This window comes from Aurantivibrio infirmus, assembly GCF_054767315.1.
Genome location: NZ_BAAFSK010000004.1, coordinates 345,784 through 403,454, shown reverse-complemented (window position 1 = coordinate 403,454; position 57,671 = coordinate 345,784). Strand labels below are relative to the sequence as shown.

General features: G+C 41.6%; 56 protein-coding genes (2 of these 56 only partly in view). 38 read left to right on the top strand and 18 right to left on the bottom strand.

Annotated elements, in window-relative coordinates; translation table 11 throughout:
• The 3 genes from ACYUCY_RS11265 to ACYUCY_RS11255 form a co-directional block, all read right to left on the bottom strand.
• Positions 1-365, bottom strand: the 5' portion of a protein-coding gene (locus ACYUCY_RS11265) for a class I SAM-dependent methyltransferase (RefSeq protein ID WP_460226585.1). Its footprint begins 265 nt before the window's first position; only the first 365 of its 630 coding nucleotides appear in the window; its start codon is at positions 363-365; its stop codon lies beyond the left edge, outside the window.
• A 384-nt stretch (positions 366-749) separates the two neighbouring features.
• A complete protein-coding gene (locus tag ACYUCY_RS11260; protein ID WP_460226584.1) occupies positions 750-1,151 on the bottom strand; it encodes a hypothetical protein in 402 nt (133 codons plus the stop codon).
• Between the two features lie 7 nt (positions 1,152-1,158).
• Positions 1,159-1,959 carry a hypothetical protein gene (locus ACYUCY_RS11255; protein WP_460226583.1) on the bottom strand — a complete coding sequence of 267 codons (801 nt, stop codon included), beginning with the start codon at positions 1,957-1,959 and terminating at the stop codon, positions 1,159-1,161.
• Positions 1,960-2,203: 244 nt separating this feature from the next.
• Here ACYUCY_RS11255 and ACYUCY_RS11250 point away from each other — a divergent pair, with 244 nt between their 5' ends.
• The 17 genes from ACYUCY_RS11250 to ACYUCY_RS11170 all read left to right on the top strand — a co-directional run bounded on the left by ACYUCY_RS11250 (position 2,204) and on the right by ACYUCY_RS11170 (position 23,844).
• Positions 2,204-2,458, top strand: coding sequence for a M48 family metalloprotease (locus ACYUCY_RS11250; protein ID WP_460226582.1), 255 nt, complete (start codon positions 2,204-2,206; stop codon positions 2,456-2,458).
• A gap of 749 nt (positions 2,459-3,207) precedes the next feature.
• On the top strand, positions 3,208-4,950 hold the full coding sequence (locus ACYUCY_RS11245) for an Eco57I restriction-modification methylase domain-containing protein (RefSeq protein WP_460226581.1): 1,743 nt from the start codon (positions 3,208-3,210) through the stop codon (positions 4,948-4,950).
• Positions 4,951-4,954: 4 nt separating this feature from the next.
• On the top strand, positions 4,955-7,678 hold the full coding sequence (locus ACYUCY_RS11240; RefSeq protein WP_460226580.1) for a hypothetical protein: 2,724 nt from the start codon (positions 4,955-4,957) through the stop codon (positions 7,676-7,678).
• 4 nt (positions 7,679-7,682) lie between these two features.
• Positions 7,683-11,930, top strand: a complete 4,248-nt coding sequence (locus tag ACYUCY_RS11235; protein ID WP_460226579.1) for a DEAD/DEAH box helicase — start codon at positions 7,683-7,685, stop codon at positions 11,928-11,930.
• Between the two features lie 4 nt (positions 11,931-11,934).
• Entirely contained in the window at positions 11,935-14,091 is a 2,157-nt protein-coding gene (locus ACYUCY_RS11230) for a hypothetical protein (RefSeq protein WP_460226578.1), read from the top strand.
• Positions 14,084-14,926, top strand: a complete 843-nt coding sequence (locus ACYUCY_RS11225) for a phospholipase D-like domain-containing protein (protein ID WP_460226577.1) — start codon at positions 14,084-14,086, stop codon at positions 14,924-14,926. Before ACYUCY_RS11230 ends, ACYUCY_RS11225 begins: the two co-directional genes overlap by 8 nt.
• 258 nt (positions 14,927-15,184) lie before the next feature.
• Positions 15,185-15,364, top strand: a complete 180-nt coding sequence (locus ACYUCY_RS11220; protein ID WP_460226576.1) for a transposase — start codon at positions 15,185-15,187, stop codon at positions 15,362-15,364.
• A gap of 115 nt (positions 15,365-15,479) precedes the next feature.
• On the top strand, positions 15,480-16,040 hold the full coding sequence (locus tag ACYUCY_RS11215) for a hypothetical protein (protein WP_460226575.1): 561 nt from the start codon (positions 15,480-15,482) through the stop codon (positions 16,038-16,040).
• Positions 16,041-16,446: 406 nt separating this feature from the next.
• Entirely contained in the window at positions 16,447-17,613 is a 1,167-nt protein-coding gene (locus ACYUCY_RS11210) for a site-2 protease family protein (RefSeq protein ID WP_460226574.1), read from the top strand.
• 124 nt (positions 17,614-17,737) lie between these two features.
• The gene (locus ACYUCY_RS11205) at positions 17,738-18,451 is read left to right on the top strand and encodes a hypothetical protein (protein WP_460226573.1); all 714 of its coding nucleotides are present in this window, start codon (positions 17,738-17,740) and stop codon (positions 18,449-18,451) included.
• A 178-nt stretch (positions 18,452-18,629) separates the two neighbouring features.
• Positions 18,630-19,193: a hypothetical protein gene (locus ACYUCY_RS11200; protein ID WP_460226572.1), complete on the top strand. Its 564-nt coding sequence runs from the start codon at positions 18,630-18,632 to the stop codon at positions 19,191-19,193.
• Positions 19,186-19,866, top strand: a complete 681-nt coding sequence (locus ACYUCY_RS11195; RefSeq protein WP_460226571.1) for a hypothetical protein — start codon at positions 19,186-19,188, stop codon at positions 19,864-19,866. Before ACYUCY_RS11200 ends, ACYUCY_RS11195 begins: the two co-directional genes overlap by 8 nt.
• A 244-nt stretch (positions 19,867-20,110) precedes the next feature.
• The gene (locus ACYUCY_RS11190) at positions 20,111-21,163 is read left to right on the top strand and encodes a CNNM domain-containing protein (protein WP_460226570.1); all 1,053 of its coding nucleotides are present in this window, start codon (positions 20,111-20,113) and stop codon (positions 21,161-21,163) included.
• A 92-nt stretch (positions 21,164-21,255) separates the two neighbouring features.
• Entirely contained in the window at positions 21,256-21,621 is a 366-nt protein-coding gene (locus ACYUCY_RS11185; protein ID WP_460226569.1) for a gamma-glutamylcyclotransferase family protein, read from the top strand.
• A 110-nt stretch (positions 21,622-21,731) separates the two neighbouring features.
• Positions 21,732-22,604: a mechanosensitive ion channel family protein gene (locus ACYUCY_RS11180; protein WP_460226568.1), complete on the top strand. Its 873-nt coding sequence runs from the start codon at positions 21,732-21,734 to the stop codon at positions 22,602-22,604.
• Between the two features lie 56 nt (positions 22,605-22,660).
• The gene (locus ACYUCY_RS11175) at positions 22,661-23,080 is read left to right on the top strand and encodes a hypothetical protein (protein ID WP_460226567.1); all 420 of its coding nucleotides are present in this window, start codon (positions 22,661-22,663) and stop codon (positions 23,078-23,080) included.
• A 44-nt stretch (positions 23,081-23,124) separates the two neighbouring features.
• Complete coding sequence (locus tag ACYUCY_RS11170; RefSeq protein WP_460226566.1) at positions 23,125-23,844, top strand: DUF4197 domain-containing protein; 720 nt, start codon at positions 23,125-23,127, stop codon at positions 23,842-23,844.
• Between the two features lie 382 nt (positions 23,845-24,226).
• Here ACYUCY_RS11170 and ACYUCY_RS11165 read toward each other — a convergent pair whose 3' ends face one another.
• Positions 24,227-25,135: a response regulator gene (locus ACYUCY_RS11165; protein ID WP_460226565.1), complete on the bottom strand. Its 909-nt coding sequence runs from the start codon at positions 25,133-25,135 to the stop codon at positions 24,227-24,229.
• Between the two features lie 329 nt (positions 25,136-25,464).
• Between ACYUCY_RS11165 and ACYUCY_RS11160 the strand changes: the two genes are divergently transcribed.
• The 5 genes from ACYUCY_RS11160 to ACYUCY_RS11140 all read left to right on the top strand — a co-directional run bounded on the left by ACYUCY_RS11160 (position 25,465) and on the right by ACYUCY_RS11140 (position 31,271).
• Positions 25,465-27,309 (top strand): S41 family peptidase, encoded by a 1,845-nt coding sequence (locus ACYUCY_RS11160; RefSeq protein WP_460226564.1) that lies wholly within the window; start codon positions 25,465-25,467, stop codon positions 27,307-27,309.
• 84 nt (positions 27,310-27,393) lie between these two features.
• On the top strand, positions 27,394-28,524 hold the full coding sequence (locus ACYUCY_RS11155; RefSeq protein ID WP_460226563.1) for a sterol desaturase family protein: 1,131 nt from the start codon (positions 27,394-27,396) through the stop codon (positions 28,522-28,524).
• A gap of 90 nt (positions 28,525-28,614) precedes the next feature.
• Complete coding sequence (locus ACYUCY_RS11150; RefSeq protein WP_460226562.1) at positions 28,615-29,493, top strand: crotonase/enoyl-CoA hydratase family protein; 879 nt, start codon at positions 28,615-28,617, stop codon at positions 29,491-29,493.
• Positions 29,494-29,591: 98 nt separating this feature from the next.
• Positions 29,592-30,434 (top strand): S1/P1 nuclease, encoded by an 843-nt coding sequence (locus ACYUCY_RS11145; protein WP_460226561.1) that lies wholly within the window; start codon positions 29,592-29,594, stop codon positions 30,432-30,434.
• Between the two features lie 45 nt (positions 30,435-30,479).
• Complete coding sequence (locus ACYUCY_RS11140) at positions 30,480-31,271, top strand: alpha/beta fold hydrolase (RefSeq protein ID WP_460226560.1); 792 nt, start codon at positions 30,480-30,482, stop codon at positions 31,269-31,271.
• 8 nt (positions 31,272-31,279) lie between these two features.
• Here the strand turns inward: ACYUCY_RS11140 and ACYUCY_RS11135 are convergent, their stop codons facing one another.
• A complete protein-coding gene (locus tag ACYUCY_RS11135; protein ID WP_460226559.1) occupies positions 31,280-32,443 on the bottom strand; it encodes a GGDEF domain-containing response regulator in 1,164 nt (387 codons plus the stop codon).
• A 135-nt stretch (positions 32,444-32,578) separates the two neighbouring features.
• On the opposite strand from ACYUCY_RS11135, the gene ACYUCY_RS11130 reads away from it, so the two are divergent.
• Both ACYUCY_RS11130 and ACYUCY_RS11125 read left to right on the top strand, forming a co-directional pair.
• Positions 32,579-33,019, top strand: coding sequence for a hypothetical protein (locus ACYUCY_RS11130; protein WP_460226558.1), 441 nt, complete (start codon positions 32,579-32,581; stop codon positions 33,017-33,019).
• Positions 33,020-33,091: 72 nt separating this feature from the next.
• A complete protein-coding gene (locus tag ACYUCY_RS11125) occupies positions 33,092-33,712 on the top strand; it encodes a glutathione S-transferase family protein (protein ID WP_460226557.1) in 621 nt (206 codons plus the stop codon).
• A 62-nt stretch (positions 33,713-33,774) separates the two neighbouring features.
• On the opposite strand, the gene ACYUCY_RS11120 is transcribed toward ACYUCY_RS11125, so the two are convergent.
• Complete coding sequence (locus tag ACYUCY_RS11120) at positions 33,775-35,424, bottom strand: CocE/NonD family hydrolase (RefSeq protein WP_460226556.1); 1,650 nt, start codon at positions 35,422-35,424, stop codon at positions 33,775-33,777.
• Between the two features lie 176 nt (positions 35,425-35,600).
• On the opposite strand from ACYUCY_RS11120, the gene ACYUCY_RS11115 reads away from it, so the two are divergent.
• Positions 35,601-36,137, top strand: a complete 537-nt coding sequence (locus tag ACYUCY_RS11115) for a YaeQ family protein (protein WP_460226555.1) — start codon at positions 35,601-35,603, stop codon at positions 36,135-36,137.
• Between the two features lie 53 nt (positions 36,138-36,190).
• Here ACYUCY_RS11115 and ACYUCY_RS11110 read toward each other — a convergent pair whose 3' ends face one another.
• The 3 genes from ACYUCY_RS11110 to ACYUCY_RS11100 form a co-directional block, all read right to left on the bottom strand.
• Entirely contained in the window at positions 36,191-36,934 is a 744-nt protein-coding gene (locus tag ACYUCY_RS11110) for a DUF2238 domain-containing protein (protein WP_460226554.1), read from the bottom strand.
• A 106-nt stretch (positions 36,935-37,040) separates the two neighbouring features.
• A complete protein-coding gene (locus tag ACYUCY_RS11105; RefSeq protein ID WP_460226553.1) occupies positions 37,041-37,583 on the bottom strand; it encodes a hypothetical protein in 543 nt (180 codons plus the stop codon).
• Between the two features lie 134 nt (positions 37,584-37,717).
• Complete coding sequence (locus ACYUCY_RS11100; RefSeq protein WP_460226552.1) at positions 37,718-38,713, bottom strand: hypothetical protein; 996 nt, start codon at positions 38,711-38,713, stop codon at positions 37,718-37,720.
• Positions 38,714-38,989: 276 nt separating this feature from the next.
• Between ACYUCY_RS11100 and ACYUCY_RS11095 the strand changes: the two genes are divergently transcribed.
• From ACYUCY_RS11095 to ACYUCY_RS11075, 5 genes are all read left to right on the top strand, one after another.
• The gene (locus tag ACYUCY_RS11095; protein ID WP_460226551.1) at positions 38,990-39,898 is read left to right on the top strand and encodes an oxygenase MpaB family protein; all 909 of its coding nucleotides are present in this window, start codon (positions 38,990-38,992) and stop codon (positions 39,896-39,898) included.
• Positions 39,899-39,982: 84 nt separating this feature from the next.
• Positions 39,983-40,375 (top strand): VOC family protein, encoded by a 393-nt coding sequence (locus ACYUCY_RS11090; protein ID WP_460226550.1) that lies wholly within the window; start codon positions 39,983-39,985, stop codon positions 40,373-40,375.
• 23 nt (positions 40,376-40,398) lie between these two features.
• Positions 40,399-40,743 (top strand): HopJ type III effector protein, encoded by a 345-nt coding sequence (locus tag ACYUCY_RS11085; protein ID WP_460226549.1) that lies wholly within the window; start codon positions 40,399-40,401, stop codon positions 40,741-40,743.
• 27 nt (positions 40,744-40,770) lie between these two features.
• Entirely contained in the window at positions 40,771-41,736 is a 966-nt protein-coding gene (locus tag ACYUCY_RS11080) for a TonB family protein (RefSeq protein ID WP_460226548.1), read from the top strand.
• Between the two features lie 39 nt (positions 41,737-41,775).
• Positions 41,776-42,447, top strand: a complete 672-nt coding sequence (locus ACYUCY_RS11075) for an SDR family oxidoreductase (RefSeq protein ID WP_460226683.1) — start codon at positions 41,776-41,778, stop codon at positions 42,445-42,447.
• 27 nt (positions 42,448-42,474) lie between these two features.
• Here ACYUCY_RS11075 and ACYUCY_RS11070 read toward each other — a convergent pair whose 3' ends face one another.
• Positions 42,475-43,314 carry a hypothetical protein gene (locus ACYUCY_RS11070; RefSeq protein ID WP_460226547.1) on the bottom strand — a complete coding sequence of 280 codons (840 nt, stop codon included), beginning with the start codon at positions 43,312-43,314 and terminating at the stop codon, positions 42,475-42,477.
• Between the two features lie 262 nt (positions 43,315-43,576).
• On the opposite strand from ACYUCY_RS11070, the gene ACYUCY_RS11065 reads away from it, so the two are divergent.
• Together ACYUCY_RS11065 and ACYUCY_RS11060 are read left to right on the top strand one after the other, a co-directional pair.
• Positions 43,577-43,783, top strand: coding sequence for a hypothetical protein (locus ACYUCY_RS11065; protein ID WP_460226546.1), 207 nt, complete (start codon positions 43,577-43,579; stop codon positions 43,781-43,783).
• Between the two features lie 346 nt (positions 43,784-44,129).
• Entirely contained in the window at positions 44,130-44,435 is a 306-nt protein-coding gene (locus ACYUCY_RS11060; protein ID WP_460226545.1) for a DUF3301 domain-containing protein, read from the top strand.
• Positions 44,436-44,466: 31 nt separating this feature from the next.
• On the opposite strand, the gene ACYUCY_RS11055 is transcribed toward ACYUCY_RS11060, so the two are convergent.
• Positions 44,467-44,805 (bottom strand): zinc ribbon domain-containing protein YjdM, encoded by a 339-nt coding sequence (locus ACYUCY_RS11055; protein WP_460226544.1) that lies wholly within the window; start codon positions 44,803-44,805, stop codon positions 44,467-44,469.
• A gap of 104 nt (positions 44,806-44,909) precedes the next feature.
• On the opposite strand from ACYUCY_RS11055, the gene ACYUCY_RS11050 reads away from it, so the two are divergent.
• From ACYUCY_RS11050 to ACYUCY_RS11040, 3 genes are all read left to right on the top strand, one after another.
• A complete protein-coding gene (locus ACYUCY_RS11050) occupies positions 44,910-45,311 on the top strand; it encodes a YchJ family protein (protein WP_460226543.1) in 402 nt (133 codons plus the stop codon).
• A 163-nt stretch (positions 45,312-45,474) separates the two neighbouring features.
• A complete protein-coding gene (locus ACYUCY_RS11045; protein ID WP_460226542.1) occupies positions 45,475-46,467 on the top strand; it encodes a tRNA-dihydrouridine synthase in 993 nt (330 codons plus the stop codon).
• A gap of 62 nt (positions 46,468-46,529) precedes the next feature.
• Complete coding sequence (locus tag ACYUCY_RS11040) at positions 46,530-47,273, top strand: class I SAM-dependent methyltransferase (protein WP_460226541.1); 744 nt, start codon at positions 46,530-46,532, stop codon at positions 47,271-47,273.
• A 115-nt stretch (positions 47,274-47,388) separates the two neighbouring features.
• Here the strand turns inward: ACYUCY_RS11040 and ACYUCY_RS11035 are convergent, their stop codons facing one another.
• Both ACYUCY_RS11035 and ACYUCY_RS11030 read right to left on the bottom strand, forming a co-directional pair.
• The gene (locus ACYUCY_RS11035) at positions 47,389-49,431 is read right to left on the bottom strand and encodes a PHA/PHB synthase family protein (RefSeq protein ID WP_460226540.1); all 2,043 of its coding nucleotides are present in this window, start codon (positions 49,429-49,431) and stop codon (positions 47,389-47,391) included.
• Between the two features lie 133 nt (positions 49,432-49,564).
• A complete protein-coding gene (locus ACYUCY_RS11030) occupies positions 49,565-50,077 on the bottom strand; it encodes a phasin family protein (RefSeq protein ID WP_460226539.1) in 513 nt (170 codons plus the stop codon).
• Between the two features lie 831 nt (positions 50,078-50,908).
• Here ACYUCY_RS11030 and phaZ point away from each other — a divergent pair.
• Both phaZ and ACYUCY_RS11020 read left to right on the top strand, forming a co-directional pair.
• Complete coding sequence (gene phaZ / locus ACYUCY_RS11025; RefSeq protein WP_460226538.1) at positions 50,909-51,724, top strand: poly(3-hydroxyalkanoate) depolymerase; 816 nt, start codon at positions 50,909-50,911, stop codon at positions 51,722-51,724.
• A gap of 135 nt (positions 51,725-51,859) precedes the next feature.
• Complete coding sequence (locus ACYUCY_RS11020; protein WP_460226537.1) at positions 51,860-52,681, top strand: hypothetical protein; 822 nt, start codon at positions 51,860-51,862, stop codon at positions 52,679-52,681.
• Positions 52,682-52,741: 60 nt separating this feature from the next.
• On the opposite strand, the gene ACYUCY_RS11015 is transcribed toward ACYUCY_RS11020, so the two are convergent.
• From ACYUCY_RS11015 to ACYUCY_RS11000, 4 genes are all read right to left on the bottom strand, one after another.
• Entirely contained in the window at positions 52,742-53,470 is a 729-nt protein-coding gene (locus ACYUCY_RS11015; RefSeq protein WP_460226536.1) for a YebC/PmpR family DNA-binding transcriptional regulator, read from the bottom strand.
• 188 nt (positions 53,471-53,658) lie between these two features.
• Positions 53,659-53,928, bottom strand: a complete 270-nt coding sequence (locus ACYUCY_RS11010) for a DUF1318 domain-containing protein (RefSeq protein WP_460226535.1) — start codon at positions 53,926-53,928, stop codon at positions 53,659-53,661.
• A 10-nt stretch (positions 53,929-53,938) separates the two neighbouring features.
• Entirely contained in the window at positions 53,939-54,121 is a 183-nt protein-coding gene (locus ACYUCY_RS11005) for a YnbE family lipoprotein (RefSeq protein ID WP_460226534.1), read from the bottom strand.
• 98 nt (positions 54,122-54,219) lie between these two features.
• A complete protein-coding gene (locus tag ACYUCY_RS11000) occupies positions 54,220-56,796 on the bottom strand; it encodes an intermembrane phospholipid transport protein YdbH family protein (protein ID WP_460226533.1) in 2,577 nt (858 codons plus the stop codon).
• Between the two features lie 278 nt (positions 56,797-57,074).
• Between ACYUCY_RS11000 and ACYUCY_RS10995 the strand changes: the two genes are divergently transcribed.
• The gene (locus ACYUCY_RS10995) at positions 57,075-57,287 is read left to right on the top strand and encodes a DUF3820 family protein (protein ID WP_460226532.1); all 213 of its coding nucleotides are present in this window, start codon (positions 57,075-57,077) and stop codon (positions 57,285-57,287) included.
• A 13-nt stretch (positions 57,288-57,300) separates the two neighbouring features.
• On the opposite strand, the gene ACYUCY_RS10990 is transcribed toward ACYUCY_RS10995, so the two are convergent.
• Positions 57,301-57,671 carry the 3' portion of a cupin domain-containing protein gene (locus tag ACYUCY_RS10990; protein ID WP_460226531.1) on the bottom strand. The gene runs 49 nt beyond the window's last position, so 371 of the gene's 420 nt are visible here — the last part of the coding sequence; its start codon lies beyond the right edge, outside the window — the gene reads right to left on this strand; its stop codon occupies positions 57,301-57,303.

Here is a 57,671-nt window from a genome sequence, read left to right as displayed (position 1 = left end):
GAGCGTTTGTCTTCCAGAATGTGCAGAATGTTTAAAGCGAGTATCACGTCATATTGTTGATTTTTATTTGCCAAGTCCTCGACGCTTTCCACCACAAAATCGATGTTATCAATGTCGCTATCATTTAATCTCTGCTTCGCAATAGCGATCATGTTTTTGGCGAAATCCGTTGCCTCAATGTGTTTTACATAGGGCGCGTGCAGCAGGGCAGTAGCGCCAGTGCCACAACCAATTTCCAAAACTTCGTCTTCCGGTGTTAAGTATCGGCGAGTGATCTCCAGTTTTTTTTCATAACTGGCTTGGTCAGCGATAGAGGTTTTCGCGTAGCGCTTGGCCATCGCGTTCCAAAGGAAAGTTTTTGCCATGGTGTAAGCTCCGGTTATTTTCTAGTCGTCAGCGGATAAACCATAGAGAGAGAACGGTTTGATTCGCTAAGTTGGTCGTCCAGCTAAGATCCCAAGGGACGTTGAATCTTAACTACACTGCGGTATTCGGGTCCAGCAGTTCAAGTCAAGAACATTAAAGAATAGAGAGTTTTAAGAGGGAATATTGGTTGTTGGCAAAACTATGATCGAGGAGTCGTTAAACTGACTGTTCTGATTAAGGTCTATAATGCTATACGGTGTTCGCCAGCCGCAACCCGACCCAGCGCATGTTGATTTTATCGGTAGGGGTAGTAATGAGTCAGTTGTGCAATTTATTGAGAGTTAAAAATAATAATATCATTTCGCTGGTTAGATTTGTGCTGGTCAGCGGGTTTCTACGTCAATTGAATCTAGCGTAGTCGCAGTTGAGCTATCTCGTATGTATTCCACAATCATTTCTGATTCACTGACAACGAGCTTGGTGGGCTTACCTTCATCTAAATTTATATGCGTAATGATTAGTTCTTCGACAGATGATTTTCCGCAAGTATCAAACTCCGGTACGCCAGGGTAAAGAACATAAAAAAATTCCTTTTCCTGGAAGCCAGACGTTCGTAAATAAATACTGTATTCTTTATCGCCAATCGATGTCGTCGTAACTGCTTCGTTGCGATCAGCGATAAAGCAGTCTTGCTCGTTGGAGCAGGCGGCGATGAGCAAGACTATCAAAAAGATAACGATTCGATTTATAAAGGCATAATTTATAAAGTTATAGTTATTTTTCATTCTATATTTATACCCAAATTTCCGTCCAAGTGGTTCCATAGGAAAATTCCTGCGCGACGCCAATCTTGGTGAGATAGTGAGAAAGCCCATCTGGAAGTTTCAAAATAAATTTTCCATTTAATGGAATGTCGGTTATGAAATCCTTACTGACGTCAAACGATTCAAAATCATAATAACTGGCGATAGACCAGTTAGAAAAAAATTGTTTGTTACTAAACGTGGTATTCACAGAAATATGAAAACGGTGATCGGCATTTTTTAATCTTAAATTGCTTTGTTCGACAAGGAGGGCACCTTCGGGTAGTAAATAGCCTTGTTGTTGAACATTCCGCTTGCCCTTTTTAAGCAAAGCCACATGAGTGGCATTTAAAAAATCGGGATCGCCTGTTTTAATATGATTGAAAGGCAAGTGCTTCGATTTCTTTAAGGCGATATGTTTTTTTATGGCAGTAATAAGGTCGGCGACAATGACCGATTCTGTGTATAGCGCGGGCGCTAATTTAACGCTGGAACCGTTCCCATTAACATAATGATTTGCCAGCTGAGCGGCCTCATGAAACCCGTGGTAGTGACCACCCCACCAAAGTGCCTCATACAGTTCCTTCATGAATTCTTTTTCATTGGCAGTGAAGGGGAGTTTGGCTTGTGCTTTACAGGTGAGGTAATCCACAGTGTTCTGCAATAAATCAAAACTTTCTTTGGATTCAAATCGTGCGGTTTTGCCCATATGCCATAAAGGCGCTCCGGGAATTTCAGTCCTTTCCTCAAGGCATTGATTTCCGGCTTCAATAACGGTTTCAGTTCCCATCTAAGATTCCTTTCTTTGAGCATCCATTTATTATGAGCGCCGAAGTATATCTTGCAGTCATTGAATGGCCAATATTGGATAGCCTTCAATTGTTGAAACTGAGACATGGTATGAGTTAGCCGCGGTATACCGCTTTTTTGTCTTTTTAATGAAATATCGCTTGCCGTTTAAATAAGAGTCAGTTTGTAGGTGTAAGTCGTTAATGTTACGTATTAGGACAGGCACGTTTTAGTCGCCCATCATCATGTCGGTCATTCAAGGCGACTATTCCCGCAAGCAAGAATCCAAAGCCGATAAGTTCGGACTCAAAATCGTATTCGACCAATACGGCACCACAGAAGGCTCCGATCGTTTATTTCAATTCCTAAAAGAACAACAAGAAGCCCCAAAATGGGTAAATATGTTTTCAACCCATCCCGCGCCAGAAGATAGGATCAAAAATTTGAGGGAATATGGTGAGGAACTTGGGGTTGAGCCTGAGCCTGGAGCGGGGCACTAAGAGAATCACGTAAGAGCTGATCGAAAGGCAAAATACATTACTAACGTGTGTGTCCTATTAGTGTTTCAGAATCACCTGGGAGGTTGTAGATTCCATCTACGGGAAGGGAGATTGTAGGTTTCACCTACGCAGGGGATTTTAGGTGTCCACCTAATTAGGAGTCTCATTTTTTGTTCGCCCTAAAAACGAGACGCAAAAAAAGGGCGCCCAACATCCAGGCCTACGGCTACCCTCGTTCCGGTTATTGAGCGCGGTCGGGTTGATTCGACGGCCTGTCTCTCCAACCCTACAAATTTGAATGGATCAAATTTGGGCAGCTGATTTACGTGCTGGTCGCAGACCGAGGCACACGATGTGCCGAGTCAGTTCCCACGTCCTATGGGAAATACCACGCTCAATCGCTTTGCACTCAGCTGGCTGTGATGGGGATTAGAATGAAAAACACTCACGACTAAAAACGTGGTTGTGATGGGGGACATATAAAAGAAGGAGTATTAATTCCTGATAGGCGATCCAGCAAGACGAAATGGGGGAGGGGTAAAGAAACAAGCCCTGAGATGCCAATCTCCTAATCGACGGTAGGATCTAATCCCTAAGTGCCAGATAAATAGCTCAAAAATGCTGGTATAGTCCGATGTCACAATAAAGATCCAATGACTGTTCATCTTAATACGTACTTCTTGTCCGCTTATTAGCTATCTTAACTAATTGAGAATAATACTTTTTAGAGGTTTGAAAGGAAAATATCGGTGCTACTAAAAAATGAAACTCAATTTGACGTATTTGATCGCTCTATTGATTTTGCAGAGCTTTCAAAAAGTTCAATGAGCTCTGAAAACCGAAAAATCGATGAAGCTCAAAACTTTTGTTATCAAGTGGCTAAAGAATATTGGATTTCTGTCAAAAAAAGGACTCGGGTCAAATGGCGGTTACGTCGGATATCGCTGGCGCCAGACGCAGACGGTGAGTTAAGTAGGAGACAGTGTGAATTAGCAAAAGAATTGGGTAATACATTAGTCGATCAATCTCCAGAAGAAGTGGGTTATGTAATTAGCTTGTTGTATCAACGCAACCTTCCAAAAGACTATAGAGAAAAGTTTGGGATTTACTACACACCAAAAAGCGTAGTAGATCGAATGTTAGATTCAGCAGAGAAATTGGGAGTTGATTTTACTAAAGCTCATATAGTTGATCCATCATCTGGTGGAGCAGCATACCTTGCTCCTTTGTGCAGGAAAATGCTCAATCTTAGTAAAAGGCATTTGATTTCGGATATTTCTAGTCGCCTTGTCGGAATTGAAATTGATCCTTTTGCAGCGTGGTTATCTCAGTTTCTTGTGGACTGTGTGCTTGCGGAATATTCGCCAACAGCTTCATGTCCCCCTCGTATTGTGAAAAATATAAGCGCTTTCGACATACCTAAATGTTACTTTGGAAAATTTGATTACGTCATAGGTAACCCTCCCTATGGAGTCATAAAAGATTCTTCAGCTATTGATGAAGAATATTCTGAGGTGATTTCCGGTAAGGCGAATCTGTACCAGCTTTTTATCAAGCTTGGAGTTGACTTGGTAAAGCAAGGTGGAATTCTTCATTATATCACTCCTACGGGATATTTAAGCGGTAGCTACTTCAGAAAACTAAGAACCTGGATAGAAAGAGAAGCCACTCCACTGAGATTTGAATTCTTTGAGGATAGGAAATCAATATTTCAAGGTGTACAGCAAGAAATAGTTATATCGGTTTTAAAAAAAGGCAGTTATAAAGGCAAGCCAGATTGCATACAGTTGCTCAAGAAAAATAACGGTGAGCTAAAAATCGGATTTCAAACAAAAGCAGCCAATTGCCAGAACGGTCTTTGGGTGCTTCCAAAATCGAAAAAAGAAAATAAAGCCTCAAGGCTTTATCTAAAATCTAAAGATACGATTGAAAGCCTGGGATTTATTGTTAAAACAGGTTGCTTGGTTCCTTATAGAAATCAAGAGCGAATTAGCTTTAAAAAGAAGTCTAAAAGCTTTCCTATCATTTGGTCTGAGGCGGTATATGAAAATTCTGTAGATCTTCAGCGTGCATATATCCATGAAAAACAGAAATGGTATAAGCACGAAATGAATTACGGGGTGTTGTTCGATCAGGCCATTCTTATAAAAAGAACCAGTAGTAAAGAACAGAGAAAAAGAATTTATTCTGCATGTATTTCAAAGAATTTCCTAAAAAAATACGGTGGTTTTATCGCCGAAAATCATGTGAATGTTGTTTCAAAAGTAAGAGACTCTGAAATAAAACCATCTCAACTATCAAAATTTATAAATTCAGAAGTATTTGAAGAACTGTTTAAGTGCTGTAGCGGAACGGTAACTGTTTCTGCAACAGAAATCAGACAGATCCCAATGCCAACATTGTCAGGGATGATAATGTTCCAAGAAATCGTAGGTAGCAGCAATTCGACGGAACTAATTAATCTCGCTGCTGAGAAAGCTTACGAGGTATAACCTAATGTCAAGGAAGAGCAGATATAGTAATGACTGGATGAAAAGACATGATGATAGAAAAAAGAGTATTGAGCTAAAATTCGAAAAAGTTAAAAATTTTAAAAAGAAAAAGAAGGCCACTCACCAATCTGATAAAAGCAAAAAACATATAAGTCTAGGATTTGGAAAATACGAGAATAAAGTTAACCAAGACTATAGGAACAGAATACAGAATACCGAGTACATTCTCTTCGATAGTGTGAATGAGGAAGTTAAAGTCGAAGCGGATAACGCATATAAAGATGTTGCCTCGATTTTGCTTCAAGCAAAAGAGCATAAAAGTTTACACGTTGTGCTGTGCTGGCCAGCTGGCATAGAGTGGCCGTTGTTTTCACAAACAATTTCTAATACGTCAATTTTAAATCAATCAAATTTTGAAGATGGTATTAAAGTAGCAATATATCCCGCGGCTAAAGGAAGTATTTCAAGGGGTAGCCAGATAAGGATATGTAGGAGAAAGCTAATTGATGAGATTAAAAAAGACTATTTAGAAAAGGGAGAGTTCACTTCAAGACATAATGCCTATTTTGCACTCAACGATTTCGACCAAGATGAGACGAACAATATCAGGCAGAATCCGACACTGATTGATTTTACGCCAGTTTTCGAATTTTCAGATCAAAGAAAATGGAGTTTGGTAGGTGGTGGATTTTTCAAGGACGTATATACCTATATGTTCAATATTTCCGGAAATACTAGGCGGCCTGCTATTGACAAAATTTCATCTGTTTTAAACAAACCTAATAAAACACCTGAGGGGGTTTTCCTGCTCTCTTCAAAAGTCTTGCCTAAAAACGTTGTAAAGGCTTCGAACGACCCAATAAATACAGATGTGCTTTTGGTTGATGGGCGTGAAGAAAAATTTAATTCTTTCGGCGGATCTAGAGACGTCATTCAAAAATTGATAGTAGAGTGGGCAAATAGTGATGTAAAAAATTCAATGGTTTTGTTACTTGATAGTCCAAAAATATATCAGCGCACAGTTTATCAAGGGAAAGAGACGTTAAAAAAATCTGGATTAGAAAAGGAGGTAACGAATAGCTTCTATAAGTATTCATTTCTTAGGCTTCAGACCTCCTTGTTTGACAACTATTGCGCAGATCCGCTGCCATCTTCCCGCCCATTAAACGAATTGCCACTCCCCCCGTTACTCGAAATAGTTGGCCTAAGAAATTACCATCAGATCGCAAAACTTTACAAAATAGCAAATAGGGTTGAGCCTCAAGATAGAAATCTATGTAGAAGCATGTATAGAGCTATCGGATTTATAGATCGAATTTTGTCTCTTCCGGTTTCTCAATCTGAGCTATTGGATTGGTTGAGAGAATTGACACTAAATTGGTCAGAAGCAGATGCTAATAGAATCAATAAGAAATATCTTTGGAAATCATACAGAAGAGATTGGTTCAAGAATAACGATGCATCGACCTCCGTCGCGTCAATTGACGAATTTCTAAAAACATGCGATGAGCTTGAAAAAAGCTCAGATCAAACAGGAGAAATCACAGAGCTTATTTTGAATCAATTGATAGAAGCACAGGAAAATCAAGGTTCGAGAAGTTTGATTTTGGTGAAGGAAAGAAGGATTGCAGAATTTGTCAAAGACTTAATCAATGATTTGGAAGAGGATGACGATGCATTCAATGTGGAAGTTGATGTGTATTCGTCTTCGAATAAGCAAGGAGTGTATGATCGAATTTTAATTCTTGGCCTTAAACACAAAGATTTTAAAGAGGTCGTGTTTGGGATGCCTAAAGCAGTGGAGTTCACTAAAGTTTATATCAGTCCTCAAATCGCTTTTAAAATCGAAAGTGAAATAAACATCATATTAGAACTTGAATCTTTCCAAGACGTGCATAACCGCCTTCGTAGTATTAAAGATCAAATAGCACCCACATTGGATAGCATACGTCACTTGGGAATACCCAGAGAATTTAGCCTACCTGATGGCTCGGGAGAGTCGTATGATTATGAATATGAGCACTCTAGCTTTGCCAATATATACTTATCAAATACACAAGTATTAGATGTTGGTAAGGAAACAACAATTATTAGGTATTCTGATGGTAAATATTTCGCAACTCGTGTTGAAGAAATAAATGAGGGTGATTGGATTGTACCAATGGACGGCTTTATTGAGGAGCTTGAGTTTAGGACGAATAAAGACCTTTCTGGCTATAAAAATCAGGACGAGGCACTGTTAAAAAGTTACTTCAAATTAGCGAAACGAAATATAGCCAACAATTTTGATTATAAAACGCGTACCGAAAGAGCCAAGAAGATACTAGATGAGATGAGCCGTATCGACCCTAATGTATGTGCAAAATTACATAAAGGAATGGTGAACAGATGGATAAAGCACATTGAAGATTATGAAGAGGACGTTGAAACGTTATTGACGAGATCGGCAAAAAATAAAGAGAGTTATGTACTGTTCGCAAAATCTTTGAAAATCCCAACCAGCCTCGCAGAAATGTTTTGGGAAAATGGAATAAAAGCAAATAGAGTCGCGCATATCCAAGAAGGGCGCGGTATATCAGCGAAAATCAAGCATGTGCTGACAGGCACTATGGGCGGAGAACAACTAAATCTAAATGACGAAGACATAGTAAAGATGCTTTCATTGGCAAAAGAAAAACTTTGCCGAGTGGAAATGATAGCTCTTGTTGAAATTGACGATAGGGAATAAAGCCATGTTATTAAGAGACGACTCTTCAAATACTCAAAAATTTCCGTCAGAACTCAAAGAGGCTGTATGTGAAACATTACTGAGGAGACTTCAATGGTCTGTTTCAGGACAAGGAGAAGCTAGGCGAGAATTGGTAGGCGTAAGCCCAGCCTATAAATATGTTTCAGGTTTTTTGGAGCCGATCAAAATTCCACATATGTTGGGGCAGCTTTCCGACGAGACGACGAATCCAATTCACATTATTTCCCATGGTTTAGACATGGAGGTAGTTAGTGCTCAGTGCATGGTAAAAATAAAACCAAAGTTTTCTATGTTTGTAAGACTGTTACCGACATCTGATCATTTAAAGGAACACAAGGTTAAATTGTCACTTAACGATGAAGCGAAGAAATCGTTGGATTTACTGTTAAAAGAAGCTGGGCAGAAATATGACGCTGATAATATAGAATTAAAAGAAAATGATAAGGATAGATTTTTCGAGGAAAAAGAAGCGCTAAGGCTTGAAAGCACTAGAAAATATCTAACTAAAAAACTTGGTCTTAACATTGATGAAAGTGAAGATACAAAACCTTCTGATCATGACCTAAGCGAAGATGAAATGATGTCTCTCGCAACAACAAGCGAAGGCGAAGATCAAGACACGAGTGTAATAGAGGATGATCAGGCAGACACCGAAAATTCAAATGTCGCTATTGAATATTATGTTTTTCCGGGTATGAAGTCTGTAATTCCAGGATCTGTTGTAAAAAGGGTAAGGCCTACAGCTAGGTGGCTTAGGATAGATATAGATAATATCCCACCAATAGAGCTTGATACATCCATGTCGGACTCGGAACTTATAGATTTTATCGATCAGTCAGATCGTAAGATTGCTGAATCGATAAGGATCAAATTAGAGGAGTGGTACAATTCAGATGATGAAGGTATACAAGGACGATTATGGGCGTATCCACAGAATAAGAAATTTAGTTCTGAAGAAATTCAGAATTGGGATAATACGCTGATTGAATTAAGGAAGACATTTCCAGATAAATATGATGCTTCTAAGTTTTCCATTCCAGACCTGAAAATCAAGTGGAACATTGATGTAAGAAAAATCAAAAATGAAGACAAAATAGCGCTTAAGATAACATTAGAAAACTTAACCGATACAACCCGTAGCCGGGATGCGGAAGTTGAATACCAAGAATCGATATTTCTTACTTCATTGGAAGTCTCTTTACCTTTAGAGCAGCATAAGCGAATTAAGCTTGATCGGATTAAGCCATCCTATCGATACAATAAATATCTAACGTATCCGGCTTTGGGAATAAATTGCGGAATTAATCATTCAGAGATGGATGACAAATCAATCATGACAACAACATGGATGCCCATTTATAGGCAGCCTAGAATAACTCCAATTCATAAAAGTGATATTGATGTTAGTTTTCTTAAGCTATCTACACCGGAAGGAATTGATGAACTATCGTCGATACCAGATTATTTTAATAAATGGATTGAGGCGGTAAGGAAAAGTGTTGATCCAACTGAGGGCGTAACCACTGAATCCCAAAAAGTAACCGAGGAAGAGCGCTTTAAACAAGATGTTAACCAATGGACATTAGAGGCTAGCAAGATTAAAGATGGAATTGGCTTGTTAAAAGACTCATATAAAAAATGGTCTAAGAACCCGAATACGGAAGGAGGATTTCCGTACTTAGCTTGGAAATATCTTAATGAGAGTATGAATGAAGCTGCAAAAAGTTATGACTCATGGCGGCTATTTCAGGTCTGTTTTATTTTGTCTCAGCTCGGGGGTATAAGTTCCAGAATTAGTGAATTTGAAAAATACTATGACAAGGAATGGGACGAATCTGTTTCTTTATTATATTTTGCAACAGGTGGAGGGAAGACCGAAAGTTTCTTCGGCCTTTTGATCTACAATTTGTTCCTTGATAGGTTGCGCGGGAAGTACAAGGGGGTTACAGCTCTAATAAGATATCCTTTAAGACTTTTAACCATACAACAAGCACAACGCTTAGCAAAAACGCTGGCAAGCTGTGAAGTTGTGAAGAGGCGAAATAATCTCAAGGGCGATAGTTTTTCTATTGGTTTCTGGGTTGGTGGTGGAAATACTCCAAATAGTCGGTCAACAGTATCAAATACTCAAGTACCGGATATAGATAAGGTAACAAAGACGGAAGAGGAGCGTTTGGAGAATGCAGAGTATCGTACGGCATCGGAAGATTGGAATAAATTACCAAAGTGCCCGTATTGTCAGAATGATACCGTATTAAGGCGCTTTCCTAAGAAAGCTGGTTTAATTGGACATGTTTGTACGAGTGATGCAGGTCAGTGTGAGTGGCAAGGTTTTCACGCCGACACAGATATAGAGCCGCTTCCATTTTTTATTGTTGATGAGGATATTTATGATCAAGTGCCTTCAGTTCTGCTGGGTACGATTGATAAGTTAGCTTTGCTAGGGCATCACCCTTCTACGATTAGAAAATTTATGGGAGTTTTGGGTGCGGCATCTTTTTTTGATAATAAGACAAATACATTTTTTTCAAAAAGACTAGAAGAACTTAAAGATAGCTCATCTAAGAAGAAAGTTTTTCCATTTTTCGAAAATGGAGAGCGAATCTTTTACGACCCGTTCCCTTCGCTTGTCATTCAAGATGAGGCGCATTTGTTAGAGGAATCTTTAGGTACATTTTCAGGGATATTTGAGACTGCATTTGAAGCAGTTCTTACTATTCTAGGAAAGACCAATAAATATAGGGAGGTCGTTAGGAGAATTCCTGAAACTGATCAACCCCGGTTGCCTAAAATAATTGCAGCCTCGGCCACCGTGAATGAGCCTGCGCATCAAATGGAAGAGTTGTATCAACGATCTGTAACCCAATTTCCCGTTCCGGGACCATCTCTATATGGCAGTTTTTATGCTCATCCGAAAATATCGGAAGACTCTGAAAGAAATACACTGTTTCCTGATAATCCAGAATTCGGATCATGTACAGCAAGGTTGTATGCCACCTTACTTACAAATGGCAGACCCCATACAAGTGCTACAGTGGAGGTTTTAGGGCACTTTCACTTACTAATATCGAAATGGCTAGACGAGTTATCTTCTGGTCAAGAAGAAATAATAAATTCTACCAAGATGGAAATGCTGGAATGCTTGTTTGAATCTCCATTAAAGAATATCTATCAAAAATATATCGATTCCGCTTCAGCGTCAGAAATAGCAACTTTAATTGATTTGCATCGTATAGCGCTTACCTATGTAACCAATAAAAAAGGTGGCGACCAAATCATGGCTGCTGAAAATGATACGGCCAGCAGAATTCATGAAGATGAGAAACTCACGAAATTTAAAGGTATAGAGTCGAAGCTGATTTCTGGTGCGCTTAGTGCTGGTGAAATAGAAGAAGTAATTGCACAAGCCGAAGAAAGACCAGCGCCCGGAAAAGAATTGGCTGATATTTTTGATGAAAGCACGTTGAGATCGGTCGTTGCTACATCTGCGATATCGCACGGGGTTGATGTAGATGAGTTTAATACGATGTTTTTTGCTGGAATGCCGTCCGATCCTGCAGAGTATATTCAATCATCCTCTCGTATTGGTCGAACCCATGTTGGGTGTTCGATATTGCTTCCCACTCCGCAAAGGCGTAGAGATCGATATATCTTAGAGACTCACGACCAATACCACAGATTTTTAGAACGTATGATTAGGCCTGCTGCTATTAACAGGTGGGCAGAAAGTGCACTCATACGGACGCTTCCAAGTTTAATACAGATGTACTTTATAGCTGTAGTCGAATTAAGCGAACTTATAAATGAAAAGGATAGCGATAAGGGTAAAGTCGATAACTATGAAAGATTAAATTCTATTATTGCACTTATAAATAGGGAGGGCAGAATAGAGTCGAAGGATAGACTTGCAAAATTCGTTTTTGATTGCGTTGGTTTAAATCATCCGAAGTTTGCGCCTCCAGCCTCGGAAGAGTTTAAAAAAATACTTTATAACGAGTTAAACGAATACTTTTTCGACCTGGTTGATAGTAAATATGAGGAAGGAATAGAAGGCTTCAAGGATTTCTTTATTGAGATAAACGCTAGAGACAAAGCGATTAAGAGAATGCCTATGACTTCCCTGAGGGATGTTGACCCTGCAGGACGAATCAGATACGAGAAAAAGGTTGTTAAATATCCCAGCTCAGAAGAAGTTTATGAGCTTATGAAAAGAATTCAGGCGGGGAGGTGATTTCATGAGCGGAGATAAAATTTTGCCAAAAGCTCCCTATATGGAGCGATCAAAAATTCAATTATCTACGACTTATGCTCCTGGAAGCTTGTTTACCTTTGAGGGGAACTTAACTGTTAATGAATCTATACCATTGAAGGAATATAGGCCCCTTCATTTAAATGAATATGCTGAACGACAAATATTCGAGAGTATCGAGGAGCGTATTTTGTCATGGTATGAGGCAGCTATTAGGGCTGCTACAAACCCTGAGCCGAAGATGTGTGTCGATAAGAATTTAATTGATCGAGATACAAATGAATTAAAGAATAGTCTGCGTAAAAATATATTCGATTTTGTAGAGCCAGCAGAAATAGGTTATACGCCAGCAATATTAAGCTTTGTTTGTTCAAAATGCGAAGTAATAAGAACGTTTGATAATCTTGATAAGTTCCACAAGACTCAGAATCTATTAAATCAGTGTAAATGCAGTACAAATGGCGGCTCACCGAGATGGAAGCAATTAGATATAGTATTTGTTCATCCAAATGGGAACTATCAGCAGCCTGAGCCATGGGTCTGGTTTTACGATAGCAATAGAGGTTCAGTATATAAAACTAAAAACAGATGTAGATGCGGTAGCTTTGAAACGTGTTTAGATAATAGTTCCTCGCAAATTGGTAAGCGATATTATTATTGTGCTCAATGCGGTATGGCTAGAGATGATAGGTGGCTACAGAATGATAAAGAATATCTTAGTGAGTTTCCTTTAGGTACAGATAGACAAAGACCTATAGAAGAGATCAGGATGAAGCCGGTGTCCTACCGATCAAATTCCGTCCATTATCCAATCCAAGAGATGATAATCGATTTTGGAAAGAACAAACGACTTGAGGCATTGCAAGATGAGAGAAAACTATTATCAGCTATAGCGGGAAGGTTTAATATCCCACGCACTATCCCCTCGGAGGAAGAAATTGAAGCTCTAGTGAAGGAGGAGCTTGGTGATTCAGAATGGGTTGAGTATGAATCTTATGTAAGTGTTTTAAAAGGGTTGGAAGAAGGAAGCCCTCCGTACAAGACTATTGAAGAGCATGTTCAGACAATCCAAAAACGTTGGGAACAACAAAAGGTTATATCTAGCTCTATAGATGCACCGTCTGACCTCGCATACAATCTTAAAAACCGTTCTGATAGATATGCCAGAAAATTTGACCCTTATAGATTGGTTGTTGAGCATCAAGCGTTACTGGACATTCTAGAAAGTAAAGATCGAATGGATAACGGTCTGCGGTTTTATACGCCTCTTGACGATCTCGACGAATATATCGGTCCCGAAGACGACCAGCAGAGGCAGGAGCTGAATCAGACTCATAGAGACATCATGGATCGAGCTGGGATTGAAACTATGGGGCTGCTTAGAAAGTTTCGTACAATTCAATACTCGTTCGGATATACGCGAGTTGATTCAAAACCTACCACCAGATATATCAATGATAAGGAAGTTCCCGTAAGACTAAGATTATTTGAACCTTCTCGGATAGAAGATAAATTTAGGCATCCCGTTTTTACACTCAGTCAAAATAACGAAGCAATATATGTTCGCCTTAAAGAAAGCGTGGTTAGAAAGTGGCTTGAAGAAGTGGAGTGTGAAGAAGATATAACAAAGGCGCCGATAGGGCAGCAATATCTTACTAATGCTGCGCCTATGGGACAATTTCTTGATCAGCTTCCTTCTGAGGGGTTGAGTTCTCCCAAATTTTCGATTGCACTTTATTCCTTGCTCCATACATACGCTCATCACGTAATGTACGATATTGCAGAATTTTCTGGACTATCTACCGGGTCTTTGGGGGAATACTTATTTCCAGCAGATTTAGGATTTGTTGTGTATAGGAAAGGTATGACTATGGATTTGGGTAATCTCACCTCAATGCTTAGAAACAATGCCCCAGCTTTCTTGGACTATATCGATAATAGAAGAAATTTGGAGTGCGGTTCTGGATCGCTTTGTCTAGAGAGGGGCGGTGCTTGTCCAGACTGTTTGTTAATTCCTGAAGTAAGTTGCTTAACTCAGAACTATTTACTTTCTAGAACTCTGTTAATTGGTAAAGGGTCACCAAAAAAATATGGATTTTCAAACACTATAAAGGGATTTTTGGATTTCGCTCGTGATGAGTGAAAAAGATGATGAGTTGAAACGAAAGTTTGACCAATTTAAAGGGCTGAGCGGCGATATTGTCCATATTATGGGTCGTATATTGGAGACGAGTGAATCGATATATACAAGGGACTACCTTACATCAGGGTATGGAGCTTCTAGATTATCTTTGGCGTTAAAGGCAGTAGAAACAATGGAGCGGGCTGAACTGATCAAACGCGTCAATGATACTTTCGCTTTGAATGCTGAAAAACAATTTCTTTCTAAGCTAGAGAGCGCATTAAAGGGTTATATGTGGTCTCAAGAAGGGGACGAAAGTGAACGGTTTAATTTGGTAATGACTACACCAAAGGAACCTAGCATACTTAAACAGAAATTAGCTGCACTGGGTGCAAATAAGAGCTTAATACGATGGACGCATGAAGCTTTTGAAGACTTAGCTAGAAAAGCCGAAAGCGAACTTGTCGTTATGACGCCGTTTTTGGATAGGTCAGGTGCTGATCTATTAATTCGTTTGATAAAAGCCGCTAAACCGGAAGTTAGAAAAACAGTTATTTTGAGATTTCTTGATACTAAAAACAAAGAAATATTTGAAGAAATTAGAGACGAATTGCTAGGTTATTATGTGAACATAGTAGACTATTCACTGGAGAGGCCAGGAACGAATATGTTGGAAACTTTTCACGCAAAGGTGATTTTGGCGGACAATAATTATTGTTATCTTGGGTCTTCTAACCTAGATCGTTTTTCGATTGAAAACTCTATGGAGTTGGGCGCATTGATTAGAGGCAATTCCGTAAAGCTATTGAAGAAGCTGATGGATATTATTATTTCAATTAGCAAATTGAAAACATAAGCAGGTTCGACAAGGACAAATAATTGGGGTCAGATATGAAATTTTCTTATTCTATAAAGAAATCATTGGTTATAGAGTTCGTAACAAATATTAACTTGTCAATTTTTTCCATTTTTGTTGAACGGAATTGTTTTGGTTTTTTCCGCATGCACGAGCCGATTATGAGACGGCACGAATTCCGGGGACAGTTTACTTAATTAAGTCCCTGCATTAAGGTGATTTTAAAATTACAACAAGCTCAACGATAAGGAGATCGTTATGGCAAGGATGCCGCGATTGGTTGTGCCGGGTTATCCCTACCATGTCACGCAGCGTGGTGCTCGGCGAATGAAAACTTTTTTTACAGAAGTTGATTATCTTTTCTATCTGGATCTGGTTGCTCAGTTTAAAGTCGAGGCTGGGGTCGACATTTGGGCATATTGCTTGGAATTCCACTAAAGAAAGAAGCCTGGACCGAAAGCACTAATTAAGTAATCTGTCCCGGGAATTCGTCCCCGGAATTCACTGAGGGAAACTTCCCGGATGTGGTCGCGGATTTTGAGGAAATTAAATTATGCATGTAATGAATATGGGTTGCCCTGAAGGGGTAAGTAGAACCAATGTGCCAGGCGGAGTGGAAGTTCGGTGGCGAGTATCTCGGGCGGGAATGATAATTGGTGCGCTGATCGCGTGTTATTTTTTTTACATCGGGTTTGATTTTTGGGGGCGTGGGCAAGTCGCGGGCAGCGAAGGAGGCAAAGTGATCGGATTTGTGTTCATTTTTATCGCGCTCAATATATTGCTGGGATCTCTTCGCAAGCTAGTAAATCGGCACGTAGTCTCCGTAAATCATTCCCAACTGTCCATATATGAAGGACCTTTAGTTTTTCCTAAAACCAAAAGGTATGGAAATCGCGATTTTATACAGTTTTATGTTAAGGAGCGCTCTAGGGGCAAAAAGAAAAGGCCTCGCTATGATTTGCATGGAATATCAAACGATGGCAAAGAAAAAATTCTTATATCTGGAATCAGGGATATTGATATCCTCCATTTCCTCGAGCAAGAACTAGAGAAAGCACTTGGCATTGAAAATATGGCTGTTAAGGGTCAAGCAGGCGAACGAACAACAATTTGAAACCCCGTGAATTCCGGGGACAGTTTACTTAATTAAGTTCCTGCATTAAGGTGATTTTAAAATAACAGCAAGCTCAACGATAAGGAGATCGTTATGGCAAGGATGCCGCGATTCAGTTAATGGAGCCAGATTTATTTTATGGTCATAAGAATTTTCTTATTTGCTGTCAATAAATATTCTTCCTTTGCCAGTTCTCTAAAAAGCCCTCAAAAAAATAAATAGAATGGAAACGATCGAAGCAAACTCTATACCTGAAACCAAATATAAAGGTTGCGAATACTGCAACTGCGTTTCGTCGCTTGGCAGTTTAATTACAAAATTCCCGGGCGATAAAAAGGTTTCCTGTCCTGGTTGTCGCGTTAAAAATTTGACTAAATCTGCGCGCCGGAAGTGGCTGGTGCTTCCAGTGGTTATCATTTTTTTAGAATTTGTAATCTATAATTCCTCCAATGCTGAGGTTTTGTACATATTGCTGCTTGCCGCTTGGTCATTTGTCTTTTCGGCTTTTGCAATCATTTGTCATGAAATTGCTCATTGTGTCGTGACGCGGATGCTCGGAGGGATTTGTCCTCTTGTAACATTTGGTGAAGGCACTGCATTGTTTTCTATAAAAACGAAAGAAACTTTGTGGCAGTTCTGTCCTTCGCCTACGCTCGGATTAGCGTATTGTGTTTATCCTCACGATAAGCAGGTTGCTTGGAAATGGATTTTTACCTTACTAGCGGGTGGGCTCACAAATTTAGTCATTGCAATACTTTCTTTTGTATTTGCGCTTTACCTCGATGGCGAATCAAGGTTATCGCCATTTTTATTTGTTAATAGTATTGTCAACGCTTTGTTTTTTGTATATACGTTTTTTGTTCCGAGTAGGCGCCCAGGTTTAAGATCTGATGGGCAGCAAATATTGAGTATATTGCGGGACAAAAATGGTTTTTTTGGAGAAACGTACCGACAACATCAAATAATAATCGCATTTGCTTTGTTGGCTAGAGAAAAACAAGAGGAGTTATATGATTATATCCGGGGATGTGAGGATTACGAAAATTCGGTGATGTTATGTAACTTACTTGGTTACTGTCATTATCTGCGATTTGAATCGAAAGATTTTATATATTGGGCCAAGCATAGTCTGGCGCTCCTTGAAAACGGATCGGACAATAGTATTCCTGATGGCGATGAGGGTTTGTATATAAATGCACTTGTAGAAAACAATATTGCTTTCGCTTTATATAGTTCGGGCTCATCGAAGTGTGCGGAATTGGCATCCTTAGCCGAAGCAGCATTTGATAAGGCGCCTTGGGAGTCGGCAATAGTTGGTACATACGCGGCGGTGAAAATTCGTTGCGGAGATGTGTCCGAAGGGATAGAAATTTTAGAAAGAAAGGTCTCAGAAGATAAAGACGCGTCTGCTCATAACCTGGCTATGAATTTTATAACGCTCGCAGAAGGTTATAAAAAAGTAGCCAGATTGGACGATATGAAAAGATCGCTAGAGAAAGCAAAACACACCGATTTAGAAGTGTTTAATCGGATGAAGTCATTGGTCGAAGCCGCAGCCATAGATAACCAATAAATTCCGATATTAATAAGTATTTTTCAATTGGAAAATACTGTAAAAAATAATTGGGGCTAAACAAGAATTTTACTGACAAAGCAGGAAAGGAGTTATGCGGTGCTAAACATACCGCAGTGAAATCATGAATAAAATATCAATTAACATACTACTGGTGTTGTTCGTTGTCGTATCGGGATGTACGAATACGACGAGTAGGCGGAATCCTGATTTTTTTTCGTTAATAAAGGACGTTAAAAATGTGGTAATTGTCCCGGTAGAGTCGCATATTTCATTGCTTGGCGCAGAAAATCCTGAAGGCCAGCTGCCGGACTTAGAGAATCAAATTGCAGATAATTTAATGAAGCGAGCGAAGGAGGTGTTGACAGAGAGAGGTTTCGAAATTTTGAAATTTGACGAAGATAATGAAGAGCTATCACGCGAAAGGTCGGCGGCAATTAAAAGATATTATCCTCGTGGATATGGGAATCTTGGTCGCCTAAAGGGTGTTGGATACGCGATTTCACAATCAAGTTCGGAAAACCTTACCGGAGAAGCCGATGGGTCTTTAACGAGAATTGCCGAGATAAGTAATGCTGATTCAGTTCTATTAATATTCTTCGAAGGGAGTGACCGCACTGCGGGCAGAGCTGTAAAAGACTCTATTGGGACAGCTATTAATGCTTTGTTCGGAGTTCGACATCCAAATATAAGCCAAACTGGGTACGTAGTTTATGTGGTGATGTCGGACCGCACATCAGGACAACATCTTTGGGCCGATAAAATCAGAAGCGGCCGATTACGCGATGGAAATGAGGATGACGTTTTTAATTCATTTCCAATTCCCGTTCCAATGTAAAAAGCGGGGGGCTCTAGACAGGTACTTACATCAAGCGCGTGCTAACAACCCTGACCCCCTCCATCTACTATATTAAAAAGCGTTTATCCTACTCATTGATTGATAAGCAACCATCTAAAAGCCGTGCTACTCAATCGGCATATACCAGGTTTGACTTTACCTGTGTGTTTGAATTAGCATGTTTCCTGTTTCGAAACAAAAAACGGTAATGGTGATGGAGCTTAAGTCCCAAGATTCTTTAATTGCGGTAGCGATTTGGTCCTTGCAGAATGATAAAAAAGTCATGAGTATCAGGGAGTTAGCGGCATGGTTGGGTGTTAGTCAGGGTGAGATAAGTAAAGGTGCGAAACGTTTGATCGGCGCAGGCTTGCTCGTTGATCGAGGCGGTCAGTGGCATCCGCAAGTGAATGCATTGCTGGAATGGTTATCCTATGGTGTTCGTTACGCCTACCCGATTAAGCAGTCCGGGTTTGGTCGTGGAGTGCCTACAGCTTGGAATTGTCCTCATATTCATTCGGAGCTAGTCGCTCCGGTTCCGGCATATGTATGGTCAAGACCTGGTGGTGAAGTCGAGGGGGTGATTATTGAACCCATTCACCCGAAAGTGCCGCAATCAGCTATTGACGATCTTGGAACTTATCAAGTTATGGCTTTGGTTGACGCAATCCGCATGGGTAAACCTCGAGAGTTAGCAATTGCAAGAAAGGAATTGAAAGCACTCTTAGAGGGAATTTATGAATAACTATGAAATTAATTCGCGTCGTTTGGAAGAAGTGGCGGTAGCCCTGGACGAATTGCTTGACGAGGTTGTATTTATAGGTGGATGTACCACGGTATTGCTCGTCGATAAGGCGGCGCGTTTTGGTGTGCGCCAAACCGACGATGTCGATGCCATCATAAATATTGCGACCTACGTTGATTATCAGCGACTGAGTCGCACATTACGTGATAAGGGTTTCAATGAAGATATCGACGGACCCATGTGCCGATGGTTTCTGCCGAACTCTCGAACTAAACTGGATATTATGCCGACGGATAAAACGGTACTCGGTTTTGGTAATCGTTGGTATCCAAAGGTTATTGAGTCAAGTAAAACGATAACTTTGCCGAACAATTTAGAAATAAAACATGTCACGTCGAGCCTATTTCTCGCAACTAAATTTGAAGCATTTGCTGATCGAGGTAAAGGCGATTATTTTAGCCGCGATCTAGAGGATATAATTTTTGTGCTAGAGAACAGTGCGGGCTTAATCCAAGAATTAGTAATCCAGGATCAAGAGATTAGAGAATACCTCGCGCAACAAGCGAAAGAACTGATGAACGACAAGTTTTTTAATCTCCTGCCAGGTTTGCTCGAAAACAAACACTCTATCGAGTTAGTTTTGCAGCGTTTAGATGATATGGCGCGTTTATGACTTTTTCAAAATTAAGAGATGCTAAGAAAGCCATAGACCGATTAAAAAATAATCCTGACATTTTGGATCGCTGCATCGAGGTGTTAGCTATAGATATTCCAAAAGCACAACTGTGGCAAAACATCCGACGTCTGAAAATTTAGAAGGGGCATCAGGGTAAGCCATAAAATCCGCTTGATTGATCTCTTGTTATAAAATCACAATTCAAACATGAAACGTTTACTGAACTAACGAAAACACACATATGATTACATTACTCATTTATCTCGCCATCGCTTTAGGTTTTTCTTTTTTATGTTCTATTGCCGAGGCCGTATTGTTAAGCGTCACCACGGCTTATGTCACGGTGTTGGAGCGGGAGGAGAAGCCTTCGGCGGCTTTATGGCAGGCGTTAAAAAAGGATATTGACGCGCCGCTTTCGGCGATTCTTTCTCTTAACACTATTGCCCATACCATTGGTGCTGCTGGCGTGGGTGCTCAGGCTACGGTTGTATTTGGCAGTGGGTATCTGGGCATCACTTCGGCGGTGTTGACCTTATTAATTTTAATTTTTTCTGAAATTATTCCCAAAACTTTAGGTAGTTACTATTGGCGGCAATTGGCACCTAGCGTAGCCTACATACTCAAATATTTAATTAAAGCTTTGTTTCCTTTAGTGTGGCTTTCAAAGCGGATGACGCGTTCTTTTACTGTCGAACCTACCTTAGAAGGTTTTAGTCGCGAAGAATTTGCAGCGATGGCGCAGTTGGGTGAAGCGGAGGGGCAGCTCTCAACGTCAGAAGCGAAAATTCTTCATAACTTATTTAAGCTCAGCGAACTGAAAGTTGAAGATGTGCATACACCGAGTACGGTGATGTTTCGCTTGCCGGCTTCAGCGAGCGTCGAATATTATTTTAATAAACATAAGGACAGTCGTTTTTCTCGCATTCCAATTTATGATGAAGATCCGGATCATATTTGCGGTTTTGTATTGCGTTCAGATTTGTTAATGGCAAAGTCGCGGGGGAATGGCGATAGCCTACTAAAAAACTATCAACGACAAATCACTGCTGTTCTAGATCGCTTGTCGCTGTTAAGTTGTTTTGAAGTGTTTGTCAAAAATGATGCGCAAATTATGCATGTCGTTGACGAATACGGTTCTATGAAAGGTGTGATTACACAAGAAGATATTTTTGAAACGCTGGTCGGTATGGAAATCGTCGATGAAAGTGATCACACCGATGATATGCGTGAATTCGCTAGACGCCGTTGGCGAAAGCGTGCGGCGGAAATGGGCTTAGAGCTGGATAAATTTTAAAATGTAAATACGCAAAAATGTATCAAGCCAGCGCTCGCCACTGTTCGGCGTAACAATAATTTAAAGCGGATAAGAAAATAGAACCAACAACGATGCAAACTCTGTTTGTCTACGGAAGCTTACGTACCACCGAAGGTCACCCCATGCATAATTTTTTGCGCGGCTATTGTGATTTTATGGGTGCTGCTACTGTACGTGGGATCAAGATTGATCTAGAAGGTGGTTATCCCGGATTATTACCTTCGGGCGACCCAAACGCACAAGTGGAAGGTGAGTTGTATCGCATCCACGAAGGCGCTAGTGAAGCATTGTTCGAAGGCCTCGACCGCTACGAAGGCTGTAGCGAAGATGACCCTGAGCCTCATGAATATTTCCGTCATCGACAAGATGTGACTTTGTTGGCGGACCAACAAGTGTTTGAGGCCTGGGTGTATCTTTATAATGGAAATTCAATCTAGCAATCTTATAATCTCGATGCGTGAGTCACTGAGAGTGAAGAGGCGTATACTTTTGCGCATTCAAAATAATGTTTAAAAACTAACGATAGAGTTAAAAGTCGATCGATATTATGAATCAATTAATCACGCTAATAGGTGAGCTGGCATTGCCTTGGCGATTGCTGGTATTTGTTTGCCTTGCGGTGTTGACGCATGTGGTGGTGATATTGGTTAGATTTACCATGCACCGCTTTTTGATGAGCAAGCCAGCGAGAAGTTATCAAAAATCGAAATCTGTCGCGACCTTGGCCAGTAGTGGTTTGGTGTTCTCGCTGTATTTTTTCTGTGTCGGATTTATTTTGCGTGAGTTTGGCGTCTCATTGACGGCTTATTTGGCGAGCGCGTCAATAGTAGGGCTTGCGATTGGTTTTGGTTTGCAAGGCGTTGTTCAAGATGTTGTAACTGGATTGACTTTTATTTTTTCTGATTTGGTGGATGTCGGCGACTTGGTGGAAATATCTGGGCAGACGGGGATTGTGCGTGCAATTACTATGCGCTTTGTGGAATTAGAAAATGCTTTAGGTGCAAAAGTGTATATTCCCAATCGCACTATTAATAATGTCATTAACTATCCGCGAGGTTACGTGCGCTGTATTGTTGATGTGACCTTGCTCGGTGATGAAGAGGCACAGAATAAAGCAGAAGCCAAAGCGCTTATTTTAATGCAGTCCAGTTATGAACAATTCCCAGGTATTCAAATTACGCCACCTTCAAACGAAGGTCGTGTTCGTTTTAGTTCGGGCCGGCAAATATTGCGTATCAAATTCCGAATCTGGCCTAATCGTGGACAGCCCATCGAAACAACCTTCGTTAATGAGCTAACTGCGCAAATGAAAAAGATCGACGCCGAGTATCAGAATTGGATGATCGCAATTGGCTATGAAGTGGAAGACAAGAAATCTATTTCAGTTAAATCGAGTAATTGGTTTGGGAAATTGGGGTAGTAAGAGTTAAGTGTTCCAAATTAAAAAACTAGGACAACAAAACTAGGATGATGATAATGAATAAAAATCTCAAATTAGTTCTAGCAGTATTGGCAGGTTTGATTTTCTGGGGAATGTTAAATTTTGCTTCGCTTTTCGGTTTAGCAATGTTATGGCCGGCTTTTGGTGATGTTGGCCGTGCTGCTCAAGCGTCGAATGATTACAGCCAATTTACCTTGCCGATGTTGATCATGTTGTTGGCGATGTGGACATGGGTGAATGTGGGTGCTGGATGGCTAACGGTGTTTGTAACTAAAAACAGAAACAGCATTTGGTTTCTTATTGCGCCGTTAATGCTGTTTGCGCTGTATAACCACGCTTACGCTTTGTGGGACAATCTTGCCAACTGGTACAACATTGCGGTGATCGTTATTTTTCCCCCGACTTTATTCCTAGGGAGTTTGCTGGTAAAGCGTCCTAAGGCGAATGGTCCCTAAGTCGCAACTAATTGTAATAATTCGTTAATTGCGAAGGTGTTTTTATGAGAACGATGAAAATTTTTCTACTCTCCACCATCCTTGCCTTAAGTGCTTGCGCAGAGCTAGCGCCATATTTAGAGGCGGGTGCAGATGTTGCTAGCGCCTCGGGATATGGTAATCAAGCGCAATTAGTGCAGGGTGTTAAAGAGGCTTTGGAATTGGGTAGCAGCCGGGCTGCAACGCAGCTATCCGCTAGTGGTGGCTATAACAACAGTTCTTTGTATCGTATTGAGTTACCCGATAATTTGCAGCCGATCACAAGCCGCCTGCGACAGTTTGGCTTGGGTGGGCAATTAGACCAAGTGGAAGCGTTAATGAATCAAGGTGCGGAAAAAGCCGCAGCCGAGGCGGAAGCGGTGTTGGTTAATGCGATACGCAATATGTCGGTAAATGATGCCTTGGGAATTGTACGTGGGAACGAAACTGCAGCGACAGATTATTTTCGGCAACAGACAGAAGCGGATTTACGCGCGCGCTATTTACCCATTATTAATGAAAGCCTGCAACAGATTGGTTTTTATAATCAGTACCAGTCGTTGCTGAGCACTTATAATAACCTACCCATTTCGAACAAACCCAATTTGGATTTAGAGCAGCATGTCTTAGTCAAAAGTCTGGATGCATTGTTTGCACAGGTCGCGGTTGAAGAACGCTTGATTCGCCAAGATCCCGTTGGGCGAGGTACGGCCATTATCAGTTCGGTTTTTCTGGGAGATAAATAAAATATAAAGACCGTATATTTTTTTAAGATTCTGTTTTGACAAATACCTAAAAGATTTCTTGTAGATATTGCTCAATGGGAACACACTCGAGCTTCGACCAACTCACTATTGGAGCTATCGTCATGGCAAAAGGAAAAGATCCGCAGAAATCAACTAAGAAAAAGCCCGAGAAAACGCTCAAAGAAAAACGTGCAGAGAAGAAGGCCAAGAAGTAAAGGCCAAGAAATAAGTGAATCGTTAACGGTATAGATTTCCGCTGTATTACATTTACCTGGCAGCTAAATTATTGCGTGCAAAAAAAGGGTAGCGGTGGATTTCATCGCTACCCTTTTGTTTGTTTGTTCGTTTGGATTTTAAGACTGATCCTAGATTAAATGCACCCCTAAATTAAATACTGCCCCAATGATTTAGCGCCGGTTTCAACAGTAAGCGGTTTTAATATATAGCCCGCTATACCTAATGATTCGCATTCATCAATGACTTCTTGATCGGCAACAGAAGAGAGCATTACCACGGGAGTGTCTTTGTCAGTTTGTCGAATTTGATTCAACACTTCGTTGCCATTCATTTCAGGCATCACGACATCCATAAACATAAAGTCGGGTTTTTCTGCTTCGTAAACTTCGATGGCATTTTTACCGTTCTCGGCTTGCACAACATTGTTGTAACCGAGTTCACCGAGAAATTTCACGATGGAGCGGCGAATAAGTTTCATGTCGTCGACAACCAGAATTTTCTTTTCCTGAGATATTTTGTTGCTAGAGACTGGTGCTGCTTCGTCGAGAGAGACGGAGCGAATTAAATAATTAAAATAAAATCGGCCAACGTCATCGACGTGAACCGGCACGCTAATAATATTCTCTACACCTTCTAATAGCGTATCCATCTCGTCCGTGTTTTGTATAAAGTAGGGTGCTTCGAACTTTATGCCGAGATGGTCATGAGATAGGTTGCGAGTCGCAAGGCCAATGACTGTATTGGACCATTCAGTCAAAGCTTCTTCCATGTCTTCATTTAATTCTTCAAAGGTATTGTCTTCTCCTAGTACATGTAAGCGAATCGCATTACCCATGGCGATGGCCGTTTCCGGGTAGTGGTGCATCAAAACAACACCATCAATATGGCCGCTGGTTTCGCAGCAAATTGCACAACCTTTAAAGCGAAACTGCTTGGGATCATCAAGAAAACCCGGGTCAGTATGGCCGTTCATCTTGGCCATGGTTTGCAGGTTCTCTAATGTCTCATCGACGAAGGGCTGTAATATGTGATTTTGAATAGTATTAAGTGACATTGCCAAACTCCTTGGTTGTGCGGCAAGATTTTCGGTCCATATTTCCAGTATAGACAAGTGTTTGGGCTTTGCTTTGGGGTAGGGGTTTTAATGGTGTATTTCAAGGTGGAGTGAAGGCGGCCCAGTATTTACGGGGTCTGTGGCGGATTTCACGGAGGAGTAAAGGGCTGAGATGATAACCTACGGAAATGGTATTTATCGGTGTTATGATTCCCGTCACTGTCGATATCGCTTTACTGAGCGACTGTGCGGAGTGGTGTGTTCCGCTCCAAAATAAGGTAAACAGATTTGGATAATCAAAGACAAACATGGTGTGTAAAGTGAACAAAATGTCTCGTGGTATTTCAGCCAAAATTACGCTGTGCTTTTTATATAGCCTTATTCTTATTCTATCTGCTTGCACAACAACGACTACAGAACTGCAGAATGAATTTAATGCGGGAGATATCTTTCAAGCGGAATTTGCCGAAATTGTAAATATAGTAGAAACGAAATATTTTCAGCAGGTAGAGTTCAATAAAAATAATTTTAGTGAAGCGATCGAGTCCATGCTTCACGTTTTAGACTCTCAGCATTTAATTTTGCAACAGGCCGATGTTGATCGTTTGGTAAATCAATATACCGATAAGGATCTTACGAAATCAGGATACAAGAATTTAAACCGTGTTATCGATGAGTTTATAGCGCTCGAACAGGTCGTTCTAAATGAACAGTTTTTAGTTTATTTGATGGAGCTAGATGTTCGCGCGAAAAATTTACAAGAAGATATGAATGGTGGTCGACGTTTGCCTAAGGCTGCTTGGGCAAATAGCAAAACTGAGTGGCTTGCTAAGTTGAATGCCTACGTCGCGAATGATGTTATTTATACTCAGCAACAAGGTTACGATCTCGACGAAATTGAAGAAAGATTAAGCATTTATTATTCGCGAGTGTTTGGCAATAAAGTTTATCTAACCAACAGAAAGCGTTTTGAGTTAGTGGTTAATGCTTTGATGGGGGTGGTCGATACTGATTCTAGCTATTTCTTGAATGCCGAGAATTCAGGGAGTTTTACTTTAACGGGTAATTTAGAAGGTATTGGTTTAACAATTTCTGAAGATTTGGGCTCAATAAAAGTTGGAAAACTTTTACCAGGGGGCCCGGCTGATACAGCTGGCACCATCAATGAAGGTGACAGTATCGTGGGTATATCTCAAGATGGTTTGAATTTCGATCCGACATTCACGATGACATTAGACGATGTCGTAAGGCGTATGCGGGGCGAAAGTGGATCGAAAGTACATTTGCAACTTCGGCGAGAAAACACACTTGAAACCGTGGCCGTTCAACGTGGGCCGGTGACCTTAAAAGATCAAGTTGTTGAGTCCGAATTAAAAAATTTGGTCGTCGGCGACAAAACATATCGCATTGGCGTGATAACAGTGCCTTCCTTCTATATGGATTTTCAAGCTTATCGAAATCGTGACCCAAACTATAAATCTTCGTCGCGAGATGTAAAACTTGCCATCGCAAATTTAAGAAATGACGATGTCGAAGGGATTGTATTGGATCTTCGTAATAATGGCGGGGGATCTTTGGCTGAAGGTCGCTCGATGAGTGCATTATTTATTGACGCCGGTCCGGTGATGCAGTTATTGCAAGGAAGGGCAGGAAAAGTATTTAGAGATGAAGTTCGCGATACCGGATATGTTTATAAAGGGCCAGTGGTAATTTTGGTGAACCAAAAATCCGCAGGATCGTCGGAGATTGTGGCGGGAACGGTGCAGGATTATGGCGTTGGTGTCGTCGTAGGGCAGCGGACTTTTGGGTACGGTATCGTTCAGTCGCTGACGAATACATCATTGGGGATGATCAAGTTAACCGAGAATGAAATCTACCGCGTTACTGGGACTTCCTACCAAATCCATGGTGTTCAACCCGATATCGAGTTGAGGGCTTCCGCAACTGATACAAACGATGACTTAGGTCAGCGCTTTAAAGAAAAAACGGTGCAGCCAGGTGAAATTCAGGCAGCGAATTTCACGGCCTATAATCGCGTTACTAACGAACAAAAAGACACGCTAAAAAAACACTATACGGAGCGTGTTAGTAAAAGAAGCGCCGAGGGTGGCGGGGAATCTGAGTTGATGGCAGCGGTAAGGATCGCTGCCGACTTAATTCAAGTTCAGCAATAAGACGGATCTTTAATTTTTATATAGACGAAAATTTATAATGTAAGTGAACATTGGAAAATAATAATTTAATCAGCAGGAATTGATATGGCACATGAATATAAACCTCGTGAGATAGAGATTGAGCGCCAAAAATATTTGATTTTCGGCGAAGGGAAAATCAGCGGGTATATCGCCTTGTTTTTGGGCTTGTTTAGCTTTCTTGCGGTTTTATGTTATTTGTTTCCGAGTTATTTAACGACGCAAGAACTAAGAGCAACTTACGATGCTGATTTCTTACAGCAGGTGCTGAAATACGGAATGTATTTTGCGCTATTGTTTTCATTCTTAAATTTTTGCCTTGCCAAATCAAAAAAATCCGGTGCTATCGGCTTTGTATTTACTTGTGCTGCATTTGCGATGGGCGGTTATAAATTGGAAACCGGTCCGGTTGAACCGGTAACTTTATCTTTTGGATTAGATTGGCTGATACTGGCGTTTATTGTTTCTGCAATTTTGTTTATCTTTATAGAAAAAATATTTCCTAAATACAGAGAGCAGGCGATCTTTCGTCCCGGCTGGCGGCTCGATTTCATTTATTTTTGTTTTAATCATTTGTTGATTACGGTTTTATTGCTGGCGGGGAACTACTTTGTCACTCGATTCTTTTCTTGGGCCGTTAGTAGCGATATACAGTTGTGGATACGTTCCTTGCCGTTACTGGTGCAAGTTGTTTTGCTAATTATTAGTGCTGATTTTGTGCTGTACTGGTCTCACCGTGCTTTTCACGAAGTTACATTTCTCTGGAAGTTTCACGCCGTACATCATTCTGTCGAATATATGGATTGGATGGCGGGTTCTCGCAATCATGTTGTGCAAACCTTGGTTGATCGTTGCTTCGCAATGTTGCCACTGTATTTGTTGGGCACAAGTAAAGAGGCTCTGGATATTTATGTCGCCTTCGCCGCTTTTCAAGCGGTGTTTGTGCACGCCAATGTGGGAATTCCATTAGGCCCACTAAAATATATTTTTGCGACGCCGCAGTATCATCACTGGCACCATAGTTCTGATGAGCCCGCAATCGACACGAATTACTCCGTCCATACACCCTTGTTCGATAAGTTGTTTGGAACCTATCATATGCCTAGCGAGCATTGGCCCGCTTATTACGGAACGACGAAACCGATCCCGCAAACTTTTTTCTCCCAGCTAGTTTATCCCTTCAAGAAGGGTGAATAAGTGGGGTAGGACTAACTAGCGCATGATTCTTAGATCCGGCCTTGCTACAATTCTAAAAAAATTTGAACCAGAAATTAATAGGGGAAGTTCATGAGTGGCGAAAGCGCTAGTTCATCTAATAACTACAATACAATTCTTTATTCCGTGTCGGAAAACATTCTTACCATCACCTTAAATCGTCCCGATCGTCTCAACGCTTGGAACTTAGAAATGTATCGGGAGCTATATGATGCTTTCGATAAGTCTGATGCTGATGACGAAGTACGAGCAGTCATAATTACTGGCGCCGGAAGAGGCTTTTGCGCCGGCGCAGATTTGTCACGGGGCGCGGATACCTTTGAAGGCCATGCCGCAAATATTGCAAAAGAAAAACGCGGTGATGAGGGCGGCGAATTATCTCGGCGTATTTATCGCAGCTTAAAGCCCGTGATTGTTGCTTTTAACGGTCCGGCAGTGGGCGTGGGTGCAACCTTTCCCTTAGCGGCGGATATTCGTATGGCGGCGAAGGGTATTAAAATGGGCTATGTTTTCGCTGGTCGCGGCATTGTGCCAGAAGCGTGTTCATCTTGGTTTTTACCGCGGATTGTCGGAATCAGTAAAGCCTTAGAGTGGTGTTATACCGGCCGAGTATTTAAATCAGAAGAAGCCTTGGAAGCTGGTTTGGTACGCAGTCTGCATGAGCCGGAAGAATTAATACCGGCGGCTCGAGCATTGGCGAAAGAAATTGCAGAAAATAGTTCCCCGATTTCCTGCACAGTGTTACGACAAATGCTCTGGCAAATGTTGGGCGCGAGTCACCCAATTGAAGCCCATCGGCTTGATACCAAAGGTATCGATATTCTTGGTGTATCGGCGGATGCGAAAGAAGGAATTACCGCTTTTGTTGAAAAACGTAAACCTAATTTCCCCGGCAAGGTGAGTAAAGATTTGCCTGAATATTTCCCTTGGTGGAAAGAACCTGAATTTTAAAAAATTCTTACTAACAGTTTTAGCCGGACCACTTATATTTTGAAATTAGGATGGGTTTAGAAATCCAAGCTGTCCCGAGTTTTGAAATGAGATTGTTTATGAAATTCCTGGGTCTTGTTTTCTTGTTCTTGTTGTCCGGTCAGGCCGGTGCGTTTAGCAGCGCCGGACATTCCATTATTTGCGAAATCGCATTTCAAACTCTCACTAATGAAGCCAAAGCAGAGGTGAGGGTTTTACTTGAAGAAACGCCATACTCCTCGTTCTCTGCTGCTTGTAGTTGGGCAGATCATATTCGTAGCAATAAATATTACGATTTTGCGAAACCCCATCATTATATTAATGTGTCGCGTGGCGCTGGAAGTGTTGGCACCAGCCAAGATTGTAAGCGGCGGGGATGTGTGCTTGATGCAATTTACGTCTATAGTGCGGTGCTTGCGAGAACCTCTACGCAAGAATATTCAATGAAAAAAGATAACACTAAGCGCGGACTTTATGTAAACGATCGCAGCAAGGCTTTAATGTTTCTGGCACATTTTGTTGGTGATATCCATCAACCATTACATGTGTCGTATGCGGATGATCGTGGAGGGAATCAAGTAAAGATAAAAATTGCTTCGCGGAAAAAATCTACTGATCTACATTGGGTTTGGGATAGCTATTTAGTAGCGAGATCCAAAAAAGGCGAGAAGAAATTATTAGAGGAATTGTTACTACAGGTAAGCTCACAAGATATGTCGGTCTACGATGGAGCCTCGCCAAGTGATTGGGCGCAAGAATCGTTACGCCTTACTAAAGAAATCTATAGAACCTTACCCGCGAACAAAACCCTACAAGAAAGCTATTATCGCAACAACCACCCGATAGTTGCAGAAAGGATTAAAATAGCGGGTTATCGCCTAGGGCGTTTGCTGAACGAATTATTAGCTGAGCCAGGTGCGTAGAATAATCATGCTCAATCCGGCTTAAGGAATCCGCTCGAGAATTATATGCCGACATTTTCTTATCAAGAAACTTTGCATTATTTTGATTCGAACCCGAATTCTACATGCGAATCTATTTTACTTCTTCACGGTTTGGGATCCCGTGCTGTCGATTGGCAGCCGCAAATTGACGCACTAAGAGATAACTACCGTGTTATCGCACTTGACTTTCCTGGACACGGAGAAAGTGAAGCAGCGAAGGAAAATCTTTCGATGAAGACTTTGGCGGCACGCGTTAGCGGGTTGATGGAGCACCTCCAGCTTGCTAGTGCACATGTGATCGGTTTGTCCCTTGGCGGCATGGTCGCGTTTCAATTGGCGGTGGATTTCCCCAAATATATCCGTTCACTCGTTATTATTAATTCAGCTCCAGGCCCAGGCTCAAGTAATGCTTCGATTATGTTGAAGTTGTTAATGAGGAAAGCTTTGCTAAAAATTATCGGTATTGAAAAGCTAGCGAAAAAAATTGCGGTTAATCTTTTTCCTCATCCCTCACAAAAAAACCTTAGAGAGCAATTTCTTGACAGCATGGCGCTGGTCGACAAAACCAGCTATAGAAATATCGTAAAAGCAATCGGTGAATACAATATCGATTCGGAAGTTGAGGGTTGTCCGATACCGACTCTGATTCTTGCGGCGGATCAAGATTATACCAGCGTGGAGTTTAAAAAATCTTATGCAGGAAAGATGCGGAATGCGAGGGTTGTGGTAGTCCCGAATTCACGTCATGCGTCCACCATCGATAGCCCAGATTTTTGTAATCGAGAAATCAAAGAATTTTTATTGTCCTTACAATGAATAATTCTTTAAATCTTTCCGAGTAACTTTAGACGTTGCGGATCCGACATTAGCGCGACCAGTGGCTGTAGATGAGCAGCGGCAATTGTTAATTGTTTCTCTGATAAGCTAGATTTTCCTTCCGCAATGGCCTTAAGTAAAGCATCAATAGAAACGACTTCCGGGTGTGAACTCTCATCATGCTCTTGATCAGATTTAGGGGTTTTTGCTATACCTTCTGACTGCGAGTTGTCGCACTTGAGAATTTGAACTTCGCCAAAACCTAAGGACTTGGCGTTAGCCAATGCTTCGTTTGAGACATTTAATAAATCAGCTGCTTTTACTTGCATACCTTTGCTGGCAGTGGCAATACCCACAGACATTGTTAGAGAAACGACTTCGCCGGCGACTTTAAAATTAAACGTTTTTATTTTTTCACAAAGGCGTCGTGCCAACATGATAACGCCGTCTTGTTTTGCCATAGGAAGAACTGCTACGAATTTTGAAAGATCGGTGCGTCCAATACTGTCCTCTTTGCGAATTGCACTAACTAAAGTATTGGCGACATGCTTAATAATTTGTTCGGCAGCGGGCTTTTGAATTTTATCAAGGATAGATTGAAAGTTATCAAGCTCGAAAGTAATTACTGCAAGATTTTCATTGTGACGATTGACGAAAGACACATCTCTTTCGAGTTGCTCATTTAAACCATTTTTATTGAGTGTGCCGGTAAGCAAATCGACATCGAGATTTTTTTCTAGGTTTACCTTGTCCCGTCGATAACTAACATGGGATTCGGCGCGGGCAATAATTTCAGTGGCTTTAAATGGTTTGGTGATGAAATCTGTTGCGCCAACTTCTAAGGCTTTTCTTTTCACACCTTCATCTTCAGCAGCGCCAGTGATCACGATAACGGCTTGCTCACGAATTCGTGGATCATCGGATTCGCGAATTCTCTCAATGAGCCCATAGCCGTCTAAATTTGGCATTCCCAGATCAGAAAACAATACTTGAATACTGTCGTCCTCACAGAGCTTGCTCCACGCTTCTTCCCCATCTTCCGCAAAGACCACCTCGAACTTTTCTGCTAACATGCGTTTCGCAGTGACTCTGACGATCTTCGAGTCATCAGCGACAAGTATTCGCGGTTTTTCTTCTATTGCTTGGGCACCATTGGTGTCGCTATCTAGCATGGAAATCTGCCTTAGAATGTCCGAGTTCTATGTTATGTCCTGTGTAGTAGAGTATAGCCACTATTTTTGTCGATTTACGCGCCGATAAAGTGGAAAGAACTACTGGTCATCGCATCAAGATTACTGGTGTTAATAATGAAAAGAATAAATGCCTTGCTGTCGCTTGTTATTACCTTGACTGCCTGTTCTTCACAACCAAAAGAAATGGTAGAACGTGAAGACGTTAAAATTGAATATAAGCCTATTACATTAAACGTTCCCAGATCGCCCGCCCATTGTTCTGTCGGCACGCAAATGAGTTATGTGCAGCGAAATAATATTGTGGCTGTTGATTTTGTTATCGCTGCTAATGAGGATCAAACCTGCCAAGTATCCCACGGCGAATTTACCATGAAGGTGGAATTTGATCGTAAAGGAGAGGAAAGGCAAAGTTTAGAATTCGAAGAGGTCTGGTCTAGAGCACAAAACGAAATCTTGTCTTTTGAACTCGAATACGAAATTGGTTTTGACACAACGCTGAGATCAGTAAAAAAGATACGTTCAAGATGTTGGTGTGATAATGCAGCTGATTTTTAAAGAAGAGTCGTTATGATTTATACAGATTTAAAATTTCAATGAGATATATTTTTTTTCAAAAAGGTAAGTAAGATGATTAAGCTTTACGGTTTTACATTAAGCAATTACTACAACATGGTCAAAATGGCGTTGCTTGAAAAAGGCATTCCCTTTGAAGAGATAGAAACTAAAACCAGCCAAGAGCCCGATTTTTTGACCAAAAGCCCAATGGGAAAAGTCCCCTGTATCGAAACACCGGATGGGTACTTGTCCGAAACGTCAGTTATCTTCGAGTATTTGGAAGACTTAGGAGAGGGCCTAGCACTATTTCCCACATCGGCTTACGAAAAAGCAAAAGTGCGAGAGCTGGTAAAGGAGATCGAGTTATATATAGAGCTTCCAGCGAGAACATGTTATGGCGAAGCCTTTTTTGGCCGTACCGATTCAGAAGAAACTAAGGAAAAAGCATTGGCCAATTTGAAAAAAGGCTTGGCTTGCTTAAAGCGGAACGGTAAGTTTTCTCCTTACGTGGCGGGTGATACTTTTACTTATGCCGATATTATTTTTATGTACTCCCTTGGTTTGGCGGCAAGAGTTGGAAAGAAAGTGCTGGGTGTGAATTTAATGGAAGACTTTCCTGAAGCAAAAGAATTATCAGAAAAAATTGCGACCCGTAAATCGGCGATTAAAATTGCCGAAGATCAAAAGCAGTAAATGCTAGGAACGTGGTTTTATGAAAAAAGGCCGCCAAATTTGGCGGCCTTTTTTATATGGCTTTATAAATCGTTCTCAACTACCGGTAAGATAATCGCAGAAGGATGTGTTTCGTCAAAGTAAATTGTATTTTTTGCGACGCGTGGTTCAGCCTTCAAATCACCCAATTCTTCACCTTGATTTTTGTTCACATCGAAGCGGGGGTAATTACTTGAGCTAACATGAACCGCAATTCTGTGTCCTTTTTCAAAGGTTTGCGCAGTACTCCACATGTTAACAATGAGTTTTTCTGCTTTGCCGGGCTTCATGAATTCCACGTCTTTGGGTTCTTGGCCTTTGCGAAAGCGAGCGCGAATGGGGTAATCGAGAATCAATGCCTCGTAACCATCAGGGTAAACATCGATGAGTTTAACCACGAAATCTGTATCGAGGCCATCCGTTGAGGCCCACAATTCCATATCAATATGACCGGCAACGACCACATCATCATCAAGTACTGGCGTTTCAAAACGCAAATAATCTTGGCGTTTGCCAATTTCTCGTTGATCCCTTGGCCCCACATCTCTTCCCAGATTTTGTCCGCCTACTGTAGGAACAGGATTGGTGGGATCAAAAGAATAGGTCGCTGATGCTTTTTTAGTTTTGGGTTGTTGTGTCGATAAACTCATATCTTCTTGTAGATAAAAGCGAGTCTTCTTATTTTTGGGCGGCCATTTGTTTGTGGTAATCAATCGGTTTTTTTCTGAAGGCATGCCTTTGCGCGCGGAAGCCATCATATAGAAACTAATCGCGGGTTCATCCATTACGCCGTTCTCGATTCCTTTTAACCAATAATCCCACCAGCGCAGATGGGGTTCGAGGTCACCACGTAAACTTCCACCACCGGGATATTCAAGGTCACCCTCTAGCGCGCCATGTCCAAAAGCGCCCATAAAAAGTTTTTGTTTACCGCGGGCTTTTCTATTGCCATCGTTTTGAAGGTAGAGAAAATTATAGAGTGAACCTTCGGCATAAATATCGTGCCAGCCACCAATATTAAAAACAGGAATCTCCACATTTTGACGGAAAAATAAAAAGTCAGTATTGCGCGTTCGGTCATCAATTACTGCACGCTTTTTATATTCAGCAATTTTTTCCTCGCTAATTCCTTGGCCTCGTAACCAGCCGCCGGAATGGCTTTCTTTAAAAGCTCCACCAGGGAAGCGTGATCGATAAAATAAACTATCGGGAGCGACGGTAACGATTGCAGCCACTAAATGTGGCGGCGCCGCTGCGGCGGCGAGGTTGGAGGTAATTCCTGGAGCTGAAGTACCGAATATACCGACTTTGCCATTGCTGAAGCTTTGCTCCGCTACCCATTCCACCGTGTCATAGCCATCGTTCATGTCGTTTTCGAAGGGTTGATCGACGCCTTCGGAGGCATAACGCCCTCGAACATCTTGCGACACCAATACATAACCTCTTTCGTTGTATTGGCTAGCCGTGCTCGCGGCACTGTTTTTGTTGTATGGTGTGCGGGTCAAAACGACCGGCCAAGGGCCTTCGCCATCGGGGATATAAATATTCGTCGCCAACTTAACGCCATCGCGCATCGGGACCATGACGTCTTGTTTAACAATAGCCTCAGCGAAAAGCGCTGAGCTAGTTAATAAGGCGATAGTGAGGACGAAGAGGGTTTTGAAGAATGAATGGTATTGGTTTTTTGGTTTCATTATTATTAGCTCCCGAATAGACAACAATTTTTTTTTAGGATGCGAAAGATATATACCTATACTGATCGGCTTTGTACAGCGGTAAAGAGCAAAGAAATGCTGGCAGCTCCTTTTCTATTTGGTATCGTATTTCTAACATACCAATAAGTTAGACCTTAATATCTCCTGGGATCTTCATGGCATTAAAACCAACCATTTACAAAGCGAAAATCAATTTATCTGATATCAATCGAGATATTTATCAAACGCTATCGTTAACCATCGCACAGCATCCTTCTGAAACACTGGAGCGCATGATGGTTCGAGTTCTAGCTTTTTGCCTGAATACCACCGAGAATTTATCGTTTACCAAAGGCCTAAGCGCGGTAGAAGAGCCGGATATTATTTCGAAAAGCCTAAACGATTCGATAACATTGTGGATAGATGTAGGAGAGCCAGCAGTAGATAGAATTAAAAAGGCGACCCGTGTTTCCGAAGAAGTGAAAATATACAGTTTTAATTCTAAGTCGTCGGTTTGGTGGCAGCAGAATAAATCCGGATTTTCTGATTTGAATGTTTCTGTTTTTCAAGTCAATTGGGAGGAAGTAAAATCCTTAGCAAAACTCGTCCGGCGAACCATGGATTTGTCAGTTACAATCAGTGAGGATTCGGTTTATTTTTCCTCGGAGCAGGGTGACTGTGAAATAAACTGGCTTGTATTACAGAGTAATTAAAAAACCAAAATTGACTTGAAGGCATGAGTGAAGGTCAATGTTGAAGGTTAATGTTACTCTCGTTTATCGGATAGTAAGCGTTTTAATTCTTCTTCGCCTAAGGGTTCAGGATGTTTAATTCTTAAACTTTCACTCCATTCGCGATGAAAATCTTTTTGAATTGCCAAGTTAATAGCGAGGGTGATTAGCATAGCGATGAGTGCGCCCAGGCTCGCTAATGCCATATCTTTGTGTCCATCCCAGATGTCACCTTGTGTTCCCAGGTAGGCCATGCCTAACTCGCCACCGAAAATTGCTGCTGCGCCCCATTCGATGAGTTCATAGATCATTGACGTCGCCATTACGAGGATTAAAGGAATAAAGTAAGCCCAGAAACCTTTGGCATCTGCAACGCGAAAGTAAAATTCACGTAAGGGATAGGTGAGGAGTAAGCCGTAGAGAAAATGTAAGAAACGATCGAAATGGTTGCGTTGCCAGCCTAGCCATTCACTAATATTTAGACCAAAACCCCATTCGGCCCAATCATCGTAAGGTACCAGGGAATAAGTATAATGTGCCCCGATTTCGTGGAGAAATAAAAATATAAATATCAAGGTGTAAGACACTTTGGAAAAAGGAAATTTTCGATGGCTGAATACTAATGCTGTAAAGAATAAGACAAACAACATATTTTCCAGTAACCATGCTGACCGTTCATGGGGATTGAACGCAAGGGCTATGAATTCTACGGTCAAAATCAGCGCTAAAATCAGTACGTATCGATTAGATTTTATGGCGATAGTATTTTCAGATTTCATTCTTTTGCAGTATTCATAATGTTAAAAATTTACTACTGGTTAGGTTCTTAAGTCGCTATAAATTACCGCGATATCAGGAGTTCGTTTATCAAGGATCAAAGTTTTACTACTCCATTCCTGGCATATAGTAGGGTGGATTATGCCAAGTACTGCCACTCAAGAACATTAATGAAGTTTCTATTGTAAGCGTGCGACGAAATGCAATTGCCTCCTGACATTTTTCCCAGTCAGGGCCGTTGCCGCCTAAACTGGTCATGTCTCGTGTTGCTTGCCAATGTTCCACCGACGCGTATTGCGTCATCAGGATAGCTTCATCATAGTCTTTCGGTTCGCTCATCCCAGTTGCTTCTGGGTAAGTCACTAGCCACATGCCAATCACCCGAGAGCCGATTTTTTCAAAGTATGGCCAAACACCTTCTTGACTGGCTTTTAGAAATTCCGGGAAGCTACCTTTCTTAATTTTAAAATAACGCTGTGTAACAATTGGGTTTGATGCCTGGGCAACTTGATTGCGAACACTTATTGGTTCTTGGTGCGGAGATTTTTTATTTTCCACGCCGCCAATAAAATTTCCCCGGTCTTGCGCATAGGATTGACTAGAAAAATTAACCAAAAGAAAACAGAAGAGTATGAGATGTTTATATTTCATTTGACGTACCTGAAAGTAACGATTGAGCTAGGGTAAAAGTCGAAACCAGATTGCAGTGCGGTGTTTTGTGCGCGCAGCAATCTGGTTCACTATCCGCTATTTACTTTCGAATGCAAGCTGGGTAATAAAATTTATTAGTTGGCCTGCAGTTTTCCACCTTTCGCGGACTGCATAAGTTTTACAATTTCTTCAACAATATTGGGTTCAAGCCCTTCGGTGTGACCTTTGTTAATTCTGACGATGTCGACAACAATACGGCCATCATCACAGTTTGGGTAATGCGATAGCTTTGCTACACCGGGACGTGCGAAAGTCCCCCAGCTTGGTCCTCGAGATTGATCGGATGCAGTGACATATCCAGCTTTAGTGTCGACGACATCAGGAAGCTCTTCGCGAGCATCACAGCTGTATTTTTCTGCCCAGCTTGAGTCTGTCGGCATATCTTGGCCCGATCGTTCCAATTCGCCAGTGGTATAGATATGAGAAAAGTCGCAGGTTAAGGGCGGAGGTGTTGGGCGTCCCTCACGTACTCGAAGTGGCGATCCCACACGACCACCCGATAGGGAAAAGAAACCATCGACTTTGTCAGCGAAATAATCCGAACAAACAATACGGCGAGATGTCATTCCACCTTGGGAGTGCCCAGCCAACCAAAATCGCTCGATATTTTCTTTGCCAAATTTTTCTAAAACAAAATCAACAATATTATGTAGGTGTTCATCGTCAGCTTCTGCTGCCCAACGTCTCGGCGCGGGATCGTCAATTAAGGCCGTGGGCGTTGCGACAATCAAACGATATTTTTCTTTGGCGTCAACCGCAGGAAAATAATGGCGTTGCCAGGTGGCTATTGAGCCGGCTCCGTGAATATTCAAAATAAAGGTGAGTTTTTCTCCCGGCTTTAGATCACAAGGGTAATCGAGATAATAGCTACGGCCGGTTTTCTCGTCGACAACAGGGCCGCGATTGGCCATTGCGTCTCGCGGACAGTTCGATTCAGGGCAATTAATACGGGGCGGCGCAGAACACTGCAAACCATTGATCTGCGCTAAGGCGATATTCGAAAGCCCTAGCAGTGAGCAAGGTAGCGCTAAACAGACTATTCTTCGGATCACCATCTTTATTGTTAACATGACTCACTCCATTTTTTTAAATTATAGTCGTGACGATTATGTGACGGGTTTTAGTATTTTTTTACCAAGGCGAATTCTTTGGGATTTTGGACAAATTATTACTGAGTATTCAGCAAATCTTATTATTAAAAACAACTTGCGTTGCGGTATAAAAACCAGAGACTCCGTGTTCACGGAGATCGGCAGTGTATCAAACCTTGCTGCGCTGATATAGTTGCGGAATGATACCGGCGATCAGGGCGCCGGTGCGGAATATGTCGATCTGAAGAGGTTCCATTGAGACAAGAGACTAGCGAAGGCAAATCACCCGGCCGCAAGTCCATTATGTGGGATGCGTTTTCGGATTCTGCCTTAGCACCTTTTTCTATTCCGATTCTTGTTATGCAGGCGGCTCACCCAGATGTCGGTGCCGCCGTTGCTAAATACTCTGTCTATAAAAATGAGCCTTGGGGTAGGTTGTTTCGTACAGGCTTTTCTCTGATGAGATTTTTGTACGATGGAAAAAATGGCCAACAAAGTCAAAAAGAAGCGCAAGATCTACGTGCATTGCATGCCGGTATAAAAGGCGTCCGTTCAGATGGCGTACGATATTCTGCATTAAACCCTAGCACCTTTCGAGTTGTTCCTGATACTTTTCTTGACGGCGTGATTCGTTTCCGAGAAGCGATGAATCAGCCTTTGAGCGACGCAGAGAAATTGCAGCTATTCAATGAATATCGAAATCTTTGTTTATTATTTGGAATCCCAAGTTCAGAACTGGAAGATAACCTGGATCAGTTTGTAGACTATTACGACAAACTGCTGATGGAAACAATGACCTACAATGAAACCGTGAAATTTTTATTAGAAGACATGATGCGTTTCGGGCCAAAAATAAAATATTTGCCGATGCCGGTTTCATGGTGGCAAGCAATTTATCAGCGAACCTTATTTCCCCTGATTAGGATCTTCACAATTGGGTTTCTTGATCCGAGGTTTCGCGATAAGCACAACATCAGCTGGTCTGATATTGACGAGAAAAAGTATCAACGCAATATTAAGGTCGTCCGCTTTGTCAGAAAGGTAATACCTCGTTGGTTGCGCTACTCCCCATTGTGTCTTTATGTTATGGCCGGCGGCCACGGTGTAAAACTTACGACGCCAGAGAGATTAAGAAAAATAATGCAAGATAGAAAATCTAGCTAAAAAATAATCACAAAATAAATAAATTATGAACACTGAAAATTCAACTTTAAAATTTTATCGAACAACATAGAGAGGATAAACTGAATGACTCAATACATTGGTGCAATGGGAATCGCAGTGAGCGATTTAGAAAAATCGACCGATTTTTACTGTCGTATTATCGGAATGAAAGTGCTGACAACGTTTAATGTTTCTTATATGAATGAAAACGTACTGGGTTTTGAAGGGCGGGGTGCTTCATTGTTATTAATGAACTATATCGATGGATCGAATCCAAACTGCAAAGATAACCCAATAAAAATCGTGATATATGTTGATGATATTACATCGCTTTTTGATAGTGCTCGTGCTGAGGGATATGAAGTTATTCGTGAGCCTGAAGTGTTGGACTCGATAGGTGGCGCTCTTATGGGTATGGTTAAAGACCCCGATGGTTATGTCGTTGAAATGATTCAAAAGAAACCCAAGTCGAAATAGTCTAGTGAAGGAAGTTAATAAAAATGAATGTTAAAGAATTAATTAGCCAGTTGAGAAACGACCCAGATGCCATTGATTTTTCCCAGGTGATTAAAGTGATCGATGATAACTATAGTTACACACCGACAACTTTCACCAATGGCGAAGTTGAAAACCTGGCCGGTAGCAACGAAGGCTCGTGTAAGATATTTTATTTTGCTCAGCTCAATGCCTTAAGTGAAATGGAGACGTTGGCACTATTTGGAGATTATTATCGCCAGGATGTTCTCGAGAACCCGGCGGGTGATGACCATGCTAACATTAGAAATTTTATTCTTGACGGATGGTTGGGGGTTAAGTTTGATGGCGAAGCCTTAATAGAAAAATAATGACCTGAGTTATCGGTGGATCTCACAATGAAAAAGATAAATTTTACTATTTTTTTGCTGTTTTCGTTTTTTGTATTGCCGTTAGCGTTTGCTCAGGATGATGTTGAGTCGTCATATCGCGATTTCGAAAATGTTGTCGTGTCGCTAGATAAGGCTAAGAACACTGATGATTATCAGAGATTGCTTGAAAGGCTTAGTCGGATAGATAGCAAGGCTTGGAATACAAAACAGCAAGCGGAGTTCGCACTTACAAAAGGTAGCTTGTTGGTGATGTTAGAAAACTACCGTGATGCCTTAGTTGCCTACGAGCAAGTTTACTTTTCTTCTGCCATTGAGACTGAAAAAAAGAACGAAATCGCCAGTAATTTATCGATGTTGTATATGTTAGAAGAGGATTACGACTCGGCGATCACAGTCTTAAGAGATTATCTAGTTAATGTGAATGATCTATCTGCCCCTGATTGGTTTCGTTTAGGGCAAAGTTACTACTTGAATGAGCAATATTTAGCAGCTCAAGTCGCAGTGGATAAGGCAATCACGCTGGTTGAAAACATGACTGGGGATCGCGCGAAAGAAGATTGGTATAAATACCGTGCTGGAATTTTACTTAATTTGGGTGATAGTGAAGCGGCAGCATTAACGATCCAAGAAAATGTGCGGCCGCAACCGAATGCAGAAACAAAGCGTTCAGTCATCAAGTTGATTACCGGTACGGCCAGCGATGAGTTTCTTCCATTTATACGCAGTGAACCCCTCTATCCAAGTGAAATAGCAGAACGAAGAATCGAAGGTTATGTCATCGTCGAATTTTCGGTGACGAGTAATGGTCATGTTAGGAACGCTTTTGTGACAGAGGCCGAACCCCCGGATGTTTTTAATGAGTCTGCATTACGCGCGGTCAGAACTTGGCAATATAAGCCACGGATAGTGAATGGAATCCCCGTTTCTGTCGACGGAGTGCGCTCTAAATTAACGTTCAGTATCGAAAAATAGTATGTTGTTAATTTCTGCGAGGTGTTTGTTTTGAGTAAAATGCTGAACAATAAACGGATTCTTATTACCCACGCTAATGTATTTATGGGCCCCGTATTAGAGGAGGTTTTTACAGAACACGGTGCCGAGGTGATCGCGAATACCGATTCTTTAAGGGATCCATTGATAGCAGATCGCATTGTGAAAGAGGCTGGTGAAATTGATATCTTGGTCGCTCACCTTGGCGTTCCTGCACCTTCGACTAAAGCAAACGAAGTAAGGGATGAAGAGTGGAGCGATACGTTTGCGGAGATGGTTGATCCTTTACCGCGTTTGTGTCGAGCGGTGTTACCGCAGATGATCGAACGTGGCGCGGGAAAAATATTGTTAATGGGGAGTTCTTCGGCATTGCGTGGAATTAAGCGAGCCTCAACGTATTGTGCCGCTCGCGGAGCACAAATTTCCTATATCCAAGCCTTAGGCGTGGAGGTGGCTGCTCAAAATATTCAAGTAAACGCAATCGCGCAAAACTTTGTCGATAACCCCACTTATTTTCCAGCAGAGGTTCAGGCCAATCCAAAGTTCCAAGCACGGGTCAAAAGCGAAGTGCCGTTGGGTCGTTTAGTATCGGCGCAAGAGGACGCAGAATTTGCTGCGTACTTATGTTCCGAAAATGCGAATTGTTTTGTCGGGCAGGTGTTTCCGGTGTGTGGCGGTTGGGTTGCTCGTTAGCCTTACTTATTTATTCTCTGACTTGCTTTAATCCACAATTTCCAAAATACCAGCAGGTTTTTTCTCTTTTAGAGTGGGATTGAAACGAAGATCGGGAGCGATATTTTCTCTCACCAGTTGGCGGTAATATTCTGTGGGCCAATTATGCGGTGGATACTCAGGCGCAATACGCATTCTTACCTTGCTCACGTCGTAGGTATGGGTGAGGGGTAACAATTGATTGCTTCCCGGAATATGGTCTCCTGTATCGATGTAAGCCTCACTGTAATCGGCACAACTGCCGAAATGCTTTAAACCATAATTTCTAGAGATGCCATAAATCGATACCGGGTCGAGATACGTTGTTTGCACAGAGATTTCCGGACGAATCTTTCTAATAGCCTCGCAAATGCCGTAAATAACGAAACCTCCGCAGCTATGGCTGATTAAATGGAGGCTTTTTAGTTCGGTGTTTTTAGCAATGCTTTCTCCTACCCGCTGCCCAATTCGTTTTCCGTAGGGCGCGCAGCGGAATGTATTCAGCGAATAAGCGCTCCAATCGACGCTCGATACGATACCGTCGTAACTATTCTTTTCATAAATAGAATTTAGCTCGTTAATCCATGTATTGGTTCCGTCTTTCATGCCGTGGGCCATCACTAATTGATGGCTTGTCTTGCTTTCAAAAAGTGCAAAATCTATCCCATTAAAGTTATTCGGCCAAAACGCGAAGATTTGAATGCAGATGGAAACGAGAAAAAAGCTAGCTATGGGGATTATTAAAAAGAACCATATCGCGAGGCGTCGCCAATGGCGTTTTAAATAATCTTGTATCTTGTCTAATACCGTCATTTCTTCTGGGTGATTTCCTAAAGTGGGCTTAGCCAAATCGGTTAATTTACCGTGTTATTAGCGGCAGCGCGATACTAGCGCGGAGGCAGTAATCATTTTGCCAATTATCACATGATAAATTCTCTGTTGCTGAGTTTGTTCAAAATTTCTCCTTTGCTAGGCCACTAATTGAGAATGCGTATTAAATGGCTTTGATAAGGCTTCGATATCTTGAAATTTCTTGTAAAGTTCTAACAATGCTATTGAAATTATTTGGGCGGCAGATTAGTTTATTCGGAACAATTTAAAGGGGGTACATATGACGAAGGACAGTAATTCTAAGGACGAATTATCATCGGTTTTCCAAGCAAATATTGTGAACGAAAAGGGCGAAGAAGTTCCCATTACGGAATCTATGGTGGAAGAATCTATGGCGGAAGCTAAGCTTCAGTCAATCGGAACTCATACCGGTTATAACAAGGCGATCACTGACGAAATGCTGAGAAAAGCACAAGAAAAAAAATAATATTCTCCCTTAGTTTCAAATTGATATTTCTCAATAAATTTATATTATCTGCTGTATGACCGCCATTCCTGGTTGTTGGAATGGTGGATCTTAATCATTCTTGATCGACTCTTCATCAGCGCCCCAGCTAAATTTCACTAGGTTTATCCTTGTCCTAGTTATCGAACTGACGAGTCAGAATAAAGCGCCGCGAATACCGCAGTGAATTTTTATTATTAGGCTTGTCTTTATTGCGTACCGAGCATAGAAATGAAATCGCTGACCTTATGGCGGATAATGAAGGCGAGTATACGGATTCAATAGCGGAGCCAGATTTTCCTGTTAACAAAAATTCGGGTGGTAATCAGTGCCAGAACTGTTTTTAATTTTATCCATCGTAGCTTTTGTTTTTTTGCTTATACATTTATCTGTGGTGAAAGAGTTAGCCTTGCAGGCAGCAAAAAAACACTGTCACGAAATGGAAGTTCAATTTCTCGATGGAACCGTTAGCCCAAGTGGTTTTGGTTTTACAAGAAACCGAAAGGGCACCTTGACCTTGGTTCAAAAATTTCGTTTTGAATTTACGGTAACGGGAGGAGAGCGTTATAGGGGCGCCACGGAATTTGCCAGCAAGCAGATGTTGAAGGTGGTATTGGAGCCACACAAAATTTAATGACCTGCTTCTAGTACCAGGAACTATCACCCTATACTTTTTTTACAAATTCAGATTTCAGTTTCATCGCACCTATCCCATCAATTTTACAATCGATATCGTGATCGCCATCGACCAGGCGAATATTTTTAACTTTGGTGCCGACTTTGACAACGGAAGAGCTGCCTTTAACTTTCAGATCCTTAATGACGCTGACTGTGTCGCCATCTTGGAGGACATTACCATTGGAATCCTTGACGGCGGATTCCTTCTCGGTATTTTCATCCGCAAGCTGAGGCCATTCATGTGCGCATTCGGGGCAGACAAACAGTAATCCATCTTCATAGGTAAATTCGGATGCACATTTAGGGCAGTTGGGTAAGTCACTCATAGTCGAAACCAAGGTTTGCAGTGTATGATAGGGGCCACATTTGGGCGCTATAATGCCAAAGGTTCTGAGGGACTGTCTACGAATAACGTGAGTAATAATGCGCAATGAAAGAGTCTTGTATTTGCGGAAGTAAAAAACCTTCGAATGAATGCTGTAATTTATATCTCAGCGGCGAACAAATTCCCAAAACCCCCGAGCAGCTCATGCGATCTCGCTATAGCGCCTATGCTTTAGGAGGCTTTGGCGAATATTTACTAGAAACTTGGTTCCCAGCCACTGCTCAAGGATTGTCAGTAGCTGAACTCTCTGATCCCAAAGTTGATTGGGAAAAACTTGAAGTGTTAAGTAAATCGCAACGAGGTGATGAAGGTTGCGTCGAGTTTAAAGCTTACTTTCGAAATCGAAGCGAAGAACAAGGGCAGCAAGGTTTACAAATAATGCATGAGGTGTCCGAGTTCCGGCGAATTGGCGGGCGCTGGTATTATGTGGGTGGCCGGGTTAGCTAAACTGATTGTTGAATTTAATTTAAGATTTAAAAAATTTAAAGATTAAGTGCATTAGTTTGAGCCCTCCACATAAAGGCTCTATTCAATTCGCCATCATTCATCGGGATTCCTCCGGATCTATACTTCTAAATAATTCCAGCCAATTAACTGAAAATAAATCACTATGAAAATTATTTTGGCACCAATGGAAGGTGTTGTAGATCATACGTTTCGCGAAATGCTCAGTAAAGTTGGCGGCATTGATCGTTGCGTTACAGAATTTATTCGTGTTACCGATGTGTGTTTACCTCCACGAGTTTTTTATCGTTACTGTCCCGAACTAAAAAATGAGGGATTAACGAAAAGCGGTATTCCGGTCTTTGTTCAACTGCTTGGTGGACAACCAGAACCTATGGCAATGAATGCACTGCGAGCGGCGGAATTAGGCGCCCCGGGCATCGATATCAATTTTGGTTGTCCGGCAAAGTGCGTCAATAAAAATGATGGTGGTTCAGTAATACTAAAAGAACCGGATCGGGTTTTTAATATTGTTCATGCGGTTAGAACCGCCGTTCCTTTAGCTACACCCGTTACCGCAAAAATTCGTTTAGGTTTTAGTGACAGGACATTGCTACATGAAATCTATTCCGCTGTCGTTTCCGCAGGAGCTAACGAATTAATCGTTCATGCGCGAACGAGAGACGATGGTTACAAGCCCCCCGCGTATTGGGACGCACTAGCGGGCATTCAAGCCGAAGGTAAAATTCCTTTAGTCGCGAATGGTGAAATTTGGTCGGTGGAGCACGCTCGCCAATGTTTGATAGAAAGCGGTTGCCGAGATCTAATGCTCGGAAGGGGCTTGTTGGCGAAACCCGATTTGGCTCTGCAGATAAAAGGATCGTTACAGCTAGAACCACGTCCAATCCAATTACAGTGGGAAAATATTCTCGATCTTTTATTGAGTTTTTGCGAAATAACAGAAAACGAATATGAGAGAAAATATGTTGGTAATAGAGTCAAACAGTGGTTAGGTTATTTGCGTCGGCAGTATCTTCTTGCGGAAAATTTATTTGAAGATGTAAAGAGGCTTAAATGGCCGGAGGAAATCAATGATCAAATATATCGCCATAAAATTCGTCTCTGTTCAGGCTTTACCGGGCTAGTGGAGTCCTCTTAACTTAAAATCAAATTCAATTTCCTGTACTATGCCGCTTCGACAAATATTACCTAGGAGAGTCAATGCCTGCCGCTAGCACTGAAAAAGAGATTCGCGAGGTAAACCAAAGTTTTTACGATGCCTTGTGGTCCGATGTCAGATTGATTGACCCCAGCCGATTTAATACTTGGCCATTGATAAAAAAACTGGCCGCGAATGCAAATATGCGCTTAGAGGTGGGGCCGGGTATGAGGCCTCGCTTACCGATCGAGGGAACCTGGTTTACTGACATCAGTGAACCCGCGTTGCAGAAGTTGGCTGCCCAGGGTGGAAAGATTAAAGCGGGGCAGATAGGCGAGCTGCCTTATGATGATAATAGCTTCGACTTGGTCTGTGCTTTAGACATTGTCGAGCACGTTGAAGATGATATTGGGGCTTTAAAAGAGCTTTGTCGAGTTGCTAAACCTGGTGCAAAAATGTTGTTGTCGACTCCGCTTTATATGGATTTTTGGACAACATTTGATGAGGTTGTGGGCCATTATCGACGTTATGAGCCGGAGCAGTTGCGTGCATTATTAAATGATAATCAATTGGTCGTCGAACAAAGTGCGGGCTACGGTATGAAACCCAAATCATCGATGCTCGTGAATTGGGGTATGAGTCAGCTACAAAAAAATCCTAAACGAGCATTACGTTGGTACAACGGTGTTTTTATGCCGATGGGTTTACGATTTCAAAAGCCCTTACAGCTTGAAGAAGGTTTGGTTGATATTGAAGGTGTTAATGAAGTCTTTATGGTCTGTCGACTGGATAAAACCGCAGCCTAATCAATAAGATTGTTTTACGATAGGAAGCTTAAAAAAATCGCCTCTAAGGATTAGAGGCGAACAAGCTTGCTACAGGAGGCCAGTTTGATTTTGTGATGTTTTATTTCTCGCATTTTTATTTTTCAAATACATAAATTCCGGGACTGGCGCATATTGGCGGATAATTCTCGCTACCAAAATGTGCTGGCGCGACTCTTTTCTCTCCACTGCGTTCCGTTAACCATTCACACCAATGCGTCCACCAACTCCCTTTTTGTTTCTCGGCGGCTGCTAGCCAATCGTCTGCATCCGTGACATGCTTGTCGTTGGTGTAGTAAAAAGTGTTACCAATTCCTGGTGGCCTTAAAACACTTTGGATATGCCCGCTGTTGCTGAGTACGAACTCGCACCTAGCATTCGGCAACTGTTTTAAGTTCTGGTAGCAACCCTTCCAAGGCATTAAGTAATCTTCGTCACCGGCGAGAAAATAAAAATCACTATCGAATTTACTTAAGTCCACGTCTTCGCCACAAATTTTATGGGACTTGTTCGGAGAAAACTTATTGTTAACCAAAATATCCATAAAATCATGATGAAGTGCTGCGGGTAAGCGTGTTGAATCATTATCCCAAAATAGTACATCCATGGTTGGTGGCTCTTTGCCAAGTAAATTATTGTTCACCCAATAATTCCAAACCAAATCCGTTGGTCGTAGCCATGCGAAGACGTGAGCGAGCTCTTTTCCATTCATTACGCCCTTGTCTTGTGTTCTTTCGAGCGCATGTTTAACGGAATTTTTATTCATGAATAAGTCAAGCGTTGGATGACCTTCTGCGTTTAATGCGGTAACCAGCAAAGTGTGGTTGTGAATAATTTTTTCGTTTCTCCCCGTGTAATAAGCTTGTAATGACATCGCTGTAATACCGCCGGCACAAGCACTTGCTAGGCTAATATCCTCGCTACCACTTATATCCAGTATTGCTTGCACACCTTTATCTAGTTCTTCGACGTAGGTGTCCATGCTCCAATTGGCATTTGCTTCGGTCGGGTTTTTCCAGCTCACGATAAAGGTTTGTAATCCGCTATCGATTAACTGTTTTACTAGGCTATTTTTGGGTGTTAAATCAAAAATATAAAATTTATTAATTTGTGGCGGAATAATTAAGATCGGTCGCTTATGAACATGACTTTGTCCATTGCTGCCGTATTGAATGATTTCAAAAATTCGGCTGCGATAGATAACTTCACCGGACGACACGCCGAGATCTTCACCCACTTTGTATGCCGTATCGGAGACTTGTCGAGGCATTCCACCGTTGGTTTTAATATCTTTCACAAGGTTATTAAGCCCTGCTAAAACACTTTGGCCTCCAGTTTGATAAGCGCGTTTAACGGCAACCGGGTTTAATGGCGAATTGGAAGGTGCAATTGCCGCACTTACTTGCTTTAAAATAAATTGCGCGCGCTTGTTGTCATTTTCATCGTCGAAGGCTAGTTCATCTACCATCCCGTTCATTTCTTTAGACCACGACAGATAGGTTTGGAGGACTATTCGATATACAGGGTTTTCGTTCCACACAGCATCTCGAAAGCGGCGATCGCCACGTTCGGGTTGTAAATCTGATTTCTTCTGGACTATCTGCATGAGCTCTCGAGCAAAGTTAGCGTAACGTTTGCTGAAGACTTCAGGCTGCTTGAATACCTGCAACGTAAAATCGAACAGAGTGTCGATCATACTTTTTCCATGAAGATCGTCAAAACCGGTTTGATGTCCTGCAAAATCGTAGCGCTCTTCAAGTTCCGCGTTATCGCTAACTTTCTCATCAGAAGGCTGCGTCATCTCCGTACGCTTTAAAGTATTTTTTTCACTGAGTGACTGAGTGAAACTAACTAAAGCATGTGCGGAGGATCTAAGCTTTTCAATTTTTTCTGCCAACTCTTCATCAACAGTTTCAAGATTTACAGGTCTTGCTTTACGCTTAGCTTTTACCGATGGGGGTTCAATATCAATGTCACTAGCAATGTTACTCGTGATGTTCGCCGTGGTTTTAGAGCATGGTTCGGCCTTGCTAAACTCGTCTCGATACGGCGGCTGATTGGCCAAGGCGTAGTCATCAAGTTTCAGATTACTCAGAACCGTTACCGTGTTCTGAGGGATTATTTGCTTTGCAGTACCCATAACCTCTAACAACTCCTCAATAAAGGCCTTCACATTTTTGGATATAACGATAAGTCTTTTAAGATCCGCCGAGACATAAAAATTTCTTATATCATCGGCGACCTTTTCTTTAAGTAATGAGAATAAATCCTGGTTAGGAATCCGTGGTTTTACTTGGCGTACGCTTTACTTTTTTCTCGCTAAGAGCCGTTAGCTCTTCGATTGCACCCGACATTTCGGACATTAATAGTGCAATTTGTTCCATGTCGCCCTTTGTTGGGACACCGGCAGCATGGAGAGTACGAGAAAAGCCTTTACCGATCAGGCCTTCAACTTTGTTGATTTTTCTCTTTGAAAAATCTAAGATTTTTTTGCGTTTGGTAAGTACCGCAAGTTTTACGCCCATAATTTTCTTGTCGATATCTTCTTTGGCCTTTGCTTCAACCTCGGTGCCTTTATCCGCCATTGCTTGAGTAAATTCAGACACATTTTTTTCAGTTAAAGATGCTGTACCAAGAGCAGCATGCCATATGAATTGGTAGGGTTTTGTTAGCTTAGACAACGACTTAGATACCGCGGCTTTAGAGTTTTCTACTGTTTCTTCCAGTGAAGCAATTAAGTGGACGTTATCTGTTGTGCTTGTTTCTGAAGCAGATTGTGTAGCCATGAGAAGCCTCTCTACGGTTTTCGTGTGATTGGGTGTAATGAAATTAATTTGAAAATATTGATCGAGCTAAAAACAAAAAAACGGTTTTGCGTTGAGGATAACTAAGACGCTCGCTTTGTGAATTAGGTCGAGCGACAAAGCCGGCCTTTAACTTGGCTTATGCCAAAACTATGCCAAACGATTGTTTTGAGCATGGTGAGAGATTAAATGAAGTAGATGAAACAATTATGTCGGGCAGGAGAAAATTCTAATTTTTGTAGCATAACTTTAAATATCAAGGAGGAGGATGATCAAATTGAGAGAAATGTTGTGTTTTCAGAAAGGTTTAGCTCCAGGATAGATCTAAATTACAGATTTGGCATGGGCTATGCACTGAGAATATCATTACACTTTTCTTACTGATTATTTCGGAAATAGTTTATGGGCTCTACGAATTCTTTGCAGTTGTTTCAAAAATATCTTCTTTGAGCCGATGCGTGGATCAAAGAAGGGGCACGGAAACCGAGGTTGCGCTCAAAATGCAATAAATTGAGGCGCGAAGAGACCTTTAGCAGAGACGCTCGCGCTGATCTTATGACATAACTATCGGATAATTGCGGGCCATCTACACCTGCTGTGCTGCCTATTTTAAGGGGAGCCAAGATCAGTGGTGTGAGTCCTTAGTTTTTCAAGAATATAGAAACACGTATGTGGAAACTGAAAATTAAAACACCTGACTCTAGCATAACGGATCAATTGGTGATGAAAAGGAAGTGTGCCATCATGGCCTGTTTGTAGAAACCATTGCGAATTAAAACAGGCAGATGGCCTGAAACAATAAGGCGGCAGCGCTTGTACACTATCGAAGACACCGTAATAAAAATAGACCGCTTAAAAATTCGTGTGATTAGAAAAATTACTGAAAACCGTAGTTCACCTCCGCTATTGTTATTCAACGGAATTGGTGCGAACAGTGAGTTGCTATTGCCATTGATGAGAGATTTAGAAGGTATCGAGTGTATCGCGTTTGATATGCCGGGTATCGGTCAGTCCCAGGCAACATTTTTTCCGATGCGTTTTAAGGGTTTGAGTCAGCTGAGTGCAAAGATCCTTGATCACTATGATTATGGAAATGTCGATGCCCTTGGTGTTTCGTGGGGTGGTGGGCTGGTACAAGAGTTTGCGCGAATGCATCAAACTCGTTGTCGCCGTTTAATTTTGGCAGCGACCTCGCCTGGCGTGGTGATGGTTCCTAGTAAACCTTCGGTATTTATGAAGCTGTCGACGCCGAAGCGCTATCTGGATGAAGAATATTTGTTTGAAGTCGCCGAACATATCTATGGCGGGGCGCTCCGAGAAAATCCAGAAAAAATTCGCGAGTTTGCTGAACATATTAAGCCTGCAAAAACGGGAAGGGGCTACCTCAATCAATTAGCAGCCATCGCCGGTTGGACCAGTATTCACTGGCTGCATAAGTTGCAACAACCAACCCTCATTTTAGCCGGCACAGATGATCCCCTAGTTCCTTTGGCGAACGGAAAAATACTGGCCTCTAGAATTCCGAATAGTGAGTTAGTGGAAATTGATTGCGGGCATTTGCTCCTGTTAACAAAGCGCGAAATAGTGGTCCCAAAAATTATAGAATTTTTAATGTCTGAATCGGCATAGAATATTTTGAACGGGTGAAGGGCAAGTAAGGACCAGCTTCGCGGAATCTGTTTTTTCATATATAAACCGTGGAAGCCGTTTATTCATATTAAAAGTTGTTTAGTTTCTAATTAGCGATTATGAAAGGTACATAGAATGCTGATCAGTATCTCAATCGTTTTGGTCTTTTATATGTGGGCCTTGGTGATATGGCGGACTACGCCACCGCTAATATCTGATGCTGAGCTTGAATCAGAAGATTTTCGATATACCTATACAACCACGCCGATGCGTCGACTTATAGTGATGCTAGGATCTTGTACACTATTTTCGTTAACAATGTGGTTAGTTACTTTCGCGCTGGGTTATTTTATCTGGGAAGAGATATTCTCTGTCCTAACGAATAATCATCGGATCGCAAAGACAATTGTATTCTTATCGGTGACTGGGATCGTTCTTTTGTTAATGCGTTTGCCAAAGCCAAGAAGGTTTTTGACGGAGATTTGTTTTTTCTTCCAGCGTTGTCAATTCTTCCCAATGTTGCCTTCTCCCCAAGAAGAAAGTCTCATCGAACAGATCTCTAAATTGCCTATAGGGAGTGTCCCAGATGAAATTCGTCAAGCTCTGTCGAAAGACGCTCCACAGGACGTAGACTTAAAGACAGGAGTGTTATGGAAAGATTACGAGAAGCTGGAAATTATCCATAAAGAATTAAAATTAGTCGCATCTACACATCGCGGCTTTGTGAAACGGTTTTATTTTGGCCGAGAGTGGGAGCTCATCGATAATCAATTTAAGGTTATTGATAAAAAAATGCATGACAATAAGAGCGATGTTGATGATGCGCTGGCAAAAAAAATCCATACATGCTTGTACTATAGCTATGGATTGCTAACTCGAGTGATTATGGAAACAAGTACAAGTCATGAAGAAAGTAAAGATTTATTTAAGCGTTTTGGTTTTGATGTAAATGTTTGATCTAATTTGAATCAAGCCCATAGCGCTATTCTTATCGTGTAAATAAAAAATAATCCGTCTTTATAAATCGGCGTTGTGGTATACGTTCTGCACGTCGTCGAGATCGTTAAGCATGTCGATAAATTTTTCAAACATCGGCATGTCATCTTCGCTAATCGGTGAGGTATTCTGGGGAATAAATTGAATGGCATCGACTTCAAAGTCTAGGTCCTCTCCCTCTGGTGCAAAAGCATCGTTTAACGCCTGCTTCGCTTTGAAGTACTCAGTGCTGGGTGCGAAAATGGTTATGAGTCCGTCCTCATTTTCAATGTCGGTGACATCGACGTCTGCTTCCATTAACACTTCTAGCGCGGAATCTTCATCTTCGCTTTTATAGGCCAAGATGGCACTGTGATCGAACATGTGACTAACACTACCCTGGGTGCCAATCTTAGATTTCGTCTTGGTAAAACAAAGTCGCACATCGCCAAACGTACGATTGGGGTTGTCTGTGAGGCAATCAATGATCACCATGCATCCGCCCGGACCATAACCTTCATAGCGAGCGATAGAGAAATCTTCACCGCCACCACCTTTCGCTTTGTCGATGGCCTTATCAATTACGTGGCTTGGGACTTGGTCTTTTTTAGCCCTGTCAATCAGGTTTCGCAGCGCTAAGTTGCCTTGAGGGTCTGTGCCCCCTGATTTCGCACACACATAGATTTCTCGACCATATTTGCTGTACACCTTAGCTTTAGCGTCAGATGTTTTGGCCATTGATTCTTTGCGGTTTTGGTAAGCTCTGCCCATCTTGTTATCTCTTTGAATGCCAGAAAAGGTCGAGAATTCTACACCGAATTGGTAGTTTTTTCTAACTCAAGAAGGTTTATTTCGATGAGAACAAAGGAGTATTGATGTGTTTAGGGAGGGAGACTGAAACACCGATTTGAACCCGGTGTTTCAGTAGAGCTTGTTCGTAAAGGCAGAACTTCTTGTGGTTATTTATTTGAAAATCGTTTCTCGTATGACGCTCGACCCACTGCCTCCGCGGAAATATTATTCTCTTTTGCAATCCTTTCATATTCGGCCCGGCGGCCCGCATTAACTTTATCAACCAGTTCCTTGATTGCAGGGCTTGTATCTACTGCTTGAACGTAACCGGAAGGTAGCTCCTTTACTTTACCAGCGTCTACTGCGTCTGAGATTGGGCTGGCGAACAGCACCGCTGAGAAGATCATGCTGGAAATAAATAATAGTAAACGTTTCATAATTTTCTCCTTAGAATAAACTTTCGTCTTCAAACAATGTTTCCAATTCTTTATCGACCTTAACACGAACTTCATGTTCAATTTTGATGTTCATGTTAATTTCGATGGGATCGCTTGCTACCCTTACCGTCGGCGTACAGGCGCTGGTTAACGCCACCACCGTGCAGAATAAAAATAAATATACCTTGTTCATACTGGTTCCTCGATATGATTTTTATCGCCTACTGCTGTTGATCTTCGTAGAAGAGCAATTCGCACAACGACTCGTTTTCCTTTGTTAACTATTGGTCGTTATCGTTTACACTGCCCAAATTTTTCGACTTGAGAGAATATCGACAAGCTTTGAAATAAGGGGTAAGTATTTTGTTCTAAGTTTAGATTTAACACTACTGGACGACCCATGTCTGGATTGTTTCCCACTAAACGAAGATTACTCTTTAATAAACCTTTCGGGTTCAAAGCGAGAAATCCGGAAATTCCTCCACTCAAGTTTGTATAATGAAAATTTTGTAAGGCTTCAAAAGCCTCCTTTTGTGGCCCAGTTGCAGTGGATGCGTCTACGGGTATATGAATTTCACCCCCAGGTGCTATGGATTGTAGTGTGCCACCGACAACCTGAACGCCAGCTGAATCGACTTTCATGGGTAACTTGGCGCTGACCTTTCCGGTGACCTGCATATCGTATTCAGCAAGCGCTACTAGCTTGGCGAGGTCGATTTCAGACAGATTTAAAAGAAGTGTGTTCGCCTCCTGACCGATATCCCACCGTAAATTATTACCGTTAATATTGCCTTCAAGGATATTAGCGCTCAAAGACGGAAGCGTCACGCTGCCTTGATCATAGTTGAGGCTTGCGTCTAGGTTTTCGATAACGATGCCGGGGTTTATTTTGTTGGCGTTAATATTCCCCGACTTGGAACTTATCCCATCAGCATAGCGCCATTGACCGTTGTAATTTAAATCTTCGATTTGAAATTCTAAAGCGCTGATATCTAGATTTAGAATTTCGAATTCTGCATCAAGGGATATTTCTGGATCTAGGTTGAAGCGGCCACTGAGGGAAGCGCTACCACCGGTAACTTCTGTACACCATTTAGATAGAAATTGTTTGGTGCGGGCGAGGTTGCCAATCTCTAGCTGAAATTCTCCGGTTTTACCTTTGCCATCGACATCTACCTGTCCACCTATACTTGTTCCAAAAGCATTGATGTTTAGAACCGAGTGGAGTGTATTTTGTTCTTGCTTGAGATCGATAGTGGCACTGACTTTCCCCAAAGCTATGTCATCAATGAGTAATTTGCTGTTAGTTAGGCTTAGCTGTAAATCTAGCGGCTGTAGCTGACCATCTATGACGATAGTGCTTTCGATTTCATCGTAGGTAACAACAAATTCCGCAAGGCCGTTTGTTGTGATGGTATCCGGTCCGAAAATTAGCGATACGTTTTTATTGGCAACGATTTTAATTGCATCGGACTCCGCCGGTGATTTTGGCGTATAAATAAATTGGCTCTGAGGTTCAATGTTGAATGTTAAAGGAGATAATTTGTTTAAGTGTATGCGACTATTAAAATCTAACTCCGTATCTTCTAAGGCGAGCAGACCCTTGATAAGCGCTGAATTTCCTTGAACAGTTAGCGTCGCATTGAGTGTGGATTTTGGCGTTTGCGTATTGCGAGCTGAAATTTTAAGTGATGTAGGTTCAGAGAGTAGGCTTTGAATGGTTTCTAAATTTATTTCATTAGCGAATTTGGTGAGTGTCTCGTTCACATTATCGATGCTAATGCTAGAGTCCAATACAATCTCGAGACGCTCATAGTTGTCTTCACCCTTGATATTGTGAATCACTATGCTGCCACCCTTTGATAACAGTAAGGTAGGTGAGCTGAGTCCGTTTTTTAGTGAAATAGTGTGCTCAAGGTTTAGCGACTCAAAAAAATCTTCATGTTGAAGAACGCCAGATAAAATGAGGCTTGAGTTAGAAAGCAATTTACCTTCTTTTAATTGAAGATCGATATTTATTAGTGAAGAAACATTTCCCGTCATTTTGTTAATGAAACTTTCTTGATAAGGTTCTTCTGAGTTGTCTCCTGCTGGTGGATCTTTTCTCTCGTTCGCTAAACCTTTGGTTAAAAAAGTGCGTATAAAATCTAAGGTAAGTTTGCCGTTGCCTTTTCCGGTAATTTGATCTGGGCTTGCGGTGCCCTCGAGAGAGAATAAATTATTGTTTCTATAAGCATCGTCGTTGGAAGCCAGGCTAAGAGAAAAGGTGTTCTCTGTATTTAATTTACCATTTAGCTCTAGCGTCGTTTGGTTTGACTCAAGTATCCCGCTAACCTTAAGCGTATCGGTATCTAGAGATACCTCCGCATTAAAGTTGATATCGTTCTTTTGGCGACTTTCATCAGCACTATTATCTTGGAATATTATTCGTCCCTTTATTATGCGTAGTGACTGCATTGGTAGGTTTTTCAGCCAATCGGAGGGCAAGGGAAGCGTATCGATTACGGCTTCGCTTTGTGGCTTGGTTGCCGATGTGTCAGTAATTTGTTCCAGTAGGTTTGGCATGTAGTCGAGTTTTTCGATTTCTACACTAACTAACTTACTGCCTAAAATAGCTGGCCAGGTATAGTTAAGGCTGATATTTTCGCCGACAAAATTAGAACCAAAAGTAGAGCGAAGATTGGCTTTTTTTATCGTCCAGGTGTGTCGTCCGGGGATGTCGGCAACAAAATAATCGACTATCAAACCTTGTTCTTTCAATAGCAAAGAAATGATCGGGGGTAAGTAAAAACGAGAGGAAAACAGCAAGACGACTATCAATAGTGATAGTGATAGAAATACGATTCCTGTTTTTCTGAGAATGCCCATTACGATTGGCGTGTGATCCTTCTATATCATTATTTCTAGGTATATTAGCGCTTCTAGGCACATTAGTGTTTCCAGCCGAAGCATAAGGGGGTCGAGGTCGAATGTCTATCTTGGCGCTAAAGGCAGAAACCTTTGCTTGGTGATCTTTATAGTATTTGCTCGGTGATATTTATAGTAGAGGTCGGCACGCTTTACAATATTCTTGGAGCAAGTTAATTTCCCTTCCATTCTTGTGGGGCGCTACCCAAGGCGACAAAAACTAAACGCGATGTAACTGTATGAATGAAGAGATATTAATAGGCGCTATTAATCAAACCATGCCTTTTGGTAAGTATCGGGGACGAAAATTGATAGATCTTCCCGAGCCCTACTTAGTCTGGTTCAAACAGCAAGGGTTTCCAGATGGGAAGTTAGGAGAGCAGTTGGCTTTACTCTATGAAATTAAGTTGAACGGACTGGAATCAATGCTTAAGCCGCTTATTAAAACGTAAGCTATAGCGTCGTTTACAAAACGGATTTTTGAACAGGTATTGTAACCGGCGCGCCTTTAGGTTTGATAACAAAAACCAAAAACTTAGTACTTTGCGAGTCGCTGGCGTTTGCCGATTGAAGATGTATGTCATCAGGTGCTTCATAAAATGTTTGGCCTGCTACCAGTGTTACCGCTTCACTTTTTTCAACTTGCATGATCACAGAACCACTGAGTACATAGACAAAAACATGGGCATTGTGTCGGTGTGGGGGAGAGCTTTCACCAGCTTTTAATTCCACTGTCAACATCTGCACTTCTTGGTCATCGCTAAATTGCGGCAGATCTTTGCTCGCAATAATGTCGATTTCGGCACTGAAGGCAGCCGACGATAATAACGCGCAGA

Bases quoted from the DNA above. Each gene is read 5' to 3' on its own strand.
- ACYUCY_RS11230 (WP_460226578.1), top strand. From the start codon at position 11,935: ATGAGCGGAGATAAAATTTTGCCAAAAGCTCCCTATATGGAGCGATCA.
- ACYUCY_RS11260 (WP_460226584.1), bottom strand. From the start codon at position 1,151: ATGAAAAATAACTATAACTTTATAAATTATGCCTTTATAAATCGAATC.
- ACYUCY_RS11135 (WP_460226559.1), bottom strand. From the start codon at position 32,443: ATGCTAGATAGCGACACCAATGGTGCCCAAGCAATAGAAGAAAAACCG.
- ACYUCY_RS11200 (WP_460226572.1), top strand. From the start codon at position 18,630: ATGTTTCCTGTTTCGAAACAAAAAACGGTAATGGTGATGGAGCTTAAG.
- ACYUCY_RS11255 (WP_460226583.1), bottom strand. From the start codon at position 1,959: ATGGGAACTGAAACCGTTATTGAAGCCGGAAATCAATGCCTTGAGGAA.
- ACYUCY_RS11110 (WP_460226554.1), bottom strand. From the start codon at position 36,934: ATGAAATCTGAAAATACTATCGCCATAAAATCTAATCGATACGTACTG.
- ACYUCY_RS11100 (WP_460226552.1), bottom strand. From the start codon at position 38,713: ATGTTAACAATAAAGATGGTGATCCGAAGAATAGTCTGTTTAGCGCTA.
- ACYUCY_RS11130 (WP_460226558.1), top strand. From the start codon at position 32,579: ATGAAAAGAATAAATGCCTTGCTGTCGCTTGTTATTACCTTGACTGCC.
- ACYUCY_RS11040 (WP_460226541.1), top strand. From the start codon at position 46,530: ATGCCTGCCGCTAGCACTGAAAAAGAGATTCGCGAGGTAAACCAAAGT.
- ACYUCY_RS11225 (WP_460226577.1), top strand. From the start codon at position 14,084: ATGAGTGAAAAAGATGATGAGTTGAAACGAAAGTTTGACCAATTTAAA.
- ACYUCY_RS11185 (WP_460226569.1), top strand. From the start codon at position 21,256: ATGCAAACTCTGTTTGTCTACGGAAGCTTACGTACCACCGAAGGTCAC.
- ACYUCY_RS11170 (WP_460226566.1), top strand. From the start codon at position 23,125: ATGAGAACGATGAAAATTTTTCTACTCTCCACCATCCTTGCCTTAAGT.
- ACYUCY_RS11145 (WP_460226561.1), top strand. From the start codon at position 29,592: ATGAAATTCCTGGGTCTTGTTTTCTTGTTCTTGTTGTCCGGTCAGGCC.
- ACYUCY_RS11190 (WP_460226570.1), top strand. From the start codon at position 20,111: ATGATTACATTACTCATTTATCTCGCCATCGCTTTAGGTTTTTCTTTT.
- ACYUCY_RS11020 (WP_460226537.1), top strand. From the start codon at position 51,860: ATGCTGATCAGTATCTCAATCGTTTTGGTCTTTTATATGTGGGCCTTG.
- ACYUCY_RS11115 (WP_460226555.1), top strand. From the start codon at position 35,601: ATGGCATTAAAACCAACCATTTACAAAGCGAAAATCAATTTATCTGAT.
- ACYUCY_RS11045 (WP_460226542.1), top strand. From the start codon at position 45,475: ATGAAAATTATTTTGGCACCAATGGAAGGTGTTGTAGATCATACGTTT.
- ACYUCY_RS11125 (WP_460226557.1), top strand. From the start codon at position 33,092: ATGATTAAGCTTTACGGTTTTACATTAAGCAATTACTACAACATGGTC.
- ACYUCY_RS10995 (WP_460226532.1), top strand. From the start codon at position 57,075: ATGAATGAAGAGATATTAATAGGCGCTATTAATCAAACCATGCCTTTT.
- ACYUCY_RS11005 (WP_460226534.1), bottom strand. From the start codon at position 54,121: ATGAACAAGGTATATTTATTTTTATTCTGCACGGTGGTGGCGTTAACC.
- ACYUCY_RS11150 (WP_460226562.1), top strand. From the start codon at position 28,615: ATGAGTGGCGAAAGCGCTAGTTCATCTAATAACTACAATACAATTCTT.
- ACYUCY_RS11075 (WP_460226683.1), top strand. From the start codon at position 41,776: ATGCTGAACAATAAACGGATTCTTATTACCCACGCTAATGTATTTATG.
- ACYUCY_RS11105 (WP_460226553.1), bottom strand. From the start codon at position 37,583: ATGAAATATAAACATCTCATACTCTTCTGTTTTCTTTTGGTTAATTTT.
- ACYUCY_RS11195 (WP_460226571.1), top strand. From the start codon at position 19,186: ATGAATAACTATGAAATTAATTCGCGTCGTTTGGAAGAAGTGGCGGTA.
- ACYUCY_RS11215 (WP_460226575.1), top strand. From the start codon at position 15,480: ATGCATGTAATGAATATGGGTTGCCCTGAAGGGGTAAGTAGAACCAAT.
- ACYUCY_RS11155 (WP_460226563.1), top strand. From the start codon at position 27,394: ATGGCACATGAATATAAACCTCGTGAGATAGAGATTGAGCGCCAAAAA.
- ACYUCY_RS11205 (WP_460226573.1), top strand. From the start codon at position 17,738: ATGAATAAAATATCAATTAACATACTACTGGTGTTGTTCGTTGTCGTA.
- ACYUCY_RS11085 (WP_460226549.1), top strand. From the start codon at position 40,399: ATGAATGTTAAAGAATTAATTAGCCAGTTGAGAAACGACCCAGATGCC.
- ACYUCY_RS11030 (WP_460226539.1), bottom strand. From the start codon at position 50,077: ATGGCTACACAATCTGCTTCAGAAACAAGCACAACAGATAACGTCCAC.
- ACYUCY_RS11165 (WP_460226565.1), bottom strand. From the start codon at position 25,135: ATGTCACTTAATACTATTCAAAATCACATATTACAGCCCTTCGTCGAT.
- ACYUCY_RS11120 (WP_460226556.1), bottom strand. From the start codon at position 35,424: ATGAAACCAAAAAACCAATACCATTCATTCTTCAAAACCCTCTTCGTC.
- ACYUCY_RS11010 (WP_460226535.1), bottom strand. From the start codon at position 53,928: ATGAAACGTTTACTATTATTTATTTCCAGCATGATCTTCTCAGCGGTG.
- ACYUCY_RS11080 (WP_460226548.1), top strand. From the start codon at position 40,771: ATGAAAAAGATAAATTTTACTATTTTTTTGCTGTTTTCGTTTTTTGTA.
- ACYUCY_RS11180 (WP_460226568.1), top strand. From the start codon at position 21,732: ATGAATCAATTAATCACGCTAATAGGTGAGCTGGCATTGCCTTGGCGA.
- ACYUCY_RS11140 (WP_460226560.1), top strand. From the start codon at position 30,480: ATGCCGACATTTTCTTATCAAGAAACTTTGCATTATTTTGATTCGAAC.
- ACYUCY_RS11000 (WP_460226533.1), bottom strand. From the start codon at position 56,796: ATGGGCATTCTCAGAAAAACAGGAATCGTATTTCTATCACTATCACTA.
- ACYUCY_RS11015 (WP_460226536.1), bottom strand. From the start codon at position 53,470: ATGGGCAGAGCTTACCAAAACCGCAAAGAATCAATGGCCAAAACATCT.
- ACYUCY_RS11240 (WP_460226580.1), top strand. From the start codon at position 4,955: ATGTCAAGGAAGAGCAGATATAGTAATGACTGGATGAAAAGACATGAT.
- ACYUCY_RS11220 (WP_460226576.1), top strand. From the start codon at position 15,185: ATGGCAAGGATGCCGCGATTGGTTGTGCCGGGTTATCCCTACCATGTC.
- ACYUCY_RS11235 (WP_460226579.1), top strand. From the start codon at position 7,683: ATGTTATTAAGAGACGACTCTTCAAATACTCAAAAATTTCCGTCAGAA.
- ACYUCY_RS11250 (WP_460226582.1), top strand. From the start codon at position 2,204: ATGTCGGTCATTCAAGGCGACTATTCCCGCAAGCAAGAATCCAAAGCC.
- ACYUCY_RS11050 (WP_460226543.1), top strand. From the start codon at position 44,910: ATGAAAGAGTCTTGTATTTGCGGAAGTAAAAAACCTTCGAATGAATGC.
- ACYUCY_RS11160 (WP_460226564.1), top strand. From the start codon at position 25,465: ATGTCTCGTGGTATTTCAGCCAAAATTACGCTGTGCTTTTTATATAGC.
- ACYUCY_RS11065 (WP_460226546.1), top strand. From the start codon at position 43,577: ATGACGAAGGACAGTAATTCTAAGGACGAATTATCATCGGTTTTCCAA.
- ACYUCY_RS11090 (WP_460226550.1), top strand. From the start codon at position 39,983: ATGACTCAATACATTGGTGCAATGGGAATCGCAGTGAGCGATTTAGAA.
- ACYUCY_RS11055 (WP_460226544.1), bottom strand. From the start codon at position 44,805: ATGAGTGACTTACCCAACTGCCCTAAATGTGCATCCGAATTTACCTAT.
- ACYUCY_RS11035 (WP_460226540.1), bottom strand. From the start codon at position 49,431: ATGGGTACTGCAAAGCAAATAATCCCTCAGAACACGGTAACGGTTCTG.
- ACYUCY_RS11175 (WP_460226567.1), top strand. From the start codon at position 22,661: ATGAATAAAAATCTCAAATTAGTTCTAGCAGTATTGGCAGGTTTGATT.